Origin of the sequence: Sphingomonas sp. URHD0057, from assembly GCF_000620665.1 — a bacterium.
Classification (GTDB): Bacteria; Pseudomonadota; Alphaproteobacteria; order Sphingomonadales; family Sphingomonadaceae; genus Sphingomicrobium.
Window position 1 is genome coordinate 169,331 of sequence record NZ_KK211162.1, and the last position, 54,592, is coordinate 223,922.

Below are 54,592 nucleotides of genomic sequence, written 5' to 3' on the forward strand. Positions count from 1 at the left end.
CCGAGGGTCCGATCGTCTTCGCCGGCGAGCATTTAAGCTACCAGGGTCTGTGGCAGGAAGGCGCGGCCCTCTCTGCCCACGCGGCGCTCAAGCTTGTGGGGACGATGGCGAAGGCCGCTTAGCTGGTTATTCCTGGCAGGTGCTGCGCAATGCCGGCCCAGCTGTTGGTGTAGATCAACGTCAACGGCACGATCGCGGCGGTAAGCGCCACCGCGAAACCGGTCCAGGTTGCCGGATGCACCTTGCCCTGCGTGCGGCGGTCCCACACGAACAGTGGTGCGAACAGGATCAGAATTCCCACCAGCAGCTGGATCGTGAAGCCCCAAAAAAACGGGGGGGACAGCGGGATTCGGCCGAACGCCGGCCCCGCGACGAACAGGATGGTGGCGCTGAGCATCAGCCTTTTGTGCCACTGCGCCTCCCGCCGGCGCCGCCACGCCTCGTAGATCAAAAATGCGAAGGCCGGGATCACGGCGAGCGGGATCGCGGTCCAGTTGAGCCCATCGGTGAATGGCGGATGGCTTTCCCGTGCAACGCCCCAAACGGCGGTCAAATACATGACCGGGATCAGCGCGATCGCGAGCAGCATCGCCGCCTTGCCGAGCTTCATGTGGGTTTCCACGCGGCACGTCGAAATGAGCTGGGTCTGGATGACCAGCAGCGCCATCCACAGCGTGAACATGAGGCCGTGGAAGATGACCGCCGGCGGTAGCGTCGGGTTGGGCCGCGGGTAAGCGGGCACGACGTTGTGCAGGTAGAAGCTCGGCGCGAAGCCGATGAACACCAGAGCGACCATGAAGATCGCCATGCGCGAGTAAAATTTCCGCTCGGATGCTTTGCGGTCGACAGGTGACGCGACAATCGTGGCCATTTGAACCCCCGAAATGGCTAGAGACTCGAAAAGCCTAGCGCGAAAGCGCCGGTCGCGCCATGCTGGCGGTTGGTCGAAGACGGCTTGCCTGCCGCTTCGGTCGAAGCCCAGCGGGCGGTTCGTTCAAAGGGGGAGTTTGTCATGAAAAAGTCGGCGTATCTCGCGGTCGTGCTCGCATTGACCGCAGCTTCGGTCCCAGCCCTCGCGGCGAAGCCCGCCGATGGAATCACCGCCGCGCTGGCTTCGCCGGATCGCGGCGCGGACAACGTCAAGCTCGATGAATCCCGCAAGCCCGCGGAGCTGCTCAAGTTCCTCGGGTTGCGGCCAGGGATGCGCGTCGCCGACCCGTTCGGCGGAAATTTCTACTGGGCGGAAATCACCGGCCGCGCCGTGGGCCCGACTGGGCACGTGACGGTCTGGGAGCCTCAGCAGTTCTACAGTCAGAAGATGTATGATGCCTATCAAGCCGTGCAGGCGAAGCAGCCCAACGTGTGGATGCGGGTGAGCCCATTTGAGGCTCCTGACATTCCGGCGGGCAAATATGACTTCATGCTGATCAACCTCGATTATCACGACGTCTATTGGCAGAACGACAAGTACAAGATCGTCCGGATGGACCCGGCCGAGTGGTTGAAGACGATCAATGCCGCGATGAAGCCCGGGGCGATCGTCGGAGTCGTCGATCACGTCGCGAACGCCAGCGACGACACGCGAGCGACGGTCGACAAGCTGCACCGGATCGACCCAGAAGTGGTGAAGCACGATTTCGAGCAGGCGGGTTTCAAGCTGGTCGGGACCAGCAGCATGCTGCGCAATCCGAATGACGACCACAGCCTGCTGGTGTTCGACCCCCAGATCCGCGGCAAGACCGACCGTTTCATCTACAAGTTCAAGAAGGTGCGGTGACGACCGGCGACGCCGGCAGCGCGCCGGCGAAAAGCGCAAGCGGCTTCGCGGCCTACGGCGCGCTGCTGGCGCTGCTCGTTGGCCTCAGCCTCGGCGCTCTGGTCGGAAGCAGGTCGGCGGGCGCTCTCGGCGTCGCCTCGTTTGTCGGCACGCTGTGGCTGAATGCGCTCAAGATGACGGTCATTCCGCTGGTCGTCGCCTTGCTCGTCGTCGGGATTGCCAAAAGCCAGGAGGCGGCCGCGGCAGGACGGATCGCCAGCCGGTCGGTGCTGTGGATTGTCATTATCTGCACGCTCTCGGCGGCGTTCGGCGCGGCGGCCATCCTGCTTCTCACCAGCCTCTTCCCGCTGTCCCGCGGCACGGCGGCGGGGCTGCAGTCGGCGCTTGCCGGCGTGGAGCAGAAATCGTCCGCGCCGCTGCCCGGAATCGCGGAATTCTTCAAAGGCGTGATCCCCGACAACGTGTTTGCGGCGGCGACCAACGGGGACATCCTGCCGCTCGTCGTGTTCGCGGTGCTGTTCGCGCTGGCCCTGGCCAACATCTCATCGACGGGGCGCGCTGCAGTCGTCACCCTGTTCGAAGCGATCGCCGACGCGCTGCTGGTGATCATTGGCTGGGTGCTGGCGATTGCGGCGCTCGGCGTGCTTGCACTGGCGTACACCGTCGGGGCGGCCGCCGGAGGCGCGGCATTTGCCGGCCTCGGCCATTATGTGGTCCTCATTTCGCTCATCGGCATCGTGGTCACGCTTGCGGCTTATCCGTTGGCGGCGATTGCCGGCGGCTGTGGGATGATACGCTTCTCACGAGCGTTGATCGCCCCGCAAACCGTTGCCATTTCTACTCGCTCGTCGATTGCATCGCTGCCGGCGATGCTGACCGCAACGCGCGTTCTCGGCATTCGCGAGCAAGTCGCGGACGTCACTCTGCCAATCGCCGTGGCGCTGTTCCGCGCAACCGGTCCGGCAATGAACACCGCGGTAGCTTTCTATGTCGCCCACTGGCTTGGGCTCCATCCGAGCCTGGCGCAGATGATTGCCGCGACGGCGGTCGGTGCGTTGATGAGCTACGGGGCGGTCAGCCTGCCGGGCGAGGTCAGTTTCATCAGCTCGATCGCGCCGATCGCGCTTGCGCTTGGCGTGCCGATCGCGCCGCTGGGCTTGCTCGTCGCGGTGGAGATGATCCCCGATATCTTCCGCACCGTAGGCAATGTGACTCACGACGTCATGCTCGCCGTCATCGTCGACAAGCGCTCGGGTTCCGGCCCGGAATCCTGAACCGCCGCTGACCATTGTTCGCCGGTTTGCCGAATTCGTGCGTGCGTCTGTCCGCGTGCCGACAAATGGTGCGGAGCCGTCGAGCAGTGGGCGACAAGGCCGCGCCGTCTAGCCAAACGGGCGGCGCGACGCGGGGCATTCCCCTCTGAACCCCAGTTGCTCCGCGTCGCAACAGGAGATGTCACATGCTCAGGACGCTTACAGTCGTCGCGGCGCTGCTCGTCACTTCGATCCTGGTCATCCCGACGGCGAGCCTCGCCAAGGCCTCGGATGTGGAGACGGCGGCGACCGCCTAGCGTCCGGCGATGGCGCGGACCCGATCCGAATACAGGCGGCCGACCGGCTGCTCCGTGGCGTCGGCCAGGCGCGCGATCCAGCGGCCCGACGGGTTGCGGGTAAAGCCCGTGATGAAATCCTTCCGGACGATCGCGGAGCGATGGAGTCGCACGAACAGCTCGGGGTCGAGCCCTTCCTCGAGCGCGGCCATCGAATGGTGGATCAGCCAGCTGCGCCGCCCGACATGCAGCCGCATGTAATCGCGCTCGGCCGACACCCGGTCCACGTCCTTGGCGGCGATGCGCACCAGCCCTGACAGATCGGATGCCCAGAACTCCTCGAGCCACTGCGATCCCTTCCCCGCGCGGGGGCGGTCGGCGCGATGCTCGAGGTAGGAACGGGTCCGGTCCAGCGCACGCTGCAGCCGGAACGGTTCGACCGGCTTCATCAGATAATCGACGGCCTCGACCTCGAAGGCGGCGACGGCGAACTGATCGAAGGCGGTCACGAATACGACGGCGGGCGAGGGATGTTGCGCGGCGAGCGCGCGGGCCACGCCGATCCCATCGAGCCCGGGCATGGCGATGTCGAGGAGGAGGAGGTCGGGGTGCAGCGCCTCGGTCAGGTTGATCGCCGAATCGCCATCGCTGGCGGTGCCCACCAGTTGCGCGCCATCGGCCCGGGCCAGCAGAAGCTGCAGCCGCTCCGCCGCGAGCGGCTCGTCATCGGCAATGAGGACGCGGAGAGAGTGGGCCTCAGCCATTCTTTTCCACTGGCATGGTGAGCGCGACCTTGAAGCCGCCGCCGGTCATCGGGCCGAAGCGGCAGCTGGCGCGCCCGCCGAAACGCGCCTCCAGTCTTTGGCAGACGTTCGACAGGCCAAGGCCGGTGCCCTCGTGCGTCGCCGCCGGCAGATCGTCCTTGCCGCCATGCTTCAGGCGGTTGCTGATCTCGAGGACCATCCGGTGATTGTCCAGGTGACGTGCTTCGATCCGGATCAGCACCGCTTTGCGGCTCTTCGATACGCCATACTTGATCGCATTCTCGACGATCGGCTGAAGGATCAATGCGGGCAGCCGGGCCGGCTCGAGTTCCTGCGGGACATCGATCTCGACGTGCAGCCGGTCCGGGAAGCGCGCCTTTTCGATATCGAGGTAGAGCCGTTGCAGGTCGATCTCTTCGGCCAGGCTGACGTCGGCGCTCGGGTCGAGCGAAAGGCTCGAACGGAAGAAGGTCGAAAGCGCGAGAAGCATCGCTTCCGCGCGGTCGGCGCGGCCGGTCATCATCAGCGACGATAGCGAATTGAGCGTGTTGAACAGGAAGTGCGGATTGACCTGATAGCGCAGCGCCCGGACCTGCGCGGCCTGGGCGGCGCTTTCGGCATCGGCCAGCCGGCGCTGGGCACCCAGAGCCTGCGCCTGCGCCTGCGTCGCGATGTAGAACGCGCTCCAGGCGAGGAAGAAGAACAGCCACATGACCGCCGTGTCGGCGGCGTAACGGAGCTGCTTGTTGGGATCGAGCTCATGGATCTTGGGGAAGGTCAGCACCAGTGGCTCGGCGGCGCTGCGCTCGATGCGGATTTGCTGGCCCTGCTCGACGATGGTGAAGCCCTCGCGTGCCTGGAACCGGAATTGCTCGCGGCTCTCGCGGAACAGGTCCTCCATGGACATCAGCACGATCGCCATGACGATCGACGCAATGATCGAACCGACGATCGCAACCACGGTTTTCCGGCCGACCGGCGCTTGCTGAGCGAATGTCGCGATGCCGAGGTAGATGAGCGAGGTGAGCGCCACGCCCATGCCGATGACCACCAGCTTGTTCGACACCATCGTCCACGGGTCGGTACCGAGAAAGGCGCGGGCGACGACGGTTACGGCATAGAAGCACCAAAAGCCGAGGATCGACTTGAGCGCGAGCGGCCAATCGCTGAGCCGGCTGCGGACGGGCTTTTGGCGCATCATCAACATGAGGCCCTCATGTCCCAAAAACGACCGCGCGGAAACCGCCCCCTGCCCGTTGGCAGAAGCGCTGCCCCTGCCGGTCGAAACCGGCAATCGCCGGAACGCCGGCCAGTCACGCTCGTTTCTGTCGCAACCATAGCGGAGAGGCAGTCATGAATCACCGGAAAGATGACAAGCCGCCGCCGCCGGTGCTCCCCGATGAGCCGGATGCGGAACTGGAGAAGAAGCTCAAGCTCAATCCTGATGACCAGGACGCTAAGGTCGACGTCGGCAGCGATGAATCGATGGATGCGTCCGATCCTCCCGCGGCCGCTCAGCCGGGCCAAAACGATGATCCCGTCCCATCGTCCGGATTCCCCGACTAATTACGCAACCGTCACAAAAGCGCTTCACCGTTGCAATAATTCAACAATCCACAGTTTTAGGTCGTCTCGTCAATTTCTTACCTAGACGCGGTGACTCCCCTCTGATTCAATCTGAACGGGGGGTGGGACTGTGGTTAAGTTTCTTGAAACCAATACCGCCGCATGATCCCGCCTAGGCAAAAGGAGTCGGGTTCATGATTACGCGGACCAGCCAGCCGGCAAGCGGCGCGATGCTGATCTCGGAGATGAAGGAGTTTGCGAGCTTCTCGAAGGCTACGCAGCGCTACATCCGCCGGTCGCTCGACGTTGCCTACGGCCGCCGCGACCCGATTGAATGCTGGGCCCGCGACGAAGGCGAAGCCGCGTCGATCCGCGCCCAGGCCCGGCTCTACAAGCAGCTCGATCACCTGCGCCTGCAGGTTCCGGACGACAGCGGGCTCGACATGATCGAGCCGTTCATCGGCATGCTGATCACCTTGTCGGCCTTCGACCTCGGTCAGGACCGGCTGCCCAATTTCGCCGCTTATCGCTTTCTCTATGAGCGGCTCATCGGCGCTTCGTCGCGGCCGTGGCTGCCCGCGGCATTCTGCGCCGCGGCCGCGCTGCCGCACCTTCACCCCGAACGCCGCCGTGTCCTGCTGCAGTCGATCAGCGAGAGCGCGGCGACCGCGCCCGGCTGGTCGAGCCGCGAACCGGTATTCTGGCCGGAGTGGGTCGAGAAGGTCGAGCAGCAAGCCGCCGCTTGAGCTCACGCGCTCTCGGGCGCCTTCACCGACGGAAAGATCTTCGCCAGCTGCCTGAGGCTGTCCTCGGCATTCCTGTGATGGATGAAAACGACACCCGCGGCTTCGTAGGCGGCGCGGTGCTTTTCTCGGTCATCGACCAGCACGTCGCCGGGATGCATGTGCAGATGCTTGTCGCGGGCCATGCAGGTGATGATGGCGACGCCCGGAAAATGCTCTGCGGCCCACTCCACTTTTTGAGGCGCGGCCCATCGCCCCTCCGGCAGGCCGGTGAGGATCGTCGGCTTCAAGTGCCTGACCGCGTCGAACAACAACCGCGCGTCCGGCATCTCCTCGAGCGAACCGTAGAAATTCGGCGCCTTGGCAAGATGTTTCCAGAACGAGCCGCGGCCGTGCTTCGCGATATACTCCTTGGCGCTCATCCCGAGCATCCGGCGAACGCTCAGGTCGAAGTCCGCTAGAACGCCGTCGGCGTCGAGAAACAGACGAGGCGCGGTCTTGGTCATGCCGGATAAGCGCTTTCAGGCCGAATGGGTTTCGGCCATTCGCGCGATCAGCTCCCTTGCGAAATCGATCAGCGTGTCGTCGCGGGCGCCCATGATGACAATGCGGTCGCCCGGCCTCGCTTCCGCAACGAGCGCGTCGGCGATCGCCGCGCGGTCCGGGATGTGTTCGGCCTGCCGTTCGGCGCCATTGACCTGCTCGGCCAGCCAGTCGGAACCGCGCGTCCGCTCGACCGTGCCGCCGTGGTAGACGGGGTCGGGCAGGTACAACCGATCGTCCGGCGCCATTCCTGTCGCGAAGCTTCGGGCGAGCTCGTCGCCCATCTTGGCCAGCGGGCCATAGCCATGCGGCTGGAACATGATGAGGAGACGGCCCGGCTGCGCGCGCAGGGTTGAGAGCGTCGCGTCGATCTTGTCGGGATTGTGCGCGAAATCGTCGATCACGGTGACGTCGCCCGCTTCGCCGACCGTCTCCAGCCGCCGGCGAAGGCCTTCGAAGCGTCCCAGTGCCGCGACCGCATCCTCGATGCGGACGCCGAGCACGCCCGCCGCGGCGATGGCCGCGAGGGCGTTGGATGCGTTGTGGCGGCCAGGCATCGCGAGCCGGACGTCGTACCGTTCGCCCTCCGCCTCGAGCGCAAAGGTTGCGCCGCCGGCTTCGAGCTGGAGGTCCTTGCCCATGAAATCCGCGCCGGGGCTGTCGAAGCCATAGCTGAGCCGGTGATCCGCCGGAACCACGTCGGCCATCGCCCGGGTTTCGGGATCGTCGAGGTTCACCACCGCTTTGCGGGCTCGCAGCAGAAAGGCGGCGAACAGGCTGCGCAACTCGGCCATTTCCTTGTGATCGAGGCTGATGTTGGTGAGCACCGCGACCTCGGGTTTGTAGAGCGTTATCGAACCGTCGCTCTCGTCGACCTCGCTGACGAACAGCTCGGGATCGCCGACCAGCGCGCTGGCGAATGGCGCGGACGGCGTCACGAAATTCTTCATCACCGCGCCGTTCATGACCGTCGGCTGGCGGTGGCAGGCATGGAGGATCCAGCCGATCATCCCGGTGACCGTCGACTTGCCGCTGGTCCCGCCGACCGCGACACTGCGCTGGGCGGAGTTGAGCAACCTCGCGAGGAACTCCGGGCGGGCGAGGTGGCTAAGGCCGAGCTCTTTGGCGCGAACGACGTCCGGCACGGTGGGCTCGACCGCGGCCGAGGTGACCAGGGTCATTCCCTCCTGCAGACCCGACCCGTCCTGGGGGAACAGCTGAATGCCGAGCGAGCGCAGATAGTCGAACTTTTCGGGCGTGCGCCCGGCGTCGAGCGAGCGGTCGGAGCCCGATACCTTGGCCCCGCCGGCGCGGACGATGGACGCGAGCGGAAGCATCCCGCTGCCGCCGATGCCGCTGAAGAAAACCGGAGAATCGATCATCGGAGCCGCCTATTGGGCGGGCGCTCAAATGGCTAGTGGCAAGCGCCGCCGCCGGGCCAGCCCGCCCAGCCGGGACCGCGCACGACGCGACCCGGCTTGGCGCCAGTGTGCTTGCCGTCGCGAAGCACTTGCACGCCGTTGATGAAGACGTCGTCGATGCCGGTCGCCAGCTGCTTCGGTCTCTCGAACGTCGCGTGGTCCTGGACCGTCGCGGGATCGAATATGACGACGTCTCCATAATAGCCGGCCTTGAGTGAACCGCGCTGCTTGATGCCGAGGTTGATGGCGGGGAGCGAGCTGAGCCGGCGGATCGCGTCGGGCAGTTGCGCGGCGTGATCCTTGCGGACATATTCGGCGAGCACGCGGACGAAATTGCCGTAGGCGCGGGGATGGCTGCTGGCCTTCAGGAACACGCCCTCGGGCGCTTCCGAGGCCTCGTCGGAGCCGAAGCTCATCCACGGCAATCCGACCTCGCGCTTGATATTGTCCTCGCTCATCAGGAAATAGACCGCGCCGACACGGCTGCCGTCCTCGATCACCAGGTCCATCGCCGTCTCTTCCGGGCTCTTGCCGCGCATTTTCGCGACTTCGGCGAGGGTCTTGCCGGTGAGCGGCTTGAGCTTGGGGTTCTTGAACGCGATCAAAAGCACGCGGTCGGGGCTGCCGGCGAGCAGCAACAGATTCTCCCAGTCGTTCGTGGGCGTGCGCATTTCCTTGATCAGGCGCGCGCGGACCGCGCGGTCTTTCAGGCGTTTGGTCCACTCCTCGAGACCGCCGGATTGCACCCATGTCGGCATCGCGGCGTCGAGCCCGGTCGCGCCCGCCGGATAGGTGTACATGTCCGCGGTGATCCGGTGGCCTTTGGCGCGCGCGGCTTCGACGGCGTTGATGGCGTCATCGAGCTTCCCCCAATTGGGCCGGCCGGCCTGCTTGAAATGGTAGATTTCCGCGGGCGCGCGCGATTTCGCGCTGATCTCGATCAGCTCGTCGATCGCCTCGATCAGCTTGTTCCCTTCGGAGCGCATGTGGCTGATGTACATGCCGCCGCATTTCGCGGCCTCGGTCGTGATGGCGACCAGCTCCGGCGTCTCCGCATACGTCGCCGGCGCGTAGATCAGTGATGAGCCGACGCCCATCGCGCCTTCCTTCATCGCCTGGCGGACGAGCGCGCGCATGCGGTTGAGCTGGGCCGGCGTCGGGTCGACGTCCTTCTCGCCGAGCTCGTGCACGCGCACCGTGGTCGCCCCGACGAACGAGGCCACGTTGGGCGTAATGCCCTTGCGCTGCAGATATTCGAGATATTGACCGAGGGTCGTCCAGCGGATCGGATATTTGATGTCGCCTTGCCGCTTCACCCCCAGCTGCTTCATCCTCGGGTTTAGGGGCCCCATCGAATCGCCTTCGCCCATGACTTCGAGGGTGACGCCCTGGCGCGTGTCGCTCATGCCCCGGCCGTCGGCGATGAGGCTCTCGGTCGCCCAGCTCAGCATGTTGATGAAGCCCGGCGAGACCGCCTTGCCCCTCGCGTCCACGACGCGCGCCGCGCGGCCGGGGGCATGCGGGCCGACGTAGGCGATCCTGTCGCCCCTGAGTGCGACATCGCCGAGGTAAGGCGCCCCGCCCGAGCCGTCGTAGATCGTCCCGCCGCGGATCAGCACGCTGTAGCGCACCGGCGGCGCGGCCGAGGTTGCGAATAAAGCGGCAATAGCAACTGCGAACGCGGTCGGTTTCTTCATCGGTTGCCCCTCCACAAGCACCGCGAAGGTGCCCGATCCGGGACCAAGGCGCCAGAGCCAACCCGCAACTTCGTCACTCATGAAATCCTACGAAGTTGACACTATCAGCGCGCGCCATCTGCAACCCCGAAACGCAGCAAACGCAGCGATCCCACGCGTGCGATGGCCGCCGGGATGCCCGCTCCCCGCTTCGCGATCATGCCGAGCCTTGCTCACCGAGCAGCGTATGATTCAGAGCCGCGCCTGTAGGACAGCATTTTTTGCGAGAACATTGCCCACTGGTGGCGCACGCCAATAGCGATTAGCCTCTCAGTTCGGAGAGGGGCCTCCGATGCGTTTTGATTTTCGCAGACTGCTGCGCGGCGGGCGTGAATTCCTGGGTGAAGTCGGGATAATCCTGCTCGGGGCGCTACTCCTGTCGCCGGCACCGGCGCATTCGTTCGGCGCCTCGCCAGCCGCGTCGCGCTGGCCACTGGCGCAAGCACGAAACCCCGCAGCCCGGAATGCCGCTGCGGACGAAGCGTTGATTGCGCGGATCGTCGCCGGGATGACACTCGAGCAAAAAGTCGGGCAGATGACCCAGCCCAACATCTGGTCGGTCACTCCGGACGATGTCCGGCGCTATTGTCTCGGATCGATCCTCAATGGCGGCGGTGCCTGGCCCGGCAACCGCAAGGACGCGGGCGTTGCCGACTGGCTCGCGCTGTCGCAGCGGTTCTACGACGCGTCGATGTCGACCGACATGCCGGTCAAGATCCCGATCATCTGGGGCACCGACGCGGTCCACGGCCACAACAATATCTATGGCGCGACGCTTTTCCCGCACAACATCGGGCTCGGCGCGGCGCATGATCCGGCGTTGCTGACGCGCATCGGCCACGCCACCGCGCGGGCAGTCCGGGCGACCGGGATCACCTGGGTGTTCGCGCCGGCGGTTGCGGTGGCGGAGAATCCGCGTTGGGGCCGGACCTACGAAAGCTATTCGTCAGACCCCGCGCTCGTCCGTTCCTACGCCGACGCGATCGTTCGCGGCTTGCAAGGCGACCTCAAGGGCGGCGACGACGTGCTTGCGACCCCCAAGGTATGGATCGGGGACGGCGCCACCTTCCACGGCAAGGAGCAGGGCGAGATCCGCGCGTCGGAAGCCCACCTGATCCGCATCCAGGCTGCAGGCTTCTATGGCGCGCTCAAGGGCGGCGCGCAGACGGTGATGGCGTCCTATGCCAGCTGGACCGACACCGCCACCAACCGGCCCTGGGGCAAGACGCACGGCAACCGCTACCTCCTCACCGACGTGCTCAAGCAGCGCCTCGGCTTCGACGGTTTCGTGGTGTCCGACTGGAACGGCATCGAGCAGATTCCCGGCTGCACCAAGGCGCATTGCCCGCAGGCGATCAACGCCGGGATCGACCTGGTCATGGTTCCCGACGACTGGAAGGCGTTCATCGGCGAGACCGCAGCCGACGTTCGCAGCGGCGCGATCCCGATGGCCCGGATCGACGATGCGGTGTCCCGCATCGTGCGCGCCAAGCTGCGCAGCGGCCTATTCGACGGGTCGCCAGCCACGGGTCCCCATCCGGGCGCATCGGCCATCGGCGATGCGGCGTCGCGCGCGCTCGCCCGCGAGGCCGTGCGAAAGTCGCTGGTGCTGCTCAAGAATGAGCGGCGCGCGCTGCCGCTTTCGAGAAGCGGTCGGGTGTTAGTGGTCGGTGCCGGCGCGGACCGCATGTCGGACCAGACTGGCGGCTGGTCACTGACATGGCAAGGGAACGACAACAGCAACGCGGATTTCCCGAACGGCGAGACGATTCTCGGCGCGATCCGCAGCACGCTCGGGACCGGCCAGGTCGATTACAGCCCCGACGGCAAAGGCGTGGACCCCAGCCGCTATCGCGCGATCGTCGCGGTCGCGGCGGAAGGCGCTTATGCCGAGGGTGACGGCGACATCGGCTTCCCGGCGACGATGCGCCACAGTGCGCGCTATCCCGCCGATCTCGCCGCGCTCGACCGCGTCGCGGGCAAGGGCGTGCCGGTGGTCACCATCCTCCTGTCCGGACGCCCGGTGTCGGCCAACGACCTCATCAACCGGTCCGATGCATTCATTGCCGCCTGGCTCCCGGGCACCGAGGGCCAAGGAATTGCCGACCTCCTGTTCGCGGCACGCAACGGCCGGCCGGCTTATGACTTCAGCGGCCGGCTCTCGTTCGACTGGCCGGCAGGCGACTGCCTGCGCCGCGGCGCAGTCCAGTTCCGGCGCGGGTACGGGCTCAGCTATCGTCGCTCGGCACGGATCGGGCGGCTCCCCGTCGGACCCGCCATCGCGAATTGTCCGCCCGACACAGACTAGGGTCTCGTGGGCGCTTCATTGAGTCGCAGCCTTCCACCCATTGCAGACATTAGCTTCCCTAGGAGCAGCTACTGCCCGTGGGCCAGATCGATACCATCGTAAGCGCGAGACATAGGGCGCTGAGGGCGCCGGAGGCGATCAACAATAATATCCGCGACCGCGCGCGGGCGTCCATCAGCGTAGCTGTGATGGCAAGAATTAGTGCGATGAGCGCAGCAGGAGCGACAATGAACAGGAAGCCTGCCTCAGGATAGACCTCAATGGGGCATCCTTCGAGCACGTAGGCCGTGTTCGTGAAGGAGAAATAGAGGGCTACGGCAAGGCAGATGCCACTGAGCCCGAGGGGCCAATACCGTTGCATATTGATCACGCCGCCTCCTGCGGAGCCCCTGGGGTCGCCCTGCGATAACGGCAATAATGCTAACGTCCGCTTTCCACCCATTGCGGACATTCGTCCGGCACGGAGCCTTGAGACTCCCCGATTAAGACTCGAGCTCGCTGCAGAGCGGGAGCTCATCATAGGGCGGCTCGTATCCGTGGCGGTCGTACAAGCTCCGCGGAACGGTGGAGAGCCCACTGGTTCCGAAATCGACGCGGGCGAATTCCGCCCCTGTCGTCTCAGTCTTCGTCCGGCATATGCCTCTAGCCACGGCGGCCCCCCGTCCTTTGCGCACAGCATATACAGGAGACACCGGTGAATGTCCGCCCTCCGCCCATTGCGGACATTGCGGCCGTCGTTGCACAGCTGTCGCGACCGAATGATCCACGTACCGACTAACCCGGCCGCGCATTATGCCGGCGACCTTGCCGCCTGGGCCGCGGCGGCGCTCGCCGCGCGCTGGCAGCACAACAAATGGCCGGAGCAGGCGCTGCGGTTCTCGCGGATTACCCGGCCGAGCTATTTCGTCGCGCTCGGAGTTGGGGCGTTGCTCGGCGCGTGGCTGTTCGGATCGGCCAATTCGCTGCGGGCGCCGATCATCGCGCCGTCGCACAGCATCGCCGGAGCACTCGCCGGCGGGATCGTCGCTGTGGAGCTGTGGAAGGCGCTGCACGGCGTGCGTGCCTCGACGGGCGGAGCGCTGGTGCTGCCGATCTGCGTCGGGATCACGGTCGGCCGTCTCGGCTGCTTCTTCGCCGGGCTGCCCGACTACACCTACGGCATTCCGAGCGGCGTGCCGTGGGCGGTCGAGCTTGGCGACGGCATCGGCCGGCATCCGGTCCAGCTCTACGAATCGCTGGCGATGGCGGGGTTCCTCGCCGTCTATCTCCGCGCCCGTCTGAACGGCGCGCGATGGGCGCGCGACCACGCTTTCCACGCGATGATTATCTTCTATGCTTGCCAGCGGTTCGGGTGGGAATTCTTGAAGCCGTACCCGGCGGTGCTCGGGCCGCTGAACGTGTTCCATCTTCTGATGCTGGGGCTGGCTGCGTATGGATTACTCTGGTGGCGGAGAGGCGGCGCAATCGAGCGCGGCGCCGCCTGAGCAACCGCAGCGCAAGTCGGCCCACTATCTGTTCCACGGCCAGACCACGAGCTTGTGCGAAACTTGCCTCGATCTCGTCCCGGCCAAGGTCATCGTCGAGGACGACAAAGTCTTCTACTTGAAGCGCTGCCGCGACCATGGCGTGCAGAAAACGCTGATCAGCGACGACCTCGATTACTGGCGTGCGCAGAAGGAGTGGCTCAAGCCCGGCGACCGGCCGCTGACGACACAAACCCGGACCGAGGCCGGCTGTCCGTTCGATTGCGGCCTCTGCCCCGATCACGAGCAGCACAGCTGTCTTGCGATCATCGAGATCAACCAGGCATGCAACCTCGCTTGCCCGGTGTGCTTCGCCAACGCGACCGACATCCATGGCAGCCACCGGCCGCTGGCGGAGATCGAGCGCATGCTCGATGCTTTGGTGGCGAGCGAGGGAGAGCCCGACCTCGTGCAGCTGTCGGGCGGCGAGCCGACGATCCATCCGGATTTCTTCGAAATTCTCGACGCGGTGAAGCGGCGGCCGATCCGCCATGTGATGATCAACACCAACGGCGTGCGGATTGCGCAGGATCCGGAGTTCGTTGCTCGGCTGGCGAGCTATGCGCCGCGGTTGGAAGTCTATCTGCAGTTCGACTCCATGAACGACGAGGCACTGCTCGAGCTGCGCGGCGCGAGGCTCAACCGGATCCGTCGGCAGGCGCTCGAGGCGCTCGAAGCGGTCGGGCTTTCGACGACCCTAGTGGTTGTCGTGAAGCGCGGGGTCAACGACCAGGAGATCGCCGACATCGTGCGCGAGGCACTCAACTGGGCTTGCGTGCGTGGGGTGACCTTCCAGCCGGTGCAGGACGCCGGGCGCAATGAAGGCTTCGACGCGCAGGCCAACCGGGTGCTGCTGACCCAGATCCGGCTCGAGGTCGGCAAGTCGGGGGTGTTCGCGACCGAGGACATGATCCCGCTGCCGTGCAACCCGGATCAGATCTCCATCGGCTATGGCCTACGGCAGGGAAGAGAGGTCACGCCGCTGACGCACCTGCTGCCGAAGGAGCTGATCCTCAACGGCCCGAACACGATCAGCTACGAGGCCTATCCGGAGCTGAAGGCGAAGATATTGGACCTGCTCTCCCTGGCGACGGCGCAGGCCAACACCGAGGAGAAGCTCGCCGGACTCCTGTGCTGCCTGCCGCAGGCGATGGTGCCGGAGGAATTGAGCTACGCGAACAGCTTTCGCGTCGTGATCCTGCAATTCCTCGACCGCTACAATTTCGACATCGCGACGGTGAAGCGAAGCTGCGTTCACTTCGTGACGGGGGACGGGCAGATCATCCCGTTCGACACCTACAACACGTTCTATCGCGAGGGCGCCGAGGGCGCGGGAGTCCTTGCCCGCCACCGCGCGACAGTGAACCAGCGCGGATGAAGGATATCTTCGGAGGGGTTTTGGTCGCGACCGGTATTCTGCTCGCCGGGGGGAGCGGACTGTGTTCGATGGTCGTGCTGTTCACTCCGGGCGAATACTCGGGTCTGAAAATGTGGCAGGCCGTCGCTGTATTCGGTGGCGTCCCATTCGCGATTGGACTGGTGATCGCGTTTGGCGGGATTGCTCTTGTGCGCAGCGCGAGGGCCGCCGAGAGCCATGATGCCGAGAGCGCCGAATGAAGCAATTGTTCGGGGGATGTCTGCTCGCGGTTGGAATTTTGATCGCGGGCGTCAGCGGGCTGTGTTCCATCGGGTTGCTGATGAACGGCATCGTGACCGATCCGCTTGGCGCGATCGGCGCCATTCTGTTCTACGGCGGCATCCCGTTCGCGATCGGCGTCGGCCTGGTGATCGTTGGTCAGCGCACGATCCGCAGCGCGCGCGACGAGGATTACGGAGCGGGGCGCGAATGAAGGAGTTGTTCGGCGGGTGCCTGCTGGCGGTGGGCATATTGGTTGCCGGAGCGACCGGGCTGTGCATGTCCATGTTCTTCAGCGGACCCAATGGGTGGAAGAGTCTCGCCCAGGCCTTCAACTTTCTGGGCGTTCCGTTCCTGATCGGGATCGGGATGGTGGTCGGCGGCGCCGCCCTGATCCGCAGCGGGCGCCAGGACAGGTATCGCAAATGAGCAAAATGCGCATCGCCGTCGTCGCGCCGAGCTGCCCGCTCAAGCGCGAAGCTGCCGAGGCGGTCGAAGCCCTCGTCACGGAGCGCGGCGATTGCGATCTGGCCATCCACCCGCAATGTTTCTTGTCCGACGGCCATTTCGCCGGGCCGGACGAGGCACGGCTCGCGGCTCTGCGCGAGGTCATGGCCGATCCGTCAGTCGACGCCGTGTGGTTCGCGCGCGGCGGCTACGGGTCCAACCGCATCGCCGAAGCGGCATTGGCGGGAATGCCCGACGCCGCGAGCGGCAAGCTCTACATGGGATATAGCGACGCCGGCTTCCTGCTCGCCGGACTCCACAAGGCGGGCCTCGAGGTCGCCTGGGGGCCGATGCCGCAAGACATCTTGCGCGGCAATCACGGTCTCGGCGACGGCGAGGCCGCGGTTCGCCGCGCGCTGGATTGGCTGGTGGCGAGAAATGAGTCAGCCGTCGAGCCGCAGCTCCAGCGGCCGGCGATGGCATTCAACTTGACGGTCCTTTCGAACCTGCTCGGGACCCCGCTGGAGCCGGACTTCGCCGGCGTCGAGCTGATCATCGAGGAGGTGAGCGAACAGCTCTACCGGATCGATCGCACGATGTTCCACGTCACAGCCAGCAACAACGTGCGCGGTGCGGCGCGGATCCGGCTTGGCCGGGTCGGCGACATCATCGACAATGACCCCGATTTCGGCGCCGACGAGGTGGCCATTGTCAGCGACTGGTGCACTCGCTCGGGCATCCCCTACGGCGGGCGGGCGGACATCGGTCACGATGCGCAAAACCGCGTCGTGCCGTTCGGCCTGCGCACTTCTTGATCCAGGTTTGCTTTGGACCATTGCAAAGGCCCTGAAGTTGCGCTCTACGAAGAGGGGAACAACAGGAGGGCCTGATGGCACAAGGGACTGGTCGTAAAGCGGGGGGCGGATTGGCCCGCCCGGTTCAACCTTCGGCGGATTTGGCCGCGATCACCGGCAGCGCTCCGCTGCCGCGCAGCCAAGTGGTCTCGAAGGTGTGGGACCACATTCGGAAGAACAACCTGCAAAACCCGCAAAACAAACGGGAAATTATGGCTGACGCCACGCTGAAGAAGGTCTTTGGGGGCAAGGACCGGGTCAGCATGTTCGAGATGAACAAGCATCTGTCGAACCATCTGAAGTAGACGCTTCAAGGGTTCCGACGAGAAGGGGATCCGCGCCCGCGGGTCCCCTTTTCCATATCCGGACGAGACGACTCGGAAGCTGGCATCACCCTCGCCACAGGCCGTCCAGATGCTCCTGCGTCACCGGAAAGCCGAGATCAGCCGGGATGGTGATGAATTTCTCACCGTCCACATTCTCTACCCAGGGCGAGATCGGTTCGATCCGGTGCGAGTCCGCATCGGCGCGGATTTCATCGAAGCTCCTGTGTTGAGCGAGCCGCTCCAAAGTGCGACGCGTGGGGAAAATCAAGCGCGCTTCGCCCCGCTTCTCGCGTTCCAGGACGTCGCTGGCGGTCACCCACGCGGCGCCCGCGCATTCGCCCTCAATGACTTGCGGCTGCCAGTCGATGACCGGAGCCCGCGCGACGAAGAACATCGTGTCGAACCGCCGCACCGCGTGGAATTTGGGAACCCAGCGGGCGAATGGCGTAAGCTCGGCAACATCGAGCCCGAGGCCGTGGGCCTCCAGCAGGTCGGCGAACGACGCATCGGCGACGAGATCCCTCTGGAGCTCCAGCGCCTGCTCCTCGCTGGGAACCGGCGCCAGCCCGACCGCGATGGCCGTTTCTTCGACGGTCTCGCGAATGGCCGCGACGCGTGCGGCATCGGCCTTCAGTGTTTCGGCCAGCTGGCGGTCGGCCTCGTCGATCCGCCCGCCCGGGAACACTAAAGCGCCCGCGGCAAACGCCATGCCGCCCGCCCGCTCGACCATCAGCAGCTCGGGCGGGCCCGAGACCTGGTCGCGGACGACAATCAAGGTGGCGGCGGGGATCGCCTCGTCGGTCATGCCCCGCGAGGTAGGCGCAGGCGGACCAAAGAAAAAGCCGCCCGAGGCGAACCCCGGGGCGGCCGTCTGCCCCCGTCTGCGAACGCTCCGCGGTTACATACCGCTGACGTTCTGCTCCTGCGCATCGCTCGGGTTGAGCGTGTTGGCGCTTTCGTTCTCGAGCTGGTTTTCCTGGTTGCCGAGGGCGTCCGCCTCGCTGTTGGCGGCGTCGTTGGCCGCCTCGTTCGACAGCGCGTTGAGGTCGGTCGCGGGCTGGTTCATCTCGGCATTATTGACCTGGTCCTGGCTGTTGTAATTGCACCCGCCGAAGGTGATCGCAGCAAGGCCGGACAACGCAAAAACAAGCTTTTTCATGTGTTTGAACCCCATCAGAATCACGTTTGCAGGGGCCTCCATAACAGCAGAGGGCAGCCGCTTTCCAGTGGCTTTGCTTGAGATTTCGGCCCGGAAACACTATCTTATGCGTGCCGGTTCGCCGGCTATGTCGGTAGACTGTTGCGTGGAATAGGCACTTCGGACCCGGGGGGCAGTACCCCGGCGCCTCCACCATCAACCGCGGCCAAAGGGAGACGGCTGCCGCGGCTGTTGATGGGGGCGAAATAGGATCGACGAGTGCAATAAAGACGCGATTGCCGATCGGTATGGATGCCACCGTGACGGCTCATAAACACAAGTGCCAACGATAACGAGGCGCTCGCTCTTGCCGCGTAACTGACGGCCTAACGGCCTGAGGTTACAAAGCTAAAGCGCGGTTGGACCCCACCGGGCAACAGAAGGGGATTCCAGCGGTTCGGGGGGCACCGGGCAACAGAAGCCCCCCACTTCCCTTCAAGCATGGCGGCCTCCGCTTGCGCCCCACGCACCTACGCCCGTCGAACAATCGGTTGCGCATTGCGACGCGTCTCGGCAGACCCCCGGCGATCATTTCGTGGGGGATTTCCATGCGTCGTCCGATTCTCGCTGTCCTGTTGTCTGCCTGCGCCTCCGTCGCAATTGCCGACCCGACGCCGAAGGAGCAGCTGCTGAAGCCGCCGGCGGGCGCGCGCCATTATACGATCAGCTCGGTCGCCGGGAAGCACGGCGACACCTGGTCGTGGGCGCTGCCGGATGGGCGCAAGGCCTATCGTATGTCGATGTCGCTGCGCGGCTGGATCACCGAAAATGACGAGGTGGTCACGTCCGGCGCCGATGGCCGTCCGTCCGCGATCGCCATCCGCGGCTTCACCGACACCGGCGACGCGACCGAGGATTTCAACGTCGACAGCAGCGGTGTTGCCCATTGGAAGACGTCGGTGGATTCGGGCTCAGCTCCTTTCGGCGGGAAGCGGTACAGTACTTACGGCGGTCCGTTCCTCGCCGGCGATCTCGACTTCGAAGCTCTGGTCGCCGCCGGCGACAAGGGCATCGATTTGCTGCCCAACGGCCATGCCAGCATCAGCATCGGACAGCCGGTACAGATCGACGGACCGCAAGGGCCGAAGACGCTCAAGCTCGCCTTCGTCAAAGGTCTTGGCTTCTCGCCGAGCCCGGTCTGGCTCGACAGCGACAATCATTATTTCGGCAACGCCGGGACGATCTCGGTGTTGCCCGAAGGTTATGAAGCCGCCGGACCGAAGCTGAAGGCGATCCAGGACGAGGCAACCGCCGCCATGGTCCGCGACGTTGCGCACCGCTTCCTCAGCCCGGCGAACAAGACGCCAACCCTGGTCGACCATGTGCTGGCGTTCGATTCGATCGAGGGGCGCTACATTCCCAATACCGCGGTGCTGATCGCCGACGGGAAGATTGTCGCGACCGGCCCGGCGGGATCGATCAAGGCGCCCGCGGGTACGACGGTCATCGACGGCACCGGCAAGACGCTCCTTCCTGGCCTGTGGGATTCGCACCAGCACGTCGGGGACGACTGGAACCTGCTCCAGAACCTCGCCACCGGCATGACCAATTATCGCAGCCCCGGGACCGAGATCGACGATGCCCTGAGCATCTACAAACGCCGCGCGGCGGGCGACTTGCTGGCGCCGGACGGCAAGATTTCGGTGATCGTCGACCGTAAGGATCCGCTCGCGGCGCAGGGCGCGCTGACCGTTTCCTCGGAAGCGGAAACCATTGCCGCCGTCGACAAAATTAAGGCGGCGGGGCTGTGGGGCGTGAAATTCTATACCTCGATGACTCCGGCGTGGATCGCGCCTGGCGCCGCCGAGGCGCACAAGCTCGGCCTCCACGTTCACGGCCACATCCCGGCGGGCATGCGTCCGCTCGATGCGGTTCGCGCCGGCTATGACGAAATCACGCACATCAACTTCATCATCATGCAGGCGATGCCCCAGGCGGTCGTGGACAAGGCCAATACCGCCGCGCGCCTCGAGGGGCCGGCCAAATACGGCAAGGACGTCGACCTCGATTCTCCCATGATGAAGGCGTTCTATGCGGAGCTAGCGAAGCGGAAGACGATCATCGACCCGACGCTCACGGTGTGGGAGCCGTTGCTGACTTCGGACGGCAGCGTCCTCGCGCCCGAATATTCGCCGTTCGCAGACATTGCTCCCCCGGCAGTCGCGCGCGGGTGGAAGATCAGCGGCTATCCGCTGTTCGACGGCCTCACGCGCGACGACTTCCGCAAGAGCTTCAACAAGATGGTCGGCGTGGTCGGGAAGCTCCACCAGGCCGGCGTGCCCATCGTCGCCGGCACCGACGGGTACGGTCTCGAGCTCGTGCGCGAGCTGGAGCTTTACGAGACGGCTGGCCTGAGCAACGTGGAGGCGCTGCAAACGGCGACGATCGTGCCGGCCCGCATGGTCGGCATGGATGACCGGACCGGCTCGATCACCAACGGCAAGACCGCGGACCTGATCCTCGTTGAGGGCGACGTGTCGAAGGACCTCGGCAATCTTCGTCACGTCGAGACGGTATTCCTCGATGGCTACCGGCTCGACGGAAAGGCGCTGCGCGAGGCCAGCGGCCTCAACGGCATGCCGAAATAGCGGCTAGCGCTTCCGCAGCTCGTCGCGGATTTCGGCCAGTAACTCGACCTCGCTCGGGCCCGCGGCAGCGTCGGGGCCCTTGCGCATCGCCCGGTTCGCGGCCTTGATCATCAGGAAGATGATGAAGGCGAGGATGACGAAGCTCACGACCTGGGTGACGAATTCGCCCCAGCCGAGCACCGGCGCGCCGGCCTTCTTCAGCGCGGCATAGTCGGCCATCGATCCGTGATAGTCGGCCGGGACCGGGCCGAGCACGATGAAATAGCTCGAGAAATCGAGGCCGCCGAAGATCTTGCCGACGATCGGCATGATGATGTCTTCGGTCAGGCTGGTGACGATCTTCCCGAACGCGGCGCCGATGATCACCGCAACGGCGAGGTCGAGCACATTGCCCTTGGCGATGAAGTCCCGGAATTCCTTCAACATGTCTGGCCCTCCACTTTCGCCGAACCGACAGTAGCGCAGATGGATTCGTTTGACATCACCGGTCCGGCTGTATTGTGCGCTTAAGACAGCATTGAAAGCGGGCGCCGCCGCATCTACCTATCCGCGCGTTTGGAAGGGGACTTCACGATGACCGCACTGCGCCGTTTCGGATTGCTCGCACCGCTTGTCGCATTCAGCCTTGCCGGCTGCGGCCTCAACAGCGTGCCCACCGCCGAGGAGCAGGTCAACGCTCAATGGGCGAACCTGCAGGCGGACTATCAGCGCCGCGCCGACCTCATCCCCAACCTGGTCAACACCGTGAAAGGATACGCCAAGCAGGAAAGCAGCGTCCTCATCGCGGTGACTCAGGCTCGCGCCGACGCCGGACGGGTTCAGCTCAACGCGAGCGATCTCGACGATCCGGCGAAGGTGAAGGCGTTCAACGAAGCGCAAGGCCGCCTGACCCAGGCGATTATTCCGCTGCAGCGCCTGCAGGAGGCTTATCCGGACCTGAAGTCGAACCAGAACTTCCTGGCGCTCCAGGACCAGCTGGAAGGCACCGAGAACCGCATCAACGCGTCGCGCCGCGACTATAACGAGGCCGTGCGCGGCTATAACACGCGGATCCGCACCTTCCCCGACGCGATCGGCGCGAAGATTTTCTACGGCGCCAGGCCGAAGGTGCCGTTCGAGGCTGCAGCGGCCGCGCAAACCGCGCCGTCGGTCGATTTCAACACTGCTGGTTGAGGTGATTCCAACTCGTCATCGCGAGGAGCGCAGCGACGTGGCGATCCAGGGGCGAATGCTGGATTGCTTCGCTGCGCTCGCAATGACGGTTGCGCTTCTGTTTGCGCTACCGGCATCGGCGCAGACCTTTCCAAAGCTGACGGGACGCGTGGTCGACCAGGCGCATCTGCTCAGTCCCGCGCAAGTGGTTGATCTGACAAGCAAGTCCGAAGTGCTGGAAGCGCGGTCGGGCCGGCAATTCGTCGTTGCGACGGTCACCAGCCTCGAAGGCTATCCGATCGAGGACTATGGCTATCGCCTTGGACGTTATTGGAAAATTGGTAGCACGAAGAACGACGATGGCGTTGTGCTGCTGGTCGCGCCCAAAGAGCGCAAAGTGACGATTGCGACGGGCTATGGTGCCGGCGGATATATGACCGATGCCGTGTCGGGGCTCATCATTCGCGAAGCGATCCGGCCTCACTTCAAGCAGAACCCTCCCGATTACGGTGGCGGGATCGAGGCCGGAGCCGACCAAATCATCAAGCAGATGAGCCTGCCGGCTGCGGAAGCCCAAAAGAATGTCGCTCAGGCGGGGCAAGCCCAGCAGTCGCGCAAGGACGCGAGCCCCGGCTTCATTTCGGTCATCTTCTGGATCATGATCATCGGGTTCGTCATGCTTTCGATGGCGCGCCGCGCCGGCGGCCGGCGGTATCGGACGCGCCGGTCGGGCATCAGCCCGTGGGTGGTGTTGTGGGGCCTCAATGAGCTCAGCCGCGGCTCGCGCGGCAGCGGTTGGGGCGGCGGCTCATCATGGGGCGGTGGCGGCGGTTGGGGCGGCGGGGGAGGCGGCGGCTTCTCCGGCGGCGGTGGATCGTTCGGCGGCGGCGGAGCATCCGGCTCATGGTGATGCGGCTCTCCGAAGCGGACCACGACAAGGTCAGCGCGGCGATCGCCGCGGCGGAGGCGAACACCAACGGCGAGATCGTCGCGGTCGCGACGCCGATCAGCGATCCTTATCACGACGTCGCGCTGCACTGGGCGGTGGCGGCGCTGATCCTCGTCCTCGCCTGGGCGGCGTGGCGGCCGGACTGGCTGCAATATTCGTATGACACCCTGACCGGCGGTTGGCATGCCGAGCCGACGCTGGGCGAGTTGCTGACGTTCCTGATGATCCTCGCGGTGCTGAAGTTCACTGCGGTCCTGCTGATCCTCAAATGGATGCCGCTGCGGCTTGCGCTGACGCCTGGCGCGACCAAGCATCGCCGCGTCCGGCGCCGCGCCGTCGCCGTGTTCAAGGCCGCCGCCGAACGCCGCACGGTCGGTCGGACCGGCGTGCTGATCTATCTCTCGATGGCCGAGCGGCGCGCCGAGATCGTTGCCGATGAGGCGATCCTCAAGCTTACGGGCGATCAGACCTGGGGCGAGGCGATGGCAGCGCTGCTGGAGCAGGTGCGCGAAGGCCGGCCAGCCGAGGGAATTTGCGCCGCGATCGGCCAGGTCGGAGTCGTGCTCGCGGAGCATTTTCCGCGCTCCGAAGGCGACCGCAACGAAATCCCCGACAAGCTCATCGAGCTGTGAACCTCGACGACCTGCCGCCGCTCGAAGTGATGTGCGAGGGCAGGTTCGTCCGCGCCATGCGTCGCGGGAAATGGGAGTTCGCCGGGCGGACGAACCAGATTCGTGCCGTCGTGATTCTCGCCGAATATGAGGGGAAAGTGATCCTGGTCGACCAGCCGCGGGTGCCCCTGGAAGCGCGCTGCATTGAGTTGCCCGCCGGTCTGGTCGGCGACACCGATCCCAATGCGACGATCGAAGGAACCGCGATCAAGGAGCTCGAGGAAGAGACCGGCTTTACCGCCGAGCGTGTCGAGCGGCTCGGCGACTTCCATGCCTCGCCGGGGATGCTGTCGGAGAGCTTCACCCTGGTTCGCGCCCACGGCCTGCGGCGGATCGGAGAGGGCGGCGGCGACGACAATGAGGACATCGCCGTTCATCTGGTCGCGCGCGGCGACATCCCGAATTTCATCGAGCAGAAGCGCGCCGAGGGCTTCGCGGTGGATGTGAAACTGCTGATCTTTCTCGGCTATTGAAGCGTTGGGACCGCATGGCCCGTCTCATCCATTTGTCCGACCTGCACTTCGGCGCCCATGACGACGAGCTCGTAGCAGCGGTCGAACATAAAGTTGGCGAGCTGAAACCGGATCTCGTCGTGATCAGCGGCGATTTCACGCAGCGGGCGCGGACCGAGCAATTTCGCGAGGCATGCGAGTTCCTCGAACGACTGCGCGACGGCGGGCACGAGGTTCTCGGCGTCCCCGGCAACCATGACGTGCCGCTTTATGACGTGCTCCGCCGCTTCCTCTCGCCGCTCACCCGCTACCGCCGGTTCATCGACGACAGCTTGTGCCCCTTCGTCGAGCTGCGGGGTGTGGCGGTGCTCGGCATCAACACCGCCCGCTCGCTGACCTTCAAGGACGGGCGCATCAGCCGCCACCAGATCGACTTCATCCGCGACACTTTCGCCCGGACACCGGCGGAGTCCGTGCGCATTCTCGTGACCCATCACCCGCTGTTCGCGGTCCCGGTCGGCGACGAGATCGAGCGCGCGGTCGGCCGGAACGAATCGGCGCTGGATGCCATCGAGGAGGCGGGTGTGGACCTGCTGCTAGCCGGTCATGCGCATCATGCCTCGGTCCACAGCGCCAGCGACCTCGTGACCCGCGCCGGTGGCGCGCTCGTCGTCCAGGCGGGCACTGCGACCTCGACCCGCCTGCGCGAGCAGAACCAGAGCTTCAACGTGATCGACGTCGACGACGGCGCCATCAAATTGACCGTCGAATGCTGGTCCCGCGACGAGTTTCGCGCGATCGACACCAAGCGCTTCGAAAACCGCGACGGAACGTGGCGCATATTGAAAGCGGAGGAGTCGGCGCACTAGGAGGGGGGATGCCGCTGCCCCCAGACTTCGATCTCGACGATTTCGTCACCCGGACTCTCGCCGAGGATCTCGGTGTGGGCGGCGACGTCACCTCGAATGCCACTATCCCTGCCGATGCCCGCTTCATCGCGGAGATGAATTGTCGCGAACCAATCGTGGTTGCCGGGCTGAAGATCGCGGCGGCGTTCTTCCGGTCGCTCGACCCGGACGTCACGATTGAGCAGGCGGTCGCGGACGGCGATCGGGCGGAAGCGGGCACGGTGTTGATGCGGCTGTCCGGCAAGGCGCGGGCGATGCTCACCGCGGAACGGTCGGCACTCAACACGCTGCAGCATCTGTCGGGAATCGCGACGCTAACTCGGCGCTATGTCGATACGATCGCGGGGACCGGCGCGATCTTGATCGACACGCGAAAGACCATCCCGGGCCTGCGGACGCTCGAGAAATATGCGGTGCGCATGGGCGGCGCCCACAACCACCGCATGCGCCTCGACGATGGCGTGCTGATCAAGGACAACCATGTCGCCGTCTGCGGGGGCGTGGCCGAAGCCGTGCGGGCAGCGAGAGCTGCGGATACGGGACTTCAGGTCCAGCTCGAGGTCGACCGGATCGAGCAGATCGAGCCGGCGCTGGCCGCGGGCGCCGACCGCCTGTTGCTCGACAACATGCCCCCGCCGGTCCTGCGCCAGGCCGTCGAGCTGGTCGCCGGCCGCGTGCCGCTAGAAGCATCGGGTGGAGTGCGGCTGGAAACCATCCGCGCGATCGCGGAGACGGGCGTCGACTTTATCTCGCTCGGGCGCATCACCCAGTCCGCGCCGGCGGTGGATATCGGGCTCGATTTTGCGCTGAGTCGTTGAGCCGACGCAACAATGTTCATGTTGGTGACAGGAACCGAAGCGCAGCAGCTTCGCTGAGTCGGCTGCGCGTTCTTCAGCGGTCGTCGCTTCGATCGAGGAGTATTTCGATGATCCAGAGAATCGCGCTTGCGCTCGCGGCTTCGGCCATGGCGCTCATCCCCACCGCGGCATCGGCCAAGGACCGCCATCACCACGACGGCGGCCGCAACCATTCCTATTCGTACCGCGGTTACTACCCGTCCTATGGCTACAATAACTACGGCTACGGCTATCCGCGCACCATCGTCAGCATCGGCGTTGGCTCGCCGTACGGCTACGGCGGATATGGCGGCGGCTACGGCGGCTACGGCAGCTACGGCGGTTACGGAGGATATGGCGGCGGCTACGGCGGCTATTCGGGCTACGGCGGATATGGCGGCGGCTATGGCTATGGCTACCCGGGTTATGGGTCCTCGGGCTACGGTTATCCGGGATACGGCTATGCCGGATATCCCGGTTACGGCGGCTACGGCGGTGGTTACCCCTACGGTGGCGGCTACGGCGGCGGCTATCCGTATGGCGGCGGCTACGGCGGCGGTTACCCGTATGGCGGCGGCTATCGCTGCGGCAATCCAGCGGCCGGCGCGGCGGTTGGCGGCGTTGCCGGCGCGGCGATCGGCGGCGTGATCGCTGGCAATGACGGCCACCGGCACAACACCGGCGAGGGCATTGCAATCGGCGGAGTCCTCGGGGCCGTGCTTGGCGGTGCGGCTTCCGCGAATAACTGCTGACACGAGTCCCCAGAAAGAGCGGGGCCGGCCTTGTCGGTTCCGCTCTTTTGATTCGTGCAATCGGGGCGAATCCCCCTATATGACCGCCCGAGGCGCGCCACGCGCCGGGGAGACGGCATTTGTTCAAGGGCCTCAAGCCCATCTTGTACGCCGGCAAGGAAGTCTGGCCGCTGATCGAAGGCGGCAAGGGCGTGTCCGCCACGAACCATGCCAGCTCGGGCGCTTGGGCCGCTGCCGGCGGCATCGGCACGGTCAGCGCCGTCAATGCCGACAGCTATGATGCCGAGGGCCGGATCATCCCCCAGGTCTATGAGGCGCTGACCCGCCGCGACCGCCACGAAGAGTTGATCAAATATGCGATCGACGGCGCGGTCGCGCAGGTCCATCGCGCCTACGATATTGCGTCGGGCAAGGGCGCCATCAACATCAACGTCTTGTGGGAGATGGGCGGTGCGCAGCGAGTGCTGCACGGCGTCCTCGAGCGAACCAAGGGCCTGGTGTCCGGCGTCACCTGCGGGGCGGGGATGCCCTACAAGCTGAGCGAAATCGCGGCGTCCTACGGCGTCAACTACCTGCCGATCATCAGCTCGGCGCGCGCGTTCAGCGCGCTGTGGAAGCGCGCCTATCACAAGGCCGCCGAGTGGCTTGCGGCAGTCGTCTATGAGGACCCGTGGCTGGCGGGCGGGCACAACGGCCTCAGCAACGCCGAGGACCCGCGCAAGCCGCAGGACCCATATCCACGCGTCGCCGCGCTTCGCCAGACGATGCGCGAAAACGGCATCGCCGACAGCGTCCCGATCGTCATGGCCGGCGGCGTCTGGCGCCTCGACGAGTGGGACAATTGGATCGACAATCCGGAACTCGGCCAGATCGTCTTCCAGTTCGGGACTCGGCCGCTGCTGACTCAGGAAAGCCCGATCCCGCCCGAGTGGAAGGCGCGGCTGATGACGCTCGAGGAAGGCGACATCCTGCTCCATCGCTTCTCGCCGACCGGCTTCTATTCGTCCGCGGTGCGCAACCCGTTCCTGCGCAATCTCGAGGCGCGCAGCGAGCGCCAGATCGCCTACACCAAGGACCCGATCGGCGATCACCATTTCGAGCTCGACGTCGGCATCGGCACCAAGAAGAATTACTGGGTCACCAAGGGCGACCTCCAGCACGCCCGCGAATGGTATGCCCGCGGCTTCACCAATGCGATGAAGTCGCCCGACGACACTTTGATCTTCGTGACGCCGGAGGAAGAGAAGCAGATCCGCAAGGATCAGGCCGATTGCATGGGCTGCCTTAGCCAATGCGCCTTCTCGTCGTGGGCCGACAATGAGAAGAACTCGACCGGGCGGCTCGCCGACCCGCGCAGCTTCTGCATCCAGAAGACGCTCCAGGACATCGCCCATGGCGCACCGGTCGAGCAGAATTTGATGTTCGCCGGCCACGCGGCGTTCCGGTTCAAGAGCGATCCATTTTACTCCAACGGTTTCGTCCCGACGGTGAAGCAGCTTGTGGACCGTATCCTGACTGGCGCCTGATGTTTGTTCGGGGGCTGCTCACCGCATTGTTGATTATCGCTGTCGCGACGCCCGCGGCCGCCCAGGACAAGAAGCCGCCTTACTGGGCGTCGATCGCGTCGGGGCAGGCGATGATGCGCACCGGGCCGGCCCGCAATTATCCCGGCACCTGGCTCTACCAGCGCCGCGACCTCCCGATCCGGGTGCTCCAGACCTATCCCAATTGGCGGCTGATCGAGGACCCCGACGGCACCCAGGGATGGATGCTGGTCACGCTGCTCAGCGACCGCCGTACTGCAATCGTCAGGAAGGGCGAGCCACGGCCGGTCCGGGTCGAACCCAGCGACGGCGCCAAGGTTCGCTACATGGCCGAGCAGGGCGTGGTCGGGCGCATCGACAAGTGCGGCAGCGGCTGGTGCCGGATCGCGGTCGGGAACCGGCAAGGGTACATCCGCGCGTCGGACATCTGGGGTGTCGGCGAGAACGAGGTCGTGGACTGACGATCAACTTGGGGGCGTGACATGAAGGCGTTTTTCGCAATCCTAATCGGAGCATTGATCATGACCAGCACTGCGGAAGCTGCGCCGCGCTCCGCCGTCCAGCATTACGGAAACCCGACGCTAAACGGTCAGCCGCTTCCATTTTCCGAGGCGGTTCGCGTTGGAGACGTCCTCTATCTCTCGGGACAGTTGGGCAGAGGGCCGGACGGCACGTTGCCCGACGGCATCGAGGCGCAGACCAAGCAAACTCTCGACAACATCGGCGCGACATTGAAGCTCGCCGGGCTCGGCTACGAAGACATCTTCCATTGCACCGCGATGCTGGCCGACATGAAGCTCTGGCCTGACTTCAACAAAGCCTATGTGACCTATTTCCCGGAAGGAAAGCGCCCGGCCCGAAGCGCGTTCGGCACCAGCGGCCTGGCGCTAGGTGGCCTGATTGAGCTGGAGTGCCAGGCTTATGCCGGGAAAAAGTAGCCTACTCGTCCTCGCTGTTGTGCTCACCGGCTGCGGCACCGAAACCTATCCAGGTCAATGCCACCAATTGCTATCAGGCTGGGTTACGAATGAGCATGGCTTTGGCATCCTTGGCATGGCCTCCGACATTCGATTGCAAAAGGACGGGGCGCTGACGCTCGATCGCAAAACGTTGAGTCGTGAGCAGTTAGTTCGATACAGTCGTCAGCTCGGCGACATGAACCCAAGAGTCTTCGTCACTTTGGCTATCGACGATGGCGCATCCTGCAAACAAGTCAGAGCAGTTCGCGCGATCATTGATGCCGGCGTCGATTGTAACGGCGGCAATCGTGGCAAGTGCGGCGAGGGGCCAGGACCGTGGCCGGTCTTCGGCGACGTCCCGCCATTCCCAATCGTTCAGGAATATCGAGACGGGCGTTATCGCTGGCTCAAACCAGGTGTCACCGACGAGCGATGGCGTGCAGCAAACGTTCGCCAGCCGAACCGCTGAACCGCCTTAGACCAGCTCCACCGCCACCGCAGTCGCTTCGCCGCCGCCGATACACAGGCTCGCGATGCCGCGCTTGAGGCCGCGGTCCTGGAGGGCGGCGATCAGGGTTGTCGTGATGCGCGCGCCGCTGGCGCCGATCGGGTGGCCGAGCGCGGTCGCGCCGCCGTTGACGTTGATCTTGTCGCGCGGGATGCCGATGTCGCGCATCGCGATCATGGCGACGCAGGCGAACGCCTCGTTGACCTCGAACAGGTCGACGTCGCCGACGCTCCAGCCGGCCTTGTCGAGCACCTTTTGGATTGCGGGCACGGGCGCCGAAGTGAACTTTTCCGGCTCCTGCGCGTGTGCAGCGTGGGCGACGATGCGCGCAATTGGCGCCTTGCCGAGCTTGTCGGCGACGCTCTGGCGGGTCAGCACCAGCGCGGCGGCGCCGTCGCTGATCGATGAGCTGGTCGCCGCGGTGATCGTGCCGTCCTTGGCGAAGGCGGCCTTGAGCTGCTTGATCTTCTCGGGATTGCCCTTGCCCGGCTGCTCGTCGACGTCGACGGTGACCTCGCCCTTGCGGGTGACGACCGTGACCGGCACCACTTCCTTTTCGAACTTGCCGTGGGTGATCGCCTCGTTGGCACGGCGCAGGCTTTCGATGGCATATTCGTCCTGCTGTTCGCGGGTGAACTGATATTCGCGGGCGGCGTCCTCGGCGAAGGTGCCCATCGCGCGGCCGGCGTCATAGGCATCCTCGAGCCCGTCAAGCATCATGTGGTCGTAGACGGTGTCGTGGCCGATGCGCGCTCCGGCGCGGTGCTTCTTCAAGAGGAAGGGGGCGTTGGTCATGCTTTCCATGCCGCCGGCGACGATGATATCGGCCGAACCCGCAGCGAGCATATCGTGCGCGAACATCGCCGCCTGCATGCCCGATCCGCACACCTTGTTGACGGTCACCGCTTCGGCGGACTTGGGCAGCCCCGCGCCGATCGCCGCCTGGCGCGCCGGGGCCTGGCCGAGGCCGGCGGAGAGAACGTTGCCCATGAACACCTTGTCGACTTGGTCGCCGCTGAGCCCGGCGCGCTCGACCGCCGCCTTGACCGCCGTCGCTCCGAGCTCGGTCGCGCTGACGCCGCTGAGCGCGCCCTGAAAGCTGCCCATCGGGGTGCGGGCGTAGGACAGGATGACGATCGGGTCGGACGCGGTGGTGGCCATCGGGGATGCTCCGGAGTCGGGGGAATGTTGCAGCGCACATAAGACGCCGCGACGAGGGTTTCAAACCGCGTCGGAACAGCCGTTGCTTTCGCGGCGCGCACTGATAGCTTCGGCGGCGAAATGACTCGGCTGCCGGCCCTGCTGTTGATTGCCTCCACCGGCCTGTTCGGCCTGTCGGTCGCGGCAGCGCAGACTCCGCCGCCGCTCCCCGCGCCGGCCTTCGCGTCCTTCGCGGTGCCGCCCTACAAGAACCTTAAAATCTTTCCCGCCGACGTCACCCGCGACCAGCTGCTGTCGAACATGAAGTTCTTCGCGCAATCGCTCGGCGTGCGTTGCACCTATTGCCACGTCGGCGAGGAGGGGAAGCCGCTGTCGACGTTCGATTTTGCGTCGGACGCGAAGGACAAGAAGCTGGTCGCGCGCAAGATGCTGGCGATGGCCCACCGCATCAACAGCCAGGATTTCGGGCTGACCGATTCGAGCAAGCTCAAGGTGACCTGCTTCACCTGCCACCGCGGCTCGACCCATCCGCTGACCGCGCCGCCGGCGGAGGATGCGGCCCCGGCTCCGGCCAAGCCCGAACGCGCCTGACCGCTACTCCCTTTCCCAAGCGCGAGCCTTCCTGCTAGCGCCCCGCGCTGGAGGAAGTCCCATGTCCGAAGCAACGCTCGATTTCGACCTCGGCGAGATGGCCGACACCATCCGCGAGACGACGCAGCGTTTCGCGAGCGACAAGATCGCGCCGATCGCGGCGGAGATCGACGAGACCGACGAGTTCCCGCGCCACCTGTGGCCGCAGATGGGCGAGCTCGGGCTTCACGGCATCACGGTCGAGGAAGAGTTCGGCGGGCTCGGCCTCGGCTACGTCGAGCATGTCGTCGCGCAGGAGGAAGTGGCGCGCGCGTCGGCGTCGGTGGGTTTGAGCTACGGCGCCCATTCGAACCTGTGTATCAATCAGATCCGGCGCTGGGCGAATCCCGAGCAGAAGAAGCAATTCCTGCCCAAGCTGATCAGCGGCGAGCATGTCGGGGCGCTGGCGATGAGCGAAGCGGGCGCGGGCAGCGACGTCGTCGGAATGAAGCTCAAGGCCGAGAAGAGCGGAAACGGCTATCGGCTCAACGGCACCAAGTTCTGGATCACCAACGGCTCGGAAGCCGACACGCTCGTCGTGTACGCCAAGACAGGCGAGGGCAGCCGCGGGATCACCGCCTTTCTGATCGAAAAGGAAATGACCGGCTTCTCAGTTGGCCAGAAAGTCGACAAGCTCGGCATCCGCGGCTCACCCACCGCCGAGCTGGTGTTCGACGATTGCTTCGTCCCGCCCGAGAACATCCTCGGCGAGGAAAATAAAGGCGTCGAGGTGCTGATGAGCGGCCTCGATTACGAGCGGACGATCCTCGCGGGGATGCAGATCGGGATCATGCAAGCGTGCCTCGATTGCGTCCTCCCTTATGTCCGCGAACGCAAGCAATTCGGCAAGCCGATCGGCAGCTTCCAGCTGATGCAGGCGAAGATCGCGGACATGTACGTCGCGCTGAATTCATCCCGTGCCTACGTCTACCAGGTCGCCAAGGCATGCGATGCCGGCAAGACCACGCGGCACGACGCCGCCGGCGCGATCCTGCTCGCCTCCGAGAACGCCGTGAAGGTCGCCAACGAAGCCGTGCAGGCACTGGGCGGCGCCGGCTACACCAAGGACTGGCCGGTCGAGCGCTATTATCGCGACGCCAAGCTGCTCGACATCGGCGCCGGCACCAACGAGATCCGCCGCATGCTCATCGGCCGCGAGGTCATCGGGGTCTGATGTGGTAGAGACCCTCCACCGGGGGGCTGCCCATGCGCAAACATTCGCTCGCGATCCTGCTGCTGGCCGGCTCTTGCCATCAGCAGCAGCGATCCACGACGATGACCGAACTGGCGTACGACGGCGCTGGCTATAAGACGCAAGCGGACAAGATCGCGCACGGCGCGCGGCTGACGCAAGTCCTCGGATGCACACGCTGTCATGGTTCCAATCTCCAGGGCAAGGACATGGCCGACAAGCCGGAGGACGGCGCGATGTACTCGCCGAACGTCACCCGCCTCGCTCCCGGATATAGCGACGTCGAATTCGAGAGACTGTTCCGCAACGGCGTGCCGAAGGACGGGCGTCAATTCTGGTTCATGCAGGTCGAGAGCTACCAGTTCCTCAGCGAGGCTGACCTGGCTGCATTGATCGCCTATCTGAGAACCCTCAAGCCCGGAGGCGACGTTCGTCCGGCCTTCAGGCCGAATCGAGCCGAGCAAAAGGATGTCGATCAGGGCGTGCTTGGCAATGCCAGGGCCCAGATCGCAAAGTATCGCGCAACCCAACCCGTTGATCTTGGGCCACAGCACGCGTGGGGCCGCTATCTCGTCCAGACGACCTGCACGGCCTGCCACAACAATGCACTTGAGGGCTGGAAGAATTTCACGCCTGACCTCGACATCGCCGGCGCCTATTCGAAGCCGGAGCTGACGCAGCTCCTCACCGATGGCACGGGGAAAGGGGACAAGGATGTCGGCGCCATGTCCGGCATCGCGCGGGCCTATTTCTCCCACCTGACCCCGCGCGAGCGAGAAGCGATTGTCGATTATGTCCTCGCCCGCGCCAATCGGCCGCACCAGCCGTAGCGGCGGCAGTGCGCCGAGGATCGCTCAGGTCAATAGCTCGGCGATGCCCCAGGCGATCAACGCAACGCCCGTAAGCCGTGCCAGCCACTCGCCGCGCGGGACCAGCTTCTCCGCGGCGACGATCGCCGCAAGCGCTACCACCCACAACAGGTTCATGACTCCGCCGACGAACAGCAACAGCATCAATGCCCAGCAACAGCCGATGCAATAAGCGCCATGAAGGAGGCCAAGGCGCAGCGCGCCTGGCCACCCCGGGCGCCATTGGCGGCTGATGAATTGCGCGGGCGAGCGGCACTCGCCGAGGCAGGCGGTCTTGAGCGGCGACAGCTGATAGATGCCGGCCGCGACCAACAGCACGCCGCGCGCGGTGCCGTTGGCGATGATCATAGAAGGCCCCGTGAGCAGCCGCTCCGCACTCGCGGCCACGAGCGAAAAGAGCAGCCACAGCGCGAGATAGCCGGTGAGGAATATCCAGGTCTGCGCGATCGTGCTGCCGCCGCCACGCATCTGGCGGACCCGTGCGTAGAGGAGGATCGCGGGGGCGGCGGACGGAAGCATCATGGCCGCCATCATCAGCCACCACATGAGCAGCGCGGCCGCGAACGGCGGCTCGCTCCCGCCGCCCATCGTGTGGCCTACGCCGGCACCGTCGATCAGGAACCACCAGGCGAGCGCCGCAAGCAGCGCAAGCCCCCCGGCAATGACCAGTCGCTGGTGAAGCAGGACGCCGCTGCTCAAGTCAGGCGGTGTGGATGACACCGTGGGTCGACAGGTGCAGATGCGCGAGCTGCGCATATTTGTCGCTGATTTCGATCTGCATCGGCCCGCCGAGCGTGCGGCTCGACGCGCTGCCGATCTCCGCGACCTCATATTCGAAGCCGTCAGGGATGCAGATCTGAGCGCGCGATTCCTTGCCCGTGACCTTGTTGCGGATCGGCTCGCCGCTCATTTCGACATAGCCCGGTATGCTGAGGCGGCCGCTGCGCCCTTCGACGTCGACTTCGAAGTCGATGTCGGCGAAGACCGGCTCGTGCATCGTCTCGATCGTCGAGGCGAACACCGCGAACACCGTCGCGAACGGATCGGTGTCCTGGCCGGTCATGATTTTCAGCAGCGCCTCGCGCTGCTTTTCATCCGCGCCGGCGTCGACGAAGGCCAGCGCCTCCCCGTGGCCCTCGTGGATCGGCCCCGGCCATTTGAACAGCGCCGCGATCTTCAAGCCGCCCAGCGGCGTATCGCCGTGATAGCCCTGGTCGATCTGGATTCCCGCGACTGCGTGGCAATGGCCCTTGTCGGGGAGCGCGTTGAACTGGCAATTGCAGCCGTATTCACAGGTGCAGTTGATGAGCTCGCGCCCCTTGAATTCCCAGTAGGTCATCGCCGCCTCCGCCTGTCGCGGAGGCTCGCATAGCATGCGCCCCGACTACCCCCAAACCCTGACGCGCTGGTCGGGGGGCAGGTACAGCTTCTGTCCCGGCTGGACGTCGAACGCCGGGTACCAGGCGTCGATGTTTCTCACCGTCGGGATGCGGAACATGTCGGGCGAGTGGCCGTCGGTCGCGATCCGCTGGCGCAGCGTCTCGTCGCGCATCTTGCAGATCCATGACTGGGCGAAGGCGATGAAGAAGCGCTGGTCGCCGGTCAGGCCGTTGACGACCGGCGCCGGCTTGCCGCCGAGCGACGCCTTGTACGCGTCGTAGGAAGCAGCGAGGCCGGCGACGTCGGCGATATTCTCGCCCAGCGTCAGCTTGCCGTTGATGTGCAGCCCCGGCAGCGGCTCGTAGGCGTCATACTGCTTCACCAGCGCATTGCCGGCCTGTTCGAAGCGTTTGAAGTCCTGCGGCGTCCACCAGTTCCTGAGCCGGCCGGTCGAATCGAACAGCGCCCCGTTATTGTCGAAGCTGTGGCTGATCTCGTGGCCGATGGTCGCGCCGATCCCGCCGTAATTATAAGCGGCGTCGGCCTTCGGGTCGAAATAGGGCTTCACCAGGATCGCGGCCGGGAAGTTGAGCGCATTCTGCACGGGCAGATTGACCGCGTTGACCAGCTGCGGCGGCATCCACCACTCCGTGCGGTCGAGCGGTTTGCCGATTTTTGAGAGCTGATGCTGGTACTCGAGCAGCCCGACGGCCTTCTGGTTGGCGTATGCGTCCGTCGGGCTGATCGTCAGCGCGGAATAGTCGCGCCAGCTGTCGGGGTAGCCGACGCCGACGACGATCGTCTCGACCTTCTTCAGCGCTTCCTGCTTGGTCGCCGGCGCCATCCAATCGAGGGCCTGGACGCGCTTGGCAAAAGCGGCCTTGATGCCCGCGACCATGCCCTGGACTTCGGTCTTGGCCGAGGCTGGGAAATATTTGTCGACATAGGCCTTGCCGACGGCGTCCTGCAGCGCGCCGCTGGTGGCGTTCAGTGCGAGCTGATCGCGCGGTCGCTGCTTGGGCGTCCCGGACAGCGTGGTTCCGTAGAAAGCGAAGCTCGCATCCCGGAAGGGCTTGGGCAACGCGCTCGAATGCTCATTCAGAGCGTGAAAGGCGAGCCAGTCCTTCCAATTCTCCAGCGGCTCGGACGCGACGAGCGCGGCGAGCTTGGGAATCGCGCCCGAATGATAGGCCTCGAACTTCTGGATCGAGCCGAGTTGCGCCGCGCCGAGCAGCGCGCCCCAGTCGAGCCCCGGTGCGTTGCGTTCGACCTCGGCGCGCGTCCACACGGTCGCGCCTTTGGCGAAGTCGTCGCTTTCCTCGCGGGTCGCGTGGACGGTAGCGATCTTGGTTTCGAGATCGATGATCCGGTTGGCCGTGCCCTGCGGGTCGGCATTCCCGGCGAGCTGCAGGAACTGAGCGACGTACGCGTGATATTTGTTGCGGATTTCGGCCATCTTCGGGTCGGCGGAGAGGTAATATTCACGCTCCGGCAGGCCGATGCCGCCCTGCATCAGATAGGGTAGCTGCTCGCCCGGTGTGTTGAGGCCCTGCGAGATGAACACCCCGAACAGATGCTGGGTGAAGAAGTTGCTCGCGTTCAGGGGATCGGTGTCGGCGCGAATGGTGCCGCCGATCGCCGCCGCCAGCTGGCGCTTGTCGGCGATAGCCGCGATTGCGTCGAGGTCGGCCTTTTCGGGCGACAGCCCGGCGCGGTCGATCGCGTCGGTGTTGAGATAGGCCTTGTAGTAATTGGCGATGAGCGCGTCGTTGCCGCTCGTGGGATTGGCTTTGAGGATGCCGTCGAACAGCTCGCGGGTATTCTTCTCGCGCAACTGGTCGGCCAGGTAGGAGGCGCCGATCTCCGCGCGGTCTTCCGGCATCGCATGCGTCGCGATCCAGTGGCCGTTGGCATAGGCATTGAAGTCGTCGCCGGGCTTGACCGAGGTATCCATCCACGACGGCTCGATTCCAATCTCGGTGCCTTGCGCAGTCTCGGCGCCCTGCTGCGAGCGGCAGCCGGCAAGGGCCGCGGCGGCGAACAAGATCAGTACGAGCGGCTGTTTCATCATCAATCCTCTTCCCCAGTCCGATGAGCCGCCTTCCAAGGCGCTGCTTTGCAACGCGGCAAGCAGCAGCTAGGCGAGCGGCAGGGCTTTTCGACTAACGGACGAACTGACGGCATGAGCGCACCGCGGATCGAGACGAAAATCGCGACGGAGGGCGAAGAGTTCCGCACGCGGGTCGCGCACAACCGCGCGCTCGCCGAACGATTGCGCGCCGACGTCGCGGAAGCCGCGAAGGGCGGGCCTGAGAAACACCGTGAACGCCATGTCTCGCGCGGCAAGCTTCTCCCCCGCGACCGCGTCGAGCGCCTGCTCGACCCTGGCTCGCCGTTCCTCGAAATCGGCCAGCTCGCCGCCTGCGACATGTACGAGGGCGAGGTGCCGGGCGCGGGAATCATCGCCGGGATCGGCCGCGTGTCGGGCCGGCAGGTGATGATCGTCTGCAACGACGCGACCGTGAAAGGCGGCACTTACTATCCGCTGACGGTCAAGAAGCATTTGCGCGCACAGGAAATCGCCGAGCAGAACCGCCTGCCGTGCGTGTACTTGGTCGACAGCGGCGGTGCGAACCTGCCGCACCAGGCCGAGGTGTTCCCCGACCGCGATCATTTCGGGCGGATCTTCTTCAACCAGGCGCAGATGTCCTCGAAAGGCATTCCACAGATCGCCTGCGTGATGGGCAGTTGCACCGCCGGCGGCGCTTACGTCCCGGCGATGAGCGACGAGAGTGTGATCGTCCGCGAGCAGGGCACTATCTTCCTCGCCGGCCCACCGTTGGTCAAAGCCGCGACCGGTGAGGAAATCAGCGCCGAAGAGCTCGGCGGCGGGGACCTGCACGCGCGCAAATCCGGCGTGGTCGATCATCTCGCCGAGAATGACGAGCACGCGCTCACCATCGTCCGCGACATCGTCTCAACCTGTTCCCCGGCGGAGGCCGGGGCCCAGGTTGGGCAGAGAGAGCCACGCCCCCCGCGGTACGACGCCGAGGAACTCTACGGGATCATCCCCGAGGACGTCCGCGCGCCCTACGACGTGCACGAGATCATCGCGCGCATCGTTGACGGCAGCGAGTTCCACGAGTTCAAGGCGCTCTACGGCTCGACGCTCGTGTGCGGCTTCGCGCACATCTGGGGCATGCCGGTCGCGATCCTTGCCAACAACGGCGTGCTGTTCAGCGAGAGCGCGGTCAAGGGCGCGCATTTCATCGAGCTCGCCTGCCAGCGCCGAACGCCGTTGCTGTTCCTCCAGAACATCTCCGGCTTCATGGTCGGTGGGAAATATGAGGCCGAGGGCATCGCCAAGCACGGCGCGAAGCTGGTTACCGCCGTCGCGACCGCAAGCGTGCCGAAGATCACCGTGCTGATCGGCGGCAGCTTCGGCGCCGGCAATTACGGCATGGCTGGCCGCGCTTATAGCCCACGCTTCCTGTTCACCTGGCCCAATTCGCGCATCAGCGTGATGGGCGGCGAACAGGCGGCGAGCGTCCTCGCCACCGTCCACCGCGACGCCGACAAATGGACGGCCAAGCAGGCCGAAGCCTTCAAGCAGCCGATCCGCGACGATTACGAAGCGCAGGGTAACCCCTGGCACGCGACCGCCCGACTGTGGGACGACGGCATCATCGACCCGGCGCAAACCCGCGACGTCCTCGGCTTGGCGTTCGCGGCGTGTCTGAATGCGCCGATCCCCGAGCGAGCGCAGTTCGGCGTGTTCAGGATGTAGGAAGCAACATGTTGATCCTTTCGATATTCATGGCCGCGCAAGTCGGGTCGGGCCAGCTTCCGCCCGCCCAACCTATTCCGCCGCCCGATTTTCAAACCGCCAATGTCCTGACCCCTGTCCATCAATTGTTGGGTACTTTCGAAGCCGGGAACTCGGCCGCGATGCTGGGGCTGGTCTATCCCGAGGGTCGTGTCACCGCGACGGGTGAACGGGCGAGCGGCAGCGGGCTCCGCCAAATGAGCTGGTCCGAATTCGCTCAACGAGTGAATCCCGACAGCCGCTTCCAGGAAACCATCAGCGACCCGGCGGTCGAGATTGATGGCGATGCCGCAATGGTGTGGGCGCCCTTCGTCGTTCGCATCAATGGCAAGGTCAGCAATTGCGGCTTCGACCATTTCGACCTGGTCCGCGACAACGGAGCCTGGAAGATCATGAACCTGACCTTCTCGTCGCGCGTTGCCGACTGCCCCGCTGAGTGATTTCGTTTGTCCTCATGCGCTGATCACTGCGGCGGCTGCCTGACGACTGATCTTTTTTCTCTGTCCTACAGCCGGGTGCTTCGGTTACGCGCAGCCACATGAGGCACGTCAGCCCAGATCCAAATGCTCTGCCGCGCATGCGTATGCACATGCGCGGGCGGGCGCCGGCACAACGCGCGCGTCAGTGCGAACATTCGTGAACATTCGCGCATGACGACGTCCCTACTCATCGCCAACCGGGGCGAGATCGAGTGCCGCGCCATTCGAACCGCGCGGCGGCTGGGGATCCGCATGGCCGAGGTTCGGAGTGTTCCGGATGTGAGAATCATAGTCGCAAGGTTTCTCGCATTCTCGCTTGCACTTGTCGGAGCTGCCCTGAGCGGAAGTGTGGCGTTCGCCGGCACGCGCGATGAAGCGGAGACGCAGCTCCTGGAGCGCTCGATCCGCGCCGCAGCGCATGCATGCGTGGCCGGTCGGCCTACCGATGCGCTCGCCGGCCTCGATCATGATTTCCTGCTGACCTTTCCGAACAGTCCAACTCAAGATTACGCCGGCATGGTCAGGGACTATGGAAACCTGTGCAAGCGATCGGGCGAGAATACGCTCGAGAGCAGCGTTCCGGTGTTCGAGGAGGTGGCGGTCAATGGCGATATCGGCATCGCGCGGCTCCAATGGTCGACACATTTAAGGGGCGCGCCGAAAGAGTCTGTCCGTCGCCTGGGCGAGCTGCAGGTGTGGAGACGCACGCCCGACGGTTGGCGGTTGTGGCGTAGCGCGCGCTGGCCTCTCCGCGCACCCGCGAGCCGATGATCAAATCGCTCCTCATCGCCAATCGCGGGGAGATCGCGTGTCGGGTGATCCGCACGGCGCGACGGCTCGGAGTCCGCACTGTCGCGGTTTATTCGGACGCTGACGCCAAGGCGCTGCACGTGCGGATGGCGGACGAGGCGGTGCATATTGGGCCGTCGCCGGCGCGGGAGAGCTACCTCGTCGGCGACCGGATCATTGAGGCGGCGAAGGCGAGCGGCGCGGAGGCGATTCATCCGGGCTACGGCTTTCTCAGCGAGAACGCCGATTTCGCGCAGGCGGTGATCGACGCAGGCTTGATCTGGGTCGGACCGAAGCCGGCGAGCATTCGCGCGATGGGCCTCAAGGACGCGGCGAAGACATTGATGGCAGAGGCAGGCGTGCCGGTGACTCCCGGCTATCTCGGCAAGGACCAGTCGCCGAAGCGCCTTAAGAAAGAGGCAGACGCGATCGGCTATCCCGTGCTGATCAAGGCGGTCGCGGGCGGCGGCGGCAAGGGCATGCGCAAGGTCGATCGTGCCGCGGACTTCGACGACGCGCTCGAAAGCTGCAAGCGCGAGGCGGCGTCCAGCTTCGGCAACGACATTGTGCTGCTCGAAAAATGGATCGAAAGCCCGCGCCACATCGAGGTGCAGGTGTTCGGCGACAGCCACGGCAACGTCGTCCACCTGTTCGAGCGCGACTGCTCGCTCCAGCGCCGCCACCAGAAGGTAATCGAGGAAGCCCCCGCGCCGGGGATGGACGCGGAAACGCGCGAGGCGGTGTGCGGCGCTGCGGTTCGCGCGGCGCAGGCGGTCAATTACGAAAACGCCGGCACCATCGAGTTCATCGCCGACGCGTCCGACGGCCTCAAACCCGACCGGATCTGGTTCATGGAAATGAACACGCGGCTCCAGGTCGAGCATCCCGTGACCGAGGAGATCACCGGCCAGGACCTGGTCGAATGGCAGCTGCGCGTCGCCTCGGGCGAGACGCTTCCGAAGGCGCAGGACGAGTTGACGATCACCGGCCACGCGATCGAAGCGCGGCTCTACGCCGAGGACCCAGCGACAGGCTTTCTGCCGAGTGTGGGACCACTTGAGCTTTTTCGTATTCCGTACGCCCCTCGACGTCATGGTTGGTACGATGAGGCGCGGGGTTGGCGAGAAAGCGGGATTATTCGCGAGGAACCGGTCAGAATCGACACCGGATACGAGGAGGGCGACGAGGTATCGCCTTTTTATGATCCGATGATCGCAAAGATCATCGCTCACAGCCAAGGACATTCACCAAGGGACGATCGCGACTTCGCCTGGATTCTTCTAAACAAGGTCCTGAATGAAGTGCAGATTTGGCCAGTCAAGCAAAACGCCGGTTTTATGGCAAATCTCCTTCAGACTCCCGCGTTCGTGCGCGGCAGGGTTCATACCAACTTCATTGAAGAACACGGCGAATTCGATCGACTGATCACTGAGCCAGATAGCATCGACTCAAATGTCGCAGCCCAGGCCCTCGTCAAACGCTTCGATCAGACTGGTCCGTTAGGCTTCAGAGTAAATGCGCCGATGCACAACGATGTTCGGATGCGGGCCGATGGGAAGGCAATCAGTTCGTCATTCGAACCACAGTTCTCGCCAACTGCTGAGCAATACGCGAGCGTCGTGGAAGGACACGACGGTATCTACGTTTCCATGTTCGGAACAACATTCAAGTTTTTGGTCGACGAAGTTCGCGGCACCGGCACCACGCACGGCGCGCACGACGGCGAGATCGAAGCGCCGATGCCGGGGAAGGTAACTGCGGTGGAAGTTTCGAATGGCGAAAAGGTTGCGAAGGGACAACGCTTGCTTACGCTGGAAGCGATGAAGATGGAGCACGCGCTGACGGCGCCGTTCGACGGGACGGTTGCGGAGCTGAACGCGGTCGCCGGCGCGCAGGTGACCGAGGGGACGGTGCTGGCTAAGGTCGAACCCACCAGTTCCCCGGCGCAGGCCGGGGCCCAGGACAGCGCGTAAGCGCTGTTTCACGGCGCCCTGGACCCCGGCCTTCGCCGGGGAACAGATGTGGATACGGTCACGAGCCGATGAGTTAAGCGTCGCAAAGGAGATTGAGATGGCGAAGAAAGCGACGGTCAAAGCGGGCGCAAAGCCGAAGAGAGCAAAGGTCGCGTCCAAGTCGAAGGCGGTCGTCGACCGCCGGACGGGCGGCAGGCGCTCGAGCGACAATTACGGCGATGCGTTCATCAAGCTGCTGCAGAGCCCGCTGGTCGCCGAGCTCGTGGCGGCGGCCGCAACGGCCGCGCTCGCGGCGCTGGCGCAGGAAGGGATCGGCGGTCGCGGCCGTGGCGGCAACGCGGTCAAGCGCGCCGGCAAAGCCGCGGCCAAGGCGATCGGCGACCGGCTCACCACCGAGGTCGACGAAATAAAGAAAGCGGCGAAGGCTAGGCGCGGCGCAAAAGCGTAAGCCGCGCGCGGCCGACGTCGCGGGTCGCGTCGACGATCAGGGTACCGGGATCGACCGTGTCGGCGCGGCTGGTCTCGATGCTCATCCAACCGCCGGGCGCGAGCCAATCGGCCTTGGTGATCGCCTGGACGACGACATTGCCTGCGCCTGGACCGTACGGCGGATCGGCGAAGATGAGGTCGAACGGCTCGGAGCGGGGCAGGGCCAGCGCCGAGCCGCCGAGGATGTGGACGCGGTCCGATGCGCCGAGTTTTTCCGCATTGCGGCGGATGGCCGCCGACGCCTTGACGTCATTTTCGACGAAGGTCGCTTGCGCTGCGCCCCGCGACAAAGCTTCGAAGCCAAGCGCGCCGCTGCCCGCGAACAGGTCGGCGACGCGCAAATCCTCGAACGAGCCGAGGCGGCTCGCCAGCATCGAGAACAAGGTCTCGCGCACTCGGTCGGCGGTCGGGCGGGTGGCCTGGCCCACCGGCGCCTCGATGACCCGCCCGCGCCAGTGGCCGGCGATGATCCTCATTTGAGCGTGTTGCGGAAGGCCTCGAGCTCGCCGCGGTCCATCTCGTCGATCTGTCCCGGCTCTAGCCCTTCCAGCGTCAGCGGGCCGTAAGCCGTGCGGATCAGGCGCGAGACCTGGAGGCCGAGATGCTCGAGGACGCGCCGCACCTCGCGGTTCTTGCCTTCGGTCAGGCTCATCTCGATCCAGCAATTGCGGCCGGTACGGCGCTCGAGGTTGGCGTCGATCGAGCCGTAATGGACACCGTCGATAGTGATGCCCTCGGCCAACTGCTCCAGCTGCGCCTGGCTGACGGTGCCGAAGGCGCGGGCGCGATAGGTGCGGACGACTCCGGTCTTCGGCAGCTCGAGCTGGCGCTTCAGCTCGCCGTCGTTGGTGAGCAGCAACAAACCCTCGGTCAGGAAGTCGAGGCGCCCGACCGGCATCAGTCGCGGCAGCCCGCTGGGCAGCTTGTCGTAAATCGTCGGACGGCCCTTGAGGTCATGCGCGGCGGTCAGCGTGCGCTGCGGCTTGTAGAAGCGGTAGAGCCGGCTGGCCTTGGCCGGGCGCACCGGACGGCCGTCGACCGTCAAGCCGGCGACGTCGTTGAGCAGGGTCGCCGGCGTGGTGATCTTTTCTCCATTGAGTGCAATGCGGCCTTCAGCGATCATGCGCTCGATTTCCCGCCGGGAAGCGATGCCGGCGCGGGCGAGCAGCTTGGCGATTCTTTGCGGCCCGTCCGTGCGCTCCTGCGGCCGGGCGGACGTGTTACGTCCGCCTTTTCGCGGGGGCGGCACAGAAGCGCGCTTGGTTCGTTGCGGTGGCGAAGTCATTGGGGCTGAATATCGATGCTGTTCGGGAAGCGTAAGCAGATCGTCAAGCGGATCCTCATCGTCGAGGATGAGCCGTTGACCGCCTTCGACAATGAGAATTTCCTCGGCGAGGCGGGTTATCACATCGTCGCCACGGTCGACGACCTCGACGAAGCACTCGAGATTCTCGAGCGCGAGGAAGTGCATTTGATCCTCAGCGACGTTCGTCTGCGCAAGCAGCAGACCGGCATCCATCTCGCCAAGGCGGCTAAAGTGAAGGGCGTCCCGACGCTGTTCGCGACCGGCAATCCCTATCCCGGCGCGGCGGACATCGCGGTCGGCTGCCTGACCAAGCCCTACACCGAGCGGCAGCTGACCCGGGCGATCCAGTGCGTCGACAAGCATCTGCAAGGCCAGACAGTGAAGCCGCCCAAGGGCCTCGAGCTGTTCATCGCGGTGAGCGAGCAGGAATAGGCTTCGAGCCGTTCATCGCGGGGCTAGGCAGGCCGTGAAAGCTGGCTAAGCTTGAGCCTCAACAGGGGAAGATGCCGGTGGCCGCAGCACAACGTCCGACGGGTTGGAGGCTGCTGAAGGCCGCGCTCCAGACGCGCAAGTCCTCGACCATGCTCGCCTTCGGCTTTTCGTCGGGGCTGCCGTACGCGCTGCTGATCGGGACGCTCAACGCCTGGCTCGGTGAAGCGAAGATCAACCTCGCGACGATTGGCGTGCTGTCGTGGATCGGCTTGAGCTACAGCTTCAAGTTCCTGTGGTCCCCGCTGGTCGATCGGCTGAAGCTGCCGGTCCTCGAACGCATCGGCCGGCGCAAGAGCTGGATCCTGATGTGCCAGGGAATCATGATCCTCGGGTTCGCCGGGCTCGCCGCAACCAACCCCGCCACGAACATCGGCACCTTCGCGATTTTTGCGGTGATCACCGCGCTCGCATCGGCCACGCAGGATGTCGCGGTCGATGCCTGGCGCATCGACGTCGCCGACGAGCAGACGCCGGTCGAGCTCCTCTCGTCGGTTTATCAGTTCGGCTATCGCATCGCTTCCATCGTCGGGGGCGCACTTGCGCTAGTGCTCGCCGCGCGAATGTCCTGGTCGCTGGTCTACCTGCTAATGGGCGGTCTGGTCGGCGTCGTTGCGCTGATTGCCTTTCGCGCCCCGGACACCCCGCGCCCCGACGTCGGCATGCTCCATAAGGAGCTGGCCGAGCCCGGGGCACTCGAGCCCCGCGCCCGCGGGATAGCGCTCGGAATCGTCGGCGTGAGCTGGGCCTGGGCGATCTTCACCATCGGCCATTTCATGGTCTCGATGCTGACCACCGCGCCGGGCGAGAAGCAGCCGTCGGTCGCCGATTTCACCAAACATTATGCGCCGTGGATCATCTTTGCGACGGTGATCGTGCCGCTGATCGTCGCCTCGGTCAGCAACTATTTGCGCGACCGGAAGCGCTATGTCCTGACGGAAACCGACCCGACGCACACCTCGGGGCGAACCGCGATGAACCATCTCTATGTCGCGCTGGTGGCTCCCTTGAGCGAGCTCGCCGGCCGGCTCGGCTGGGGCGTCCTGATCGTGATCGGGCTGATCCTCACCTACACGCTCTGCTACAATATCTGGTCGAGCTTTGCCTTCCCCTTCTACCTCGATTTCCTCCATTATTCGAAGGACGAGGTCGCGTTCGCTTCGAAGGTGTTCGGCATCTTCATGACGATGATCGGGATCGCGCTCGGCGGCTATCTGTTCGCACGGCTGGGGCGGCTGCCGACGGTGCTGATCGGCGCGATCCTCCCGGTATTCGGCAACTTCGTTTACGCTGACCTCGCCGAAGGTGGGCTGCGTCTCGACGCGGTCGCCGGGACCATCGGCCTGACGCAACTCTTCGGGTTGTTCGGCTTCGACGAGCGGATGGTGCGCCTGCTGCTGGCGATCTCGTACGAGAACATCTCGACCGGCATCGCGGGGGCGGCGTTCGTCGCCTATTTGTCGGGCATCGTCAGCAAGCGCTTCACCGCCGTCCAATATGCGCTGCTGTCGTCGCTGACCTTCCTCATCGGTTCACTCGGACGCGGCATCGCAGGGGAGGCGGTCGACATCTACGGCTATGCGACCGTGTTCCGCTGGACCGCCGCGGCGGGCGCGTTCGCCATTCTCTTCGTGGTGCTCGAATGGTTCCGAGTTGCGGCCGAAGGGCGACGCGCGCAGGCGGCCGTGGCGCCGAGCGTCGATCGGGCGAGCGGACGCGCCAGCTCCTCAGCCACGGACGCCCGTTGATCATGGATTAACCCCCTGCCCATCAATGTGAGATAGGGCGACGCTGATGCCCGTATTCGCGCTGATCATTGCGGTTCAGGTGTTTCTGATCGTCGACGTCATCCGGCGGCGGCGCCCGACGGTCTGGATCATGGCCTTGATGTTTCTGCCGGTCGCGAGCGCGATCGCCTATTTCATCATCGAGATCCTGCCTGGTCTGCAGCACAACCGGCACGTTCGCGTGGCGCGTGAAAAAATCGTCGACAAGTTCGATCCGGAGCGCGAGCTTCGCGCGGCACGGGAGGCGCTCGAAATCGCCGATACCGTCGCCAACCGGATGCGGGTGGCCGACGCGCTCACGGCCCTCGAGCGTCACAAGGAAGCGCTGCCCCTGTACCGGCTTGGGGTTGGTTTGAGGCCAGATCTCCGCGGAGGCGAAAAGCTGGCGCGGTCGCTGTACTTGAACGACCAATCGCAGGAAGCGTTGGAGACGCTCGAATCGCTGCCATCGACCACCGGTCAATCGGACCGCGACAGGCTCTCGCTGCTGCGCGCTCAGATTCTCGAAGACCTCGGACGCAATGATGATGCGTTGCCGCTCTATGCGGATGTCAGCAAGCGGCTGCCGGGCGACGAGGCGCGTTGCCGCTATGCCGCGCTACTGCTCAAGATGGGGAAGCGCGGTCAGGCGATCCTCGTACTCGAGGAAGTCGAGCATCGGATGAAGCGGATGGACCGCCACAGCCGTGCGGCGGCGGCTCCGATGTACGACTGGGCGATGCGCGAGCTAAATGCCTTGCGCGGAAATCAGTCCGGCACTTCGCCGTTGGCCCCGAGTGCCTCTCCCGCGAGGTAAAGCGAGCCCACGACGAGCCGCGGCGCCGGCAAGTCCGCAAGCGCTTCCTGGATAGAAGCAGCCGCGCGCCCGCCGAAGCGTCGAGCGAGCTCCAGTGGATTGCGATGCTCGTGATCGGGGACGGGCACGAAGGTCAGCGAGAGTGCGTGCGGCGCGAGCGCGGCGACAATTGCCTCGGCGTCCTTATTCGCGAGAATGCCGAGGACGAGGTGCATCGGCCCTCGCTCGGCCAATAGATCGGCGAGCGCGGCCGCGGCCGAAGGATTGTGGGCGCCGTCGATCCAGGTGGGTACGCCGCGGGTGAGCGGGCCATCGCCGAGTTGCTGGAAACGCGCGGGCCAGCGCGCCTCCTTGATGGCGTCGGCAAAGGTTGCGCGCGGAACGCGCAACCGGTCCTGGATCGCGAGCATCTCCCACGCGAGCGCGGCGTTGCGGCGCTGATGCGGTCCGGCGAGGCTGGGTCGAAGCTCGGCGTCGACCGTCCAATCGCGGCCTTCGAGGAATAACGGCGCGCCGCGCTCGGCGGCGATCCTGGCGATCGCTTCTTCCGCTGCGGTGGGTTGAGCAAGACTGACGAGTGGAACGCCGCGTTTGGCAATGGCGGCCTTCTCGCCAGCGATCGACATGATGTCCGAGCCGAGGAACTGCTGATGGTCGAGACCGAGGCTGGCGATCCCGGTGACCAGGGGCTGCTCGATGACGTTGGTCGCGTCGAGCCGGCCGCCGAGACCGACTTCGAGGATGCAGGCGTCGGCCGGAGCCCGGGCAAAGGCGAGGAAGGCGACGACCGTGGCGACCTCGAAGAAGCTTGGCTCGATCCCCTCGCTCGCGCCGATGACTTCGTCGAGAAGGTCGGCGAGAGCCGGATCTTCGACAAGCTTCCCGCGGACGCGGATGCGCTCGTTGAAGCGGACCAGGTGCGGGCTGGTGAAGGCGTGGACCTGGTAGTTGGCGGTCTCAAGCCCGGCCCGAAGGAAGGCGCAGGTCGAGCCTTTGCCATTCGTGCCGGCGACATGGAAAACCGGGGGCAGCCTGTCTTGCGGCCGGCCCAACCGTTCGAGCAGCTCGGCCGTGCGCTCGAGGCCGAGCCGGTCGCCCGCGGGCGATTGCATGGCCAGCCGATCGAGCTGCGCCTGAACGCGGGCGTCGGTCGAGCGGGCGAAATCAGGCATTTAGCCCTCTCCCCGGCGGGGAGAGGGAAGGGAGAGGGGGTTCGGCGATTGAAGGGACTCGCCGGCGCGGCGCCCCCTCACCCCAACCCTCTCCTCGCCGGGGAGAGGGGGTTTGCTCACGCCGCCTTTTTCGCTTTCGGGCACAGGTAAGAAATGAGCAGCCCCAGCTTCTCTTTGAGGTCGCCGCGCGAGACGACCATGTCGATCATGCCGTGCTCGAGCAGATATTCGGCGCGCTGGAATCCCTCGGGAAGCTTTTCCCGGATCGTCTGCTCGATCACCCGTTGGCCGGCAAAGCCGATCAGCGCGCCCGGCTCGGCCAGCTGGATATCGCCAAGCATGGCGTAAGAAGCGGTGACCCCGCCGGTGGTGGGGTCGGTGAGCACGACTATGTAGGGTAGACCGGCCTCCTTGAGCTCGGCGAGAGCGACGGTCGTGCGCGGCATCTGCATCAGGCTCAGGATTCCCTCCTGCATGCGAGCGCCGCCGGCGGCGGTGAAGAGGATGTAGGGCGCCTTGTCTGCGATCGCCGCGCGCACTCCAGCGACGAAGGCGGCGCCCACGGCGATGCCCATCGAACCGCCCATGAAGGCGAAATCCTGCACACCCAGGACGACCTTGCGCCCGTCGATCTTGCCGCGGGCATTCACCAGCGCGTCGCGCTCGCCATTGGCGGCCCGCGCGGTTTTCAGGCGGTCGGTATAACGTTTCGTGTCCTTGAACCGGAGCGGATCCTCCCTGACCTGCGGGGCCGGCAGAAGGTCAAATTGAGCGGTATCGAACAATTGCTCGAAGCGCTTGGTCGGGCCGATGCGGTCGTGGAAGTCACAGCGTGGACAGACGCTGTAATTCTCTTCCCATTCCTTGACGAACACCATCGTTCCGCATTTGCCGCACTTGTGCCACAGGTTCTCGGCGCTTTGGCGTTTGGGGAGGAAGGGGATGCCGCTGCGCACCCGGCTCAGCCAGCTCATGCGATGTCCCTCAGATCTTCGATATTCAAGCTCGCCGCAATTTCCTCGATGGCACGTTTGGGGTTCGGCGCTGCCGTAATCGGGCGGCCGATTACCACCACGGAAGCGCCATCGCTCAAGGCTTCAAAGGGCGTAACCACACGCTTTTGGTCCGCAACCTCAAAGCCATCGGGCCGCACGCCAGGAACGACGAAGAAACCCTCCGGCCAAATGTCACGGACCGCCGCCACTTCCCGCCCTGAACAGACGATGCCGTCGATGCCGGACTCGACCGCCAGCTCAGCGAGGCGCTCCACCTGCTCGGCCGGGGAGCCGGCGATGCCGGTCTTGGCCAAGTCGGCGGCGTCGAGGCTGGTGAGCACGGTTACGCCGACGACTTTCGTGCCGGCCGGTGCGGCCGCCTTCGCGGCCGCCATCATCTCTCGACCGCCGGCTGCATGAACGGTCAGAATCGCAGGGGCGAGCGGCGCGATCGCCGCGACCGCCTTGGCGACCGTGTTGGGGATATCGTGCAGCTTGAGATCGAGAAAGATCGGCATCCGGTGCTCGGCTACGCGGAGGACGCCGTCGGGGCCATTGGCGAGGAAGAACTCGAGCCCGAGCTTCATTCCGCCCGCGATGCCGCTGACGTCCCGCGCAATCGCGGCGGCGCGGTGTACATCGCGGGTGTCGATGGCGACGAAGATCGGTTTCATATGACCGGCATCTCGGGTTCGTCCGCGACGGGCTCGGGCGCGGCCATCGTCGCTCGCTGACGATCGACGGCTTCCAGCCGGCGCCGCACGCTCCACAGCCTGGCGCGCATGATCAGCCAGGTTGGAAGCCAGGCAAGCAGGAACGCGACCAGCATCAGGATCGGGATCTTCACGTCCGCCTGGATGTTGCCCCACAGATTAAGAGTGACGTCCGTCCAGTTGCGCACCGCGAACAACGCCACCAACACCGCGAGCAGGACCCAGAAGACGGTCTTCAGGAATTGCATGCCGCGCGCTTTAGGCGAGGTGGCGGATCAAAGCCAGAAGCGGCGAGTTTCGTCGCGCAACAGAGTCGCTTCATCGCAAGCTCGGCGCTCAGGGCGTTGAGGGCCGGACCGCCTCCAGCCACACTTGGCACGGGCGGGAGAGGGACGAGTTGCAGACAGCACATAAGATCGGTTTGGGTGCGTTCATCCTCCTGATGGGAGCGTCGCTGCTGGCGATGCGCCCCCATGCCGCGGACGATCGGGCGTTCCGGATCGCACGGGCTCATCTGAAGCTCGCCTCGGTCTCGACTGCGGACCGGCGGGATGTCGATTATCGCCTGCTCGACGCCCGGCTGAGGCAACTCATGACCAAGCCGACGATGGTCGGCATGGCAGTCGGCGTCGTCGAGAACGGACGCATCACCTTCCTGCAGGGCTATGGCGAGACCGAGGCCGGGTCGGGCGATCGGGTGACACCGGACACGGTTTTCCGCTGGGCGTCGACGTCCAAGGGCGTCGCCGCGACCATGGTCGCCAAGCTCTCGGAGCAAGGCAAGATTAGGCTCGACGCGCCGGTCGCCGATTATGCCCCCGACCTCAGGCTGCCGAATGGGAACGAGCGGGTCGCGACCGTCGGCGATTTGCTGTCGCACCGCCTGGGCCTGTACCGGAACGCCTACGACAACAAGCTCGAGGAAGGCCAGGACCCAAGCTTCCTTCGCGCCAGCCTGGGGCAACTCAGCGCGGTGTGCGCGCCCGGCACATGCTGGGATTATCAGAACATCGCCTACGATGCGTCGAGCGAGATGGTCTCCCGCGTCACCGGCTTGCCTTATGAGCAGGCGGTCGAGCGCTATTTGTTCAACCCGATCGGCATGAGCAGCGGCAGCGTCTCACTCGCGGGCCTGGAATCGAACCGGAGCTGGGCTCGTCCGCACACCGCCGGCAAGCGCGCGCTGCCGATGGTCGACACTTATTACAAGGTGCCCGGCGCGGCGGGCATCAACAGCAATATCAAGGACATGTCGCTGTGGATGCTGGCGCAGATGGGGGAGATGCCCGACGTGCTCGACGCGCGCGTGCTCAACACCGTTCACGCACCCTACGTCGTCACCCCGACCGAGCGCGGCCGGTTGCGCAAGTTTCTCGAGCGCGTCGGCACCGCCTGGTACGGCTACGGCTGGCGCAGCTACGATTATGCCGGGCATCGGATCGTCGGCCATCGCGGCGGAATCCGCGGCTACCGGTCTTTCATCCTATTCGACCCGGAGAAGAAGAGCGGCGTCGTCGCGTTGTGGAACAGCGACACGTGGCAACCGGGAGGACTGGAGTTCGAAGTGATGGACATGATCTATCACTTGCCCTTCCGCGACTGGCTCGAACTCAACAAATCGGCCGCGGAATCGATCGCCGGCGCCGACAACGAGGCCGAGGCCAACAATGGCGACGGCGGGCATTAGCCGCTTGGCGCCGGCTCAATGGTCGGCCTTGCTTTGCGCTTCCTTCTCGGTCCGCTTGAGCTTCCGCACCTCATCGAGGTGGGCTTTGTAGCGCGAGGCCATGCCAAGGATCGAGGTCGCCATTCCCCCGATCAGGACCGGCAAGTGCCAACCGGGCTCACCGGGTTTGGGCCAGGCGATTGCCCCCAATAGGAAAACGCTGGCGATCGAGATGAGATAGCCGAGTCCCTTCCAGTCGATGCCTCGTCCAACAGGCGTGGTCACGGTTTCCGGATGCATGGCCGAGGAACACCAAGCCTTGGAGAATGTTTCGTTTTTCAAACCCACAGGGAGAAATCGAGACATGGCTGACAGCAAACCACAAGATGCAATCGCGCTGCTGAAGGAAGACCATCGGACGGTTGAGGATCTCTTCGCCCAGTTCGAGAAAGCGAGCGGCGATGGACGCAAGCAGAAGCTTGCCGCGGAGATCTGCCTGGAGCTTTCAGTCCACGCCACGATTGAAGAAGAGATCTTCTATCCGGCGTGCGAGGGGAAGGTCGACGAAGACCTGCTGAAGGAAAGCTATGTCGAGCATGACGCAGCCAAGATCCTCATCGCGCAAATCGCGGCAGGCAGCGAGGAGAGCGACGAGTTCTTCGACAGCAAGGTGAAGGTGCTCCAGGAGGAAATCGAGCACCACGTCGAGGAAGAGGAGAAGCGGATGGAGGGCCTGTTCGCGCAGGCGCGCAGGGCCGGGCTCGACATGGACGCGCTGGGTGAGCAGCTCGCCGCCCGCAAGCAGGAGCTGACCGAGACCTACAAGACGACCGGCCTGCCGACGCCGGAGCTCACGACGATGGACGAAGTGTCGGTCTGACCGCTTTGATGGCATAAGGGCGCCGATGCCTTCGGCGCCCGACATTACCGCATTCTTTGACGAGGCGACCAATAGCGTCAGCTATCTCGTCGCCGATCCGGCGAGCGGCCTCGCGGCGGTGATCGACCCCGTGCTCGATTTCGATGGCGCGAGCGGCAGGATCGGGACAGGCTCGGCCGACAAACTCCTCGCCGTCGCCGCGGCCAAAGGGCTGACCATCGCGTGGGTGCTGGAAACTCACGCGCATGCGGATCACCTGTCGGCGGGAAGTCTGATTCGGGAGCGCACCGGCGCCAAAATCGGAATCGGCGCCGGCATTCGAGAAGTCCAGCAGGCGTTCGCCCCGATGCTCGCTGTCGACGACCTGCGGCCCGACGACTTCGATCGGCGGTTCGAAGATGGCGACACGATCTCCGTCGGTGAGCTGACCATCGAAGTCCTGATGACGCCTGGCCACACCCCGGCTTGTGTCACCTACCGCGTCGGCGATGCGGCCTTTGTCGGCGACACCTTGTTCATGCCCGACTACGGGACCGCTCGCTGCGACTTTCCCGGCGGCAGCGCGCGGCAGCTCTTCCGGTCCCTGCACCGTATCCTCGCGCTGCCGCGAGATACGCGGCTGTTCACTTGCCATGACTACAAGGCGCCGGGCCGCGACGTCTTCGCGTGGGAGACGACGGTCGGCGAGCAGATCGATCACAACACCCACGTCGGCGACGGAGTGGAGGAGGAGGCCTATGTCGCCATGCGCGAAGCCCGCGACGCGACCCTGAAAGCGCCAAAGCTGCTCTATCCCGCCATCCAGGTGAACATCCGCGGCGGCCGCTTGCCGCCGGCGGACGACCAGCGCCGGCGCTATCTCGTGCTGCCGCTGACCTTCTAACTACTGCAGCGCGACGACGGCGGCGCCGGCGCCTGCGTCCTTCGCATAAGGATCGTCGGCGAAGCTCAGCCGTCCGCCATCCGCCTGCGCCGTCAGATAGGTGATGTAGATCGGCACCGGGGTCGGCAGTGGGACATTCTGCTCGGGCTCATGAGTCGCGGCCCGCGGATCGCGCTGGAGCATCCAGCGGCCAAGCCGCGGCGCATCCTCGAGGCGAATGCAGCCGTGGCTGAGGTCGCGGTCGCCGGAGGCGAACAGCTCCTTGTTGGGCGTGTCGTGCAGATAGATGTCGTACGCGTTGGGGAAGCCGAACTTCATTCGCCCCATCGAGTTGGCCGGCCCCGGGAGCTGCCGCACCTTGACCTGCATCTTTCCGTTGGCGACCGCCATCCAGTTGATCTTCGATGGATCGAGCAGCCTGGCTTGTGCGCCGTCGGGCCCGTCCGCGGCCAATACCTGGTAGCCGCGGCTCTTGAGATAATTGAGGCCCTGCTGGAGCACATTGGGCGCGATGAGCGACCGGATCATGTCGTCGGACACGTGCCAATAGGGATTGAGAGTCGCATAATAGATGGTGCTGGCCAGCATCGGCGTCTGGCTCGACGATTTGCCGACGATGACCTTCATCTGATCGACCACGCGGCCGTCCTCGATCATGTACAGCCGTGCGCTGGCCGCATCGACCATCACATATCGCTCCTGGAACGGCATATCGCGAACCCGGTCGAGGCTGGTGAGTACTCGCGGATCGATCCGGCCGCCGCTCGCCAGTGTTGCGCTCCACGCCGCTTCCCGCAGCTGCGCATAGATCGGGTTGACGCTGGAAATGCCGCGGACATGCGCCGAAAGCGAAGGCGCTCTCGCTGCCCGAGCGAGGATCTGCGCTGCGCTTTCGCTCCGCGGCCGGACCCATGCGTCGGCGTAGACCATGCCCGCCGGCGGGGTCTGCAGGCTTTGCACATATTTCACCCAGGCGACCGAAAGGAGCTGGTCGGCGCCGGCCAATGCGCTGCGGTCACCAGCCATGGCGCGCTGCATCAACGCTTGGGCCTGCGCGGCCAGCGCCGGTCCGCGATCGAAGCCATCGAGCGGTGCGCGCTGGAGGACCGAGATGAGCTCCTGTGCGGCCGAGCTGCCGGGCCCGAACCACAGAGGTGCGCCGTGTCGGCCGGCATAGAACGCCGCCACCGATGGATCGGCTGAAGCCACCAAGGCGAGAGAAGGGCTGTTGGCCGCAATCGCAGGCACAACCGGGGTCATCAGCGCCGCAGCTGCGGCACTGGCCAGAATCGAGTTTTTCACGTCCGGAACTCTCTAACTGTTTCAAGCTCTTGCGAGCGTTTGACTGCAAAACGCAGGACGCCGCAGCGGGTTCAAAATCTTATTGACGACGCACTTGATCCGCCG

At 65.1% G+C, this 54,592-nt stretch carries 61 protein-coding genes, 1 other RNA gene and 1 pseudogene (1 of these 63 only partly in view); 41 read left to right on the top strand and 22 right to left on the bottom strand.

Annotated features, from left to right (window positions below):
• A protein-coding gene (locus tag N539_RS19130; protein ID WP_028970065.1) for a flavin monoamine oxidase family protein crosses the window boundary here: on the top strand, positions 1–122 show its 3' portion. The gene continues 1,441 nt to the left of window position 1, outside the view; the window shows 122 of its 1,563 coding nt (coding positions 1,442–1,563); its start codon lies off the left edge, out of view; it ends in the stop codon at positions 120–122.
• Here the strand turns inward: N539_RS19130 and N539_RS16405 are convergent.
• Positions 119–871, bottom strand: coding sequence for a hypothetical protein (locus N539_RS16405; protein ID WP_051531699.1), 753 nt, complete (start codon positions 869–871; stop codon positions 119–121). The two genes, N539_RS19130 and N539_RS16405, sit on opposite strands and share 4 nt — an antisense overlap.
• 141 nt (positions 872–1,012) lie before the next feature.
• On the opposite strand from N539_RS16405, the gene N539_RS0109470 reads away from it, so the two are divergent.
• A complete protein-coding gene (locus N539_RS0109470; RefSeq protein ID WP_028970066.1) occupies positions 1,013–1,777 on the top strand; it encodes a class I SAM-dependent methyltransferase in 765 nt (254 codons plus the stop codon).
• Positions 1,774–3,051: a dicarboxylate/amino acid:cation symporter gene (locus tag N539_RS16410; RefSeq protein ID WP_156029861.1), complete on the top strand. Its 1,278-nt coding sequence runs from the start codon at positions 1,774–1,776 to the stop codon at positions 3,049–3,051. Before N539_RS0109470 ends, N539_RS16410 begins: the two co-directional genes overlap by 4 nt.
• A 292-nt stretch (positions 3,052–3,343) precedes the next feature.
• On the opposite strand, the gene N539_RS0109485 is transcribed toward N539_RS16410, so the two are convergent.
• Positions 3,344–4,090 (bottom strand): LytR/AlgR family response regulator transcription factor, encoded by a 747-nt coding sequence (locus tag N539_RS0109485; protein WP_028970067.1) that lies wholly within the window; start codon positions 4,088–4,090, stop codon positions 3,344–3,346.
• Complete coding sequence (locus N539_RS0109490; RefSeq protein WP_197018394.1) at positions 4,083–5,288, bottom strand: sensor histidine kinase; 1,206 nt, start codon at positions 5,286–5,288, stop codon at positions 4,083–4,085. Before N539_RS0109490 ends, N539_RS0109485 begins: the two co-directional genes overlap by 8 nt.
• Positions 5,289–5,443: 155 nt before the next feature.
• Here N539_RS0109490 and N539_RS16415 point away from each other — a divergent pair, with 155 nt between their 5' ends.
• Both N539_RS16415 and N539_RS0109500 read left to right on the top strand, forming a co-directional pair.
• Positions 5,444–5,656 carry a hypothetical protein gene (locus tag N539_RS16415; RefSeq protein ID WP_037552725.1) on the top strand — a complete coding sequence of 71 codons (213 nt, stop codon included), beginning with the start codon at positions 5,444–5,446 and terminating at the stop codon, positions 5,654–5,656.
• A gap of 194 nt (positions 5,657–5,850) precedes the next feature.
• The gene (locus N539_RS0109500) at positions 5,851–6,402 is read left to right on the top strand and encodes a hypothetical protein (protein WP_051531700.1); all 552 of its coding nucleotides are present in this window, start codon (positions 5,851–5,853) and stop codon (positions 6,400–6,402) included.
• A 2-nt stretch (positions 6,403–6,404) separates the two neighbouring features.
• On the opposite strand, the gene N539_RS0109505 is transcribed toward N539_RS0109500, so the two are convergent.
• From N539_RS0109505 to N539_RS16420, 3 genes are read right to left on the bottom strand one after another with little or no spacing between them, the layout of a single operon-like run.
• A complete protein-coding gene (locus tag N539_RS0109505) occupies positions 6,405–6,905 on the bottom strand; it encodes a 5' nucleotidase, NT5C type (protein ID WP_028970070.1) in 501 nt (166 codons plus the stop codon).
• Between the two features lie 15 nt (positions 6,906–6,920).
• A complete protein-coding gene (locus N539_RS0109510; protein ID WP_028970071.1) occupies positions 6,921–8,324 on the bottom strand; it encodes a UDP-N-acetylmuramate--L-alanine ligase in 1,404 nt (467 codons plus the stop codon).
• 32 nt (positions 8,325–8,356) lie between these two features.
• Positions 8,357–10,060, bottom strand: coding sequence for an N-acyl-D-amino-acid deacylase family protein (locus N539_RS16420; RefSeq protein WP_037552726.1), 1,704 nt, complete (start codon positions 10,058–10,060; stop codon positions 8,357–8,359).
• Between the two features lie 331 nt (positions 10,061–10,391).
• Here N539_RS16420 and N539_RS16425 point away from each other — a divergent pair, with 331 nt between their 5' ends.
• Positions 10,392–12,407 carry a glycoside hydrolase family 3 protein gene (locus tag N539_RS16425; RefSeq protein WP_081774302.1) on the top strand — a complete coding sequence of 672 codons (2,016 nt, stop codon included), beginning with the start codon at positions 10,392–10,394 and terminating at the stop codon, positions 12,405–12,407.
• Between the two features lie 58 nt (positions 12,408–12,465).
• Here N539_RS16425 and N539_RS0109525 read toward each other — a convergent pair whose 3' ends face one another.
• Positions 12,466–12,777, bottom strand: a complete 312-nt coding sequence (locus N539_RS0109525; RefSeq protein ID WP_028970072.1) for a hypothetical protein — start codon at positions 12,775–12,777, stop codon at positions 12,466–12,468.
• Positions 12,778–13,165: 388 nt separating this feature from the next.
• Here N539_RS0109525 and N539_RS16430 point away from each other — a divergent pair, with 388 nt between their 5' ends.
• The 7 genes from N539_RS16430 (at position 13,166) to N539_RS0109560 (ending at position 17,172) form a co-directional block, all read left to right on the top strand.
• The gene (locus N539_RS16430) at positions 13,166–13,891 is read left to right on the top strand and encodes a prolipoprotein diacylglyceryl transferase family protein (RefSeq protein WP_051531701.1); all 726 of its coding nucleotides are present in this window, start codon (positions 13,166–13,168) and stop codon (positions 13,889–13,891) included.
• Complete coding sequence (locus N539_RS0109535; protein ID WP_051531702.1) at positions 13,839–15,308, top strand: radical SAM protein; 1,470 nt, start codon at positions 13,839–13,841, stop codon at positions 15,306–15,308. The genes N539_RS16430 and N539_RS0109535 overlap by 53 nt, the downstream gene beginning before the upstream one ends.
• Positions 15,305–15,547 (top strand): hypothetical protein, encoded by a 243-nt coding sequence (locus N539_RS0109540; protein WP_028970074.1) that lies wholly within the window; start codon positions 15,305–15,307, stop codon positions 15,545–15,547. The genes N539_RS0109535 and N539_RS0109540 overlap by 4 nt, the downstream gene beginning before the upstream one ends.
• Positions 15,544–15,780 (top strand): hypothetical protein, encoded by a 237-nt coding sequence (locus N539_RS16435; RefSeq protein WP_037552727.1) that lies wholly within the window; start codon positions 15,544–15,546, stop codon positions 15,778–15,780. Before N539_RS0109540 ends, N539_RS16435 begins: the two co-directional genes overlap by 4 nt.
• Positions 15,777–15,995, top strand: a complete 219-nt coding sequence (locus N539_RS0109550; RefSeq protein ID WP_028970075.1) for a hypothetical protein — start codon at positions 15,777–15,779, stop codon at positions 15,993–15,995. Before N539_RS16435 ends, N539_RS0109550 begins: the two co-directional genes overlap by 4 nt.
• Entirely contained in the window at positions 15,992–16,828 is an 837-nt protein-coding gene (locus N539_RS0109555) for an LD-carboxypeptidase (RefSeq protein ID WP_331280083.1), read from the top strand. Before N539_RS0109550 ends, N539_RS0109555 begins: the two co-directional genes overlap by 4 nt.
• A 74-nt stretch (positions 16,829–16,902) precedes the next feature.
• The gene (locus N539_RS0109560; RefSeq protein WP_028970077.1) at positions 16,903–17,172 is read left to right on the top strand and encodes an SWIB/MDM2 domain-containing protein; all 270 of its coding nucleotides are present in this window, start codon (positions 16,903–16,905) and stop codon (positions 17,170–17,172) included.
• A gap of 85 nt (positions 17,173–17,257) precedes the next feature.
• Here the strand turns inward: N539_RS0109560 and N539_RS0109565 are convergent, their stop codons facing one another.
• Both N539_RS0109565 and N539_RS0109570 read right to left on the bottom strand, forming a co-directional pair.
• A complete protein-coding gene (locus N539_RS0109565) occupies positions 17,258–17,998 on the bottom strand; it encodes an NUDIX domain-containing protein (RefSeq protein ID WP_028970078.1) in 741 nt (246 codons plus the stop codon).
• Positions 17,999–18,091: 93 nt separating this feature from the next.
• Positions 18,092–18,352 carry a hypothetical protein gene (locus tag N539_RS0109570; RefSeq protein WP_156029862.1) on the bottom strand — a complete coding sequence of 87 codons (261 nt, stop codon included), beginning with the start codon at positions 18,350–18,352 and terminating at the stop codon, positions 18,092–18,094.
• 73 nt (positions 18,353–18,425) lie between these two features.
• Between N539_RS0109570 and ssrA the strand changes: the two genes are divergently transcribed.
• Together ssrA and N539_RS0109575 are read left to right on the top strand one after the other, a co-directional pair.
• Positions 18,426–18,782, top strand: a transfer-messenger RNA (tmRNA) gene (gene ssrA, locus N539_RS18210).
• 157 nt (positions 18,783–18,939) lie between these two features.
• On the top strand, positions 18,940–20,979 hold the full coding sequence (locus N539_RS0109575; protein WP_028970080.1) for an amidohydrolase family protein: 2,040 nt from the start codon (positions 18,940–18,942) through the stop codon (positions 20,977–20,979).
• 3 nt (positions 20,980–20,982) lie between these two features.
• Here the strand turns inward: N539_RS0109575 and mscL are convergent, their stop codons facing one another.
• Positions 20,983–21,405, bottom strand: a complete 423-nt coding sequence (gene mscL / locus N539_RS0109580; RefSeq protein ID WP_028970081.1) for a large conductance mechanosensitive channel protein MscL — start codon at positions 21,403–21,405, stop codon at positions 20,983–20,985.
• A gap of 147 nt (positions 21,406–21,552) precedes the next feature.
• Between mscL and N539_RS0109585 the strand changes: the two genes are divergently transcribed.
• From N539_RS0109585 to N539_RS18530, 11 genes are all read left to right on the top strand, one after another.
• The gene (locus tag N539_RS0109585; RefSeq protein WP_028970082.1) at positions 21,553–22,152 is read left to right on the top strand and encodes a LemA family protein; all 600 of its coding nucleotides are present in this window, start codon (positions 21,553–21,555) and stop codon (positions 22,150–22,152) included.
• Positions 22,153–22,207: 55 nt separating this feature from the next.
• Positions 22,208–23,041: a TPM domain-containing protein gene (locus tag N539_RS0109590; RefSeq protein ID WP_028970083.1), complete on the top strand. Its 834-nt coding sequence runs from the start codon at positions 22,208–22,210 to the stop codon at positions 23,039–23,041.
• Positions 23,035–23,712 carry a TPM domain-containing protein gene (locus tag N539_RS0109595; RefSeq protein WP_028970084.1) on the top strand — a complete coding sequence of 226 codons (678 nt, stop codon included), beginning with the start codon at positions 23,035–23,037 and terminating at the stop codon, positions 23,710–23,712. The genes N539_RS0109590 and N539_RS0109595 overlap by 7 nt, the downstream gene beginning before the upstream one ends.
• Entirely contained in the window at positions 23,709–24,224 is a 516-nt protein-coding gene (locus N539_RS0109600) for an NUDIX domain-containing protein (protein ID WP_028970085.1), read from the top strand. The genes N539_RS0109595 and N539_RS0109600 overlap by 4 nt, the downstream gene beginning before the upstream one ends.
• A gap of 14 nt (positions 24,225–24,238) precedes the next feature.
• Positions 24,239–25,072 carry a metallophosphoesterase family protein gene (locus tag N539_RS0109605; protein ID WP_028970086.1) on the top strand — a complete coding sequence of 278 codons (834 nt, stop codon included), beginning with the start codon at positions 24,239–24,241 and terminating at the stop codon, positions 25,070–25,072.
• Positions 25,073–25,080: 8 nt separating this feature from the next.
• A complete protein-coding gene (nadC, locus tag N539_RS0109610) occupies positions 25,081–25,929 on the top strand; it encodes a carboxylating nicotinate-nucleotide diphosphorylase (protein ID WP_028970087.1) in 849 nt (282 codons plus the stop codon).
• A gap of 107 nt (positions 25,930–26,036) precedes the next feature.
• On the top strand, positions 26,037–26,699 hold the full coding sequence (locus N539_RS18790) for a hypothetical protein (protein WP_197018395.1): 663 nt from the start codon (positions 26,037–26,039) through the stop codon (positions 26,697–26,699).
• Between the two features lie 119 nt (positions 26,700–26,818).
• The gene (locus N539_RS0109620) at positions 26,819–28,225 is read left to right on the top strand and encodes an NAD(P)H-dependent flavin oxidoreductase (RefSeq protein WP_028970088.1); all 1,407 of its coding nucleotides are present in this window, start codon (positions 26,819–26,821) and stop codon (positions 28,223–28,225) included.
• On the top strand, positions 28,225–28,704 hold the full coding sequence (locus N539_RS0109625; protein ID WP_028970089.1) for an SH3 domain-containing protein: 480 nt from the start codon (positions 28,225–28,227) through the stop codon (positions 28,702–28,704). The genes N539_RS0109620 and N539_RS0109625 overlap by 1 nt, the downstream gene beginning before the upstream one ends.
• A gap of 60 nt (positions 28,705–28,764) precedes the next feature.
• Positions 28,765–29,181 (top strand): RidA family protein, encoded by a 417-nt coding sequence (locus N539_RS0109630; protein ID WP_051531851.1) that lies wholly within the window; start codon positions 28,765–28,767, stop codon positions 29,179–29,181.
• A complete protein-coding gene (locus N539_RS18530; RefSeq protein ID WP_156029863.1) occupies positions 29,144–29,671 on the top strand; it encodes a hypothetical protein in 528 nt (175 codons plus the stop codon). The genes N539_RS0109630 and N539_RS18530 overlap by 38 nt, the downstream gene beginning before the upstream one ends.
• Positions 29,672–29,677: 6 nt before the next feature.
• Here the strand turns inward: N539_RS18530 and N539_RS0109635 are convergent, their stop codons facing one another.
• Complete coding sequence (locus tag N539_RS0109635) at positions 29,678–30,871, bottom strand: acetyl-CoA C-acyltransferase (protein ID WP_028970091.1); 1,194 nt, start codon at positions 30,869–30,871, stop codon at positions 29,678–29,680.
• 120 nt (positions 30,872–30,991) lie between these two features.
• Here N539_RS0109635 and N539_RS17800 point away from each other — a divergent pair, with 120 nt between their 5' ends.
• The 3 genes from N539_RS17800 (at position 30,992) to N539_RS17805 (ending at position 33,523) form a co-directional block, all read left to right on the top strand.
• Entirely contained in the window at positions 30,992–31,462 is a 471-nt protein-coding gene (locus N539_RS17800) for a c-type cytochrome (RefSeq protein WP_051531703.1), read from the top strand.
• A 61-nt stretch (positions 31,463–31,523) separates the two neighbouring features.
• Positions 31,524–32,675: an isovaleryl-CoA dehydrogenase gene (locus tag N539_RS0109645; RefSeq protein WP_028970092.1), complete on the top strand. Its 1,152-nt coding sequence runs from the start codon at positions 31,524–31,526 to the stop codon at positions 32,673–32,675.
• 32 nt (positions 32,676–32,707) lie between these two features.
• Positions 32,708–33,523, top strand: coding sequence for a c-type cytochrome (locus N539_RS17805; protein ID WP_028970093.1), 816 nt, complete (start codon positions 32,708–32,710; stop codon positions 33,521–33,523).
• Positions 33,524–33,547: 24 nt separating this feature from the next.
• On the opposite strand, the gene N539_RS0109655 is transcribed toward N539_RS17805, so the two are convergent.
• The 3 genes from N539_RS0109655 to N539_RS0109665 are packed head-to-tail and all read right to left on the bottom strand — an operon-like array spanning position 33,548 to position 37,010.
• Positions 33,548–34,261, bottom strand: coding sequence for a DUF2182 domain-containing protein (locus tag N539_RS0109655; RefSeq protein ID WP_028970094.1), 714 nt, complete (start codon positions 34,259–34,261; stop codon positions 33,548–33,550).
• 1 nt (position 34,262) lies between these two features.
• Positions 34,263–34,901: a DUF1326 domain-containing protein gene (locus tag N539_RS0109660; protein WP_028970095.1), complete on the bottom strand. Its 639-nt coding sequence runs from the start codon at positions 34,899–34,901 to the stop codon at positions 34,263–34,265.
• Between the two features lie 45 nt (positions 34,902–34,946).
• Positions 34,947–37,010, bottom strand: a complete 2,064-nt coding sequence (locus N539_RS0109665) for a M13 family metallopeptidase (protein ID WP_231463000.1) — start codon at positions 37,008–37,010, stop codon at positions 34,947–34,949.
• A 114-nt stretch (positions 37,011–37,124) separates the two neighbouring features.
• Here N539_RS0109665 and N539_RS0109670 point away from each other — a divergent pair, with 114 nt between their 5' ends.
• The 6 genes and pseudogenes from N539_RS0109670 (at position 37,125) to N539_RS0109690 (ending at position 42,457) form a co-directional block, all read left to right on the top strand.
• On the top strand, positions 37,125–38,729 hold the full coding sequence (locus N539_RS0109670; protein WP_028970097.1) for a carboxyl transferase domain-containing protein: 1,605 nt from the start codon (positions 37,125–37,127) through the stop codon (positions 38,727–38,729).
• An 8-nt stretch (positions 38,730–38,737) separates the two neighbouring features.
• Positions 38,738–39,208, top strand: a complete 471-nt coding sequence (locus tag N539_RS0109675) for a nuclear transport factor 2 family protein (RefSeq protein WP_028970098.1) — start codon at positions 38,738–38,740, stop codon at positions 39,206–39,208.
• Positions 39,209–39,418: 210 nt separating this feature from the next.
• Positions 39,419–39,547: pseudogene (locus N539_RS19185) on the top strand (biotin carboxylase N-terminal domain-containing protein); the annotation flags it as partial.
• A 48-nt stretch (positions 39,548–39,595) separates the two neighbouring features.
• Positions 39,596–40,018, top strand: coding sequence for a nuclear transport factor 2 family protein (locus tag N539_RS18215; RefSeq protein WP_028970099.1), 423 nt, complete (start codon positions 39,596–39,598; stop codon positions 40,016–40,018).
• Positions 40,015–42,009: an acetyl/propionyl/methylcrotonyl-CoA carboxylase subunit alpha gene (locus N539_RS0109685; protein ID WP_028970100.1), complete on the top strand. Its 1,995-nt coding sequence runs from the start codon at positions 40,015–40,017 to the stop codon at positions 42,007–42,009. Before N539_RS18215 ends, N539_RS0109685 begins: the two co-directional genes overlap by 4 nt.
• 97 nt (positions 42,010–42,106) lie before the next feature.
• The gene (locus tag N539_RS0109690) at positions 42,107–42,457 is read left to right on the top strand and encodes a hypothetical protein (RefSeq protein ID WP_028970101.1); all 351 of its coding nucleotides are present in this window, start codon (positions 42,107–42,109) and stop codon (positions 42,455–42,457) included.
• Here N539_RS0109690 and rsmD read toward each other — a convergent pair.
• Both rsmD and N539_RS0109700 read right to left on the bottom strand, forming a co-directional pair.
• Positions 42,435–42,974, bottom strand: coding sequence for a 16S rRNA (guanine(966)-N(2))-methyltransferase RsmD (rsmD, locus tag N539_RS0109695; protein WP_028970102.1), 540 nt, complete (start codon positions 42,972–42,974; stop codon positions 42,435–42,437). The genes N539_RS0109690 and rsmD overlap by 23 nt on opposite strands.
• The gene (locus N539_RS0109700; protein ID WP_028970103.1) at positions 42,971–43,783 is read right to left on the bottom strand and encodes a pseudouridine synthase; all 813 of its coding nucleotides are present in this window, start codon (positions 43,781–43,783) and stop codon (positions 42,971–42,973) included. The genes rsmD and N539_RS0109700 overlap by 4 nt, the downstream gene beginning before the upstream one ends.
• Before the next feature lie 15 nt (positions 43,784–43,798).
• Between N539_RS0109700 and N539_RS0109705 the strand changes: the two genes are divergently transcribed.
• From N539_RS0109705 to N539_RS16460, 3 genes are all read left to right on the top strand, one after another.
• Complete coding sequence (locus N539_RS0109705; protein WP_028970104.1) at positions 43,799–44,236, top strand: response regulator; 438 nt, start codon at positions 43,799–43,801, stop codon at positions 44,234–44,236.
• 71 nt (positions 44,237–44,307) lie between these two features.
• A complete protein-coding gene (locus tag N539_RS16455) occupies positions 44,308–46,041 on the top strand; it encodes an AmpG family muropeptide MFS transporter (protein ID WP_051531704.1) in 1,734 nt (577 codons plus the stop codon).
• A 46-nt stretch (positions 46,042–46,087) separates the two neighbouring features.
• A complete protein-coding gene (locus N539_RS16460; RefSeq protein ID WP_051531705.1) occupies positions 46,088–46,876 on the top strand; it encodes a hypothetical protein in 789 nt (262 codons plus the stop codon).
• Here the strand turns inward: N539_RS16460 and N539_RS0109720 are convergent.
• From N539_RS0109720 to N539_RS16465, 4 genes are all read right to left on the bottom strand, one after another.
• Entirely contained in the window at positions 46,828–48,048 is a 1,221-nt protein-coding gene (locus N539_RS0109720) for a bifunctional folylpolyglutamate synthase/dihydrofolate synthase (protein ID WP_028970105.1), read from the bottom strand. The genes N539_RS16460 and N539_RS0109720 overlap by 49 nt on opposite strands.
• A gap of 116 nt (positions 48,049–48,164) precedes the next feature.
• Positions 48,165–49,022 carry an acetyl-CoA carboxylase, carboxyltransferase subunit beta gene (gene accD, locus N539_RS0109725; RefSeq protein WP_028970106.1) on the bottom strand — a complete coding sequence of 286 codons (858 nt, stop codon included), beginning with the start codon at positions 49,020–49,022 and terminating at the stop codon, positions 48,165–48,167.
• Entirely contained in the window at positions 49,019–49,717 is a 699-nt protein-coding gene (gene pyrF, locus N539_RS0109730) for an orotidine-5'-phosphate decarboxylase (RefSeq protein ID WP_028970107.1), read from the bottom strand. Before pyrF ends, accD begins: the two co-directional genes overlap by 4 nt.
• Positions 49,714–50,004 (bottom strand): DUF1049 domain-containing protein, encoded by a 291-nt coding sequence (locus N539_RS16465; RefSeq protein ID WP_051531706.1) that lies wholly within the window; start codon positions 50,002–50,004, stop codon positions 49,714–49,716. The genes pyrF and N539_RS16465 overlap by 4 nt, the downstream gene beginning before the upstream one ends.
• A 149-nt stretch (positions 50,005–50,153) precedes the next feature.
• Between N539_RS16465 and N539_RS16470 the strand changes: the two genes are divergently transcribed.
• On the top strand, positions 50,154–51,443 hold the full coding sequence (locus N539_RS16470) for a serine hydrolase domain-containing protein (RefSeq protein WP_156029865.1): 1,290 nt from the start codon (positions 50,154–50,156) through the stop codon (positions 51,441–51,443).
• A 15-nt stretch (positions 51,444–51,458) separates the two neighbouring features.
• On the opposite strand, the gene N539_RS0109745 is transcribed toward N539_RS16470, so the two are convergent.
• Complete coding sequence (locus tag N539_RS0109745) at positions 51,459–51,707, bottom strand: hypothetical protein (RefSeq protein WP_156029866.1); 249 nt, start codon at positions 51,705–51,707, stop codon at positions 51,459–51,461.
• 79 nt (positions 51,708–51,786) lie between these two features.
• Between N539_RS0109745 and N539_RS0109750 the strand changes: the two genes are divergently transcribed.
• Complete coding sequence (locus tag N539_RS0109750) at positions 51,787–52,302, top strand: hemerythrin domain-containing protein (protein ID WP_028970109.1); 516 nt, start codon at positions 51,787–51,789, stop codon at positions 52,300–52,302.
• Positions 52,303–52,327: 25 nt separating this feature from the next.
• Entirely contained in the window at positions 52,328–53,185 is an 858-nt protein-coding gene (locus tag N539_RS0109755) for an MBL fold metallo-hydrolase (RefSeq protein WP_028970110.1), read from the top strand.
• Here the strand turns inward: N539_RS0109755 and N539_RS16475 are convergent, their stop codons facing one another.
• Positions 53,186–54,487 carry a L,D-transpeptidase family protein gene (locus N539_RS16475; RefSeq protein ID WP_081774305.1) on the bottom strand — a complete coding sequence of 434 codons (1,302 nt, stop codon included), beginning with the start codon at positions 54,485–54,487 and terminating at the stop codon, positions 53,186–53,188.
• Positions 54,488–54,592 lie beyond the last annotated feature (105 nt).

Bases quoted from the DNA above. Each gene is read 5' to 3' on its own strand.
- N539_RS16405 (WP_051531699.1), bottom strand. From the start codon at position 871: ATGGCCACGATTGTCGCGTCACCTGTCGACCGCAAAGCATCCGAGCGG.
- N539_RS0109470 (WP_028970066.1), top strand. From the start codon at position 1,013: ATGAAAAAGTCGGCGTATCTCGCGGTCGTGCTCGCATTGACCGCAGCT.
- N539_RS0109485 (WP_028970067.1), bottom strand. From the start codon at position 4,090: ATGGCTGAGGCCCACTCTCTCCGCGTCCTCATTGCCGATGACGAGCCG.
- N539_RS0109490 (WP_197018394.1), bottom strand. From the start codon at position 5,288: ATGCGCCAAAAGCCCGTCCGCAGCCGGCTCAGCGATTGGCCGCTCGCG.
- N539_RS16415 (WP_037552725.1), top strand. From the start codon at position 5,444: ATGAATCACCGGAAAGATGACAAGCCGCCGCCGCCGGTGCTCCCCGAT.
- N539_RS0109500 (WP_051531700.1), top strand. From the start codon at position 5,851: ATGATTACGCGGACCAGCCAGCCGGCAAGCGGCGCGATGCTGATCTCG.
- N539_RS0109505 (WP_028970070.1), bottom strand. From the start codon at position 6,905: ATGACCAAGACCGCGCCTCGTCTGTTTCTCGACGCCGACGGCGTTCTA.
- N539_RS0109510 (WP_028970071.1), bottom strand. From the start codon at position 8,324: ATGATCGATTCTCCGGTTTTCTTCAGCGGCATCGGCGGCAGCGGGATG.
- N539_RS16420 (WP_037552726.1), bottom strand. From the start codon at position 10,060: ATGAAGAAACCGACCGCGTTCGCAGTTGCTATTGCCGCTTTATTCGCA.
- N539_RS16425 (WP_081774302.1), top strand. From the start codon at position 10,392: ATGCGTTTTGATTTTCGCAGACTGCTGCGCGGCGGGCGTGAATTCCTG.
- N539_RS16430 (WP_051531701.1), top strand. From the start codon at position 13,166: ATGATCCACGTACCGACTAACCCGGCCGCGCATTATGCCGGCGACCTT.
- N539_RS0109535 (WP_051531702.1), top strand. From the start codon at position 13,839: ATGGATTACTCTGGTGGCGGAGAGGCGGCGCAATCGAGCGCGGCGCCG.
- N539_RS0109540 (WP_028970074.1), top strand. From the start codon at position 15,305: ATGAAGGATATCTTCGGAGGGGTTTTGGTCGCGACCGGTATTCTGCTC.
- N539_RS16435 (WP_037552727.1), top strand. From the start codon at position 15,544: ATGAAGCAATTGTTCGGGGGATGTCTGCTCGCGGTTGGAATTTTGATC.
- N539_RS0109550 (WP_028970075.1), top strand. From the start codon at position 15,777: ATGAAGGAGTTGTTCGGCGGGTGCCTGCTGGCGGTGGGCATATTGGTT.
- N539_RS0109555 (WP_331280083.1), top strand. From the start codon at position 15,992: ATGAGCAAAATGCGCATCGCCGTCGTCGCGCCGAGCTGCCCGCTCAAG.
- N539_RS0109560 (WP_028970077.1), top strand. From the start codon at position 16,903: ATGGCACAAGGGACTGGTCGTAAAGCGGGGGGCGGATTGGCCCGCCCG.
- N539_RS0109565 (WP_028970078.1), bottom strand. From the start codon at position 17,998: ATGACCGACGAGGCGATCCCCGCCGCCACCTTGATTGTCGTCCGCGAC.
- N539_RS0109570 (WP_156029862.1), bottom strand. From the start codon at position 18,352: ATGAAAAAGCTTGTTTTTGCGTTGTCCGGCCTTGCTGCGATCACCTTC.
- N539_RS0109575 (WP_028970080.1), top strand. From the start codon at position 18,940: ATGCGTCGTCCGATTCTCGCTGTCCTGTTGTCTGCCTGCGCCTCCGTC.
- mscL (WP_028970081.1), bottom strand. From the start codon at position 21,405: ATGTTGAAGGAATTCCGGGACTTCATCGCCAAGGGCAATGTGCTCGAC.
- N539_RS0109585 (WP_028970082.1), top strand. From the start codon at position 21,553: ATGACCGCACTGCGCCGTTTCGGATTGCTCGCACCGCTTGTCGCATTC.
- N539_RS0109590 (WP_028970083.1), top strand. From the start codon at position 22,208: ATGCTGGATTGCTTCGCTGCGCTCGCAATGACGGTTGCGCTTCTGTTT.
- N539_RS0109595 (WP_028970084.1), top strand. From the start codon at position 23,035: ATGGTGATGCGGCTCTCCGAAGCGGACCACGACAAGGTCAGCGCGGCG.
- N539_RS0109605 (WP_028970086.1), top strand. From the start codon at position 24,239: ATGGCCCGTCTCATCCATTTGTCCGACCTGCACTTCGGCGCCCATGAC.
- nadC (WP_028970087.1), top strand. From the start codon at position 25,081: ATGCCGCTGCCCCCAGACTTCGATCTCGACGATTTCGTCACCCGGACT.
- N539_RS18790 (WP_197018395.1), top strand. From the start codon at position 26,037: ATGATCCAGAGAATCGCGCTTGCGCTCGCGGCTTCGGCCATGGCGCTC.
- N539_RS0109625 (WP_028970089.1), top strand. From the start codon at position 28,225: ATGTTTGTTCGGGGGCTGCTCACCGCATTGTTGATTATCGCTGTCGCG.
- N539_RS0109630 (WP_051531851.1), top strand. From the start codon at position 28,765: ATGACCAGCACTGCGGAAGCTGCGCCGCGCTCCGCCGTCCAGCATTAC.
- N539_RS0109635 (WP_028970091.1), bottom strand. From the start codon at position 30,871: ATGGCCACCACCGCGTCCGACCCGATCGTCATCCTGTCCTACGCCCGC.
- N539_RS17800 (WP_051531703.1), top strand. From the start codon at position 30,992: ATGACTCGGCTGCCGGCCCTGCTGTTGATTGCCTCCACCGGCCTGTTC.
- N539_RS0109645 (WP_028970092.1), top strand. From the start codon at position 31,524: ATGTCCGAAGCAACGCTCGATTTCGACCTCGGCGAGATGGCCGACACC.
- N539_RS17805 (WP_028970093.1), top strand. From the start codon at position 32,708: ATGCGCAAACATTCGCTCGCGATCCTGCTGCTGGCCGGCTCTTGCCAT.
- N539_RS0109660 (WP_028970095.1), bottom strand. From the start codon at position 34,901: ATGACCTACTGGGAATTCAAGGGGCGCGAGCTCATCAACTGCACCTGT.
- N539_RS0109665 (WP_231463000.1), bottom strand. From the start codon at position 37,010: ATGAAACAGCCGCTCGTACTGATCTTGTTCGCCGCCGCGGCCCTTGCC.
- N539_RS0109670 (WP_028970097.1), top strand. From the start codon at position 37,125: ATGAGCGCACCGCGGATCGAGACGAAAATCGCGACGGAGGGCGAAGAG.
- N539_RS0109675 (WP_028970098.1), top strand. From the start codon at position 38,738: ATGTTGATCCTTTCGATATTCATGGCCGCGCAAGTCGGGTCGGGCCAG.
- N539_RS0109685 (WP_028970100.1), top strand. From the start codon at position 40,015: ATGATCAAATCGCTCCTCATCGCCAATCGCGGGGAGATCGCGTGTCGG.
- N539_RS0109690 (WP_028970101.1), top strand. From the start codon at position 42,107: ATGGCGAAGAAAGCGACGGTCAAAGCGGGCGCAAAGCCGAAGAGAGCA.
- rsmD (WP_028970102.1), bottom strand. From the start codon at position 42,974: ATGAGGATCATCGCCGGCCACTGGCGCGGGCGGGTCATCGAGGCGCCG.
- N539_RS0109700 (WP_028970103.1), bottom strand. From the start codon at position 43,783: ATGACTTCGCCACCGCAACGAACCAAGCGCGCTTCTGTGCCGCCCCCG.
- N539_RS0109705 (WP_028970104.1), top strand. From the start codon at position 43,799: ATGCTGTTCGGGAAGCGTAAGCAGATCGTCAAGCGGATCCTCATCGTC.
- N539_RS16455 (WP_051531704.1), top strand. From the start codon at position 44,308: ATGCCGGTGGCCGCAGCACAACGTCCGACGGGTTGGAGGCTGCTGAAG.
- N539_RS16460 (WP_051531705.1), top strand. From the start codon at position 46,088: ATGCCCGTATTCGCGCTGATCATTGCGGTTCAGGTGTTTCTGATCGTC.
- N539_RS0109720 (WP_028970105.1), bottom strand. From the start codon at position 48,048: ATGCCTGATTTCGCCCGCTCGACCGACGCCCGCGTTCAGGCGCAGCTC.
- accD (WP_028970106.1), bottom strand. From the start codon at position 49,022: ATGAGCTGGCTGAGCCGGGTGCGCAGCGGCATCCCCTTCCTCCCCAAA.
- pyrF (WP_028970107.1), bottom strand. From the start codon at position 49,717: ATGAAACCGATCTTCGTCGCCATCGACACCCGCGATGTACACCGCGCC.
- N539_RS16465 (WP_051531706.1), bottom strand. From the start codon at position 50,004: ATGCAATTCCTGAAGACCGTCTTCTGGGTCCTGCTCGCGGTGTTGGTG.
- N539_RS0109750 (WP_028970109.1), top strand. From the start codon at position 51,787: ATGGCTGACAGCAAACCACAAGATGCAATCGCGCTGCTGAAGGAAGAC.
- N539_RS0109755 (WP_028970110.1), top strand. From the start codon at position 52,328: ATGCCTTCGGCGCCCGACATTACCGCATTCTTTGACGAGGCGACCAAT.